A 46,514-nucleotide genomic window follows, 5' to 3' on the forward strand; every position below is an offset into this window, starting at 1 on the left:
TCCAGGGTCGTGATGACCAGTTCTTCCGGATCCTGATATGCGGTGTCATTCATCGCATTATAAAGTGCCAGAAGCGCCCGCTTTTCCTTAAAGATCATTCGAAAGATCCGGTCTTTGTAGGCGCGGACCGGAACGGGGTGTTTCAGATTCTTCTCGGTCTGATAAAATGCAGTGGTCAATGTGTTTTTTGCCATAGGCATCTCCTTCCTTATGCCGGAATCCCATTCTGCTTTTCTTTATCATTCTGGAATTCCTTTGTGTTGATAGTTGGGTGTTCAAGCAAAGAAAAATTCCAGTAGATAATTCAGAATGGCATCGCCATAGAAATGAGAGAACCGCAGGCTGTAACCAAATGCACCATGACCAATGCGGTTTAAAAGAATATTTCTGCTTTGCCTATAACATATCATGTTTATAAAGGAGCTGCAAGCATTTTTCGAACCTTTATTCGTTCCGTCCTATAATTGCAATTATAGAGAATCGAAAGAAAATCGTCAGATAATTGCCCGGCAAATTCGTTGACAAATGCCATTGGAAAAAGGTATCATAAACTATAGCAGTAAGAGTGTTCTGACGGAAAAAGGAGAATGATCGTTATGAAGAAAAATATGTTTAAGATTATGGCGCTGAGCCTGGCTATGGCTACGTTATCTACCACTGCGGCTTTTGCGGCAGGCTGGGGCAAGGTTGGCAGTGAGTGGTATTATTACCAGGAGGACGGAACCGTGGCAAGAAATACCTGGATCAACACGCTGGTCAGCAACGATGAATCCGGCGAGCTTACCTATCAGGTGGGCAATAAGGATTTTGCGACCGAAGAGGGTAAGACCATCGCTGCGTCCTACTGGGTACAGGGAAATGGCACTATGGCTGCCAGCTGCTGGGTAGCAGACGGAGATGCCTGGTATCGTGTAGATGCAAAGGGTCTGATCCTGAAAGACCAGGTCTATAATGAGAATAAGGATATGTACTATCTCGGCAAGGATGGCAGAATGGTGACCAATTCCTGGTATCAGAATGAGGAAGGCAAGTGGTATTACTTTGGCGAGAATGGCAAGGCAGTCAAAAACGGCTGGAAGACCATTGATGATGCAGAGTATTACTTCTTAAAGAGTGGCACTATGGCAACTGATGTAAATATTCCGGGCGGCGGACATGTTGGAGCAGACGGAAAGCGTGACCGCTAAAGAAAGGACAGATGCATGAAGATGACGGGAGTTATGAAAAGGGCGGCTGTGTTGTGCATGGCAGTGCTGCTTACTTTGTCTTCTGCATTCTTAAGCTATGCGGAGAACGGCTGGAAGCGCAGCGGAAGTGTATGGAATTATTACTATTCCAATGGCAAGATGGCTAAAAATACCTGGATCAAAAATGGAGATGTGCTGTTCTGGATCGAGGAGGACGGTACTATGGCCACATCCAAATGGCACGAACAGGACCATACCTGGTACTATCTGGATGCCAGCGGAGCAGCTGTGACCGGCTGGAAAGAAATAGACGGGAAGTGGTACTATTTCAAGGAAGATCATGCTATGGCTACGGAAGAAACGATCGGAAGCTATTATGTAGGCAAAGATGGGGCCTGGGACAGCCGCAAATAAGACAGAAAACGCAGCACCAGGGCACAGAAACGATAATATGAAATCAAAATATCGCCGTGAGGATATACCTTGCGGCGATATTTTTTTGTCATTTTATAACTGTAAATTATAGAGTTAATTCCAATCTTGTATAGATGTTTCTGAATAAATTCTGGCAGATCGGTTGAAAAATGGAAATAAATGCGTTAATATGGGAAGAAACACGTTATGATTCATACATAGCGCAAACAGACAGATACCCCAATCCCCTATGACCGGAGCGGGATGGATCAGAAAGAGGTAAGACACCATGAATTGTAATATCGTAACGATTCCCGGAGATGGAATCGGACCGGAGATTGTGCGCGAGGCGTGCAAGGTACTTGATAAGGTTGGGGAGGTGTACGGACATAGCTTCCAGTACACAAAAATTCTGATGGGCGGCTGCTCCATCGATGAATACGGAGTTCCGTTGACCGATGAGGCCCTGGAAACCGCAAAGAAAAGTGATGCGGTTTTACTTGGTGCTGTTGGCGGCAATGTAGGAAATTCAAAATGGTACGACGTGGCACCGAACTTAAGACCTGAGGCGGGGCTGCTGGCAATCCGCAAAGGCCTTAATTTATTTGCGAACCTTCGCCCGGCTTACCTGTACAAGGAGCTGGCAGATGCCTGTCCGTTAAAAAAAGAAAACATCGGCGACGGCTTTGACATGATCATCGTGCGTGAGCTGACCGGCGGTCTGTACTTTGGCGAGCGTCATACCGAGGAAGTAGATGGCGTGCTGCAGGCAACCGATACCCTGACCTACAACGAGAATGAGATCCGCCGCATTGCCATCAAGGCATTTGATATTGCCATGAAGAGAAGAAAACATGTCATCAGCGTGGACAAGGCCAACGTGCTGGATTCCTCAAGACTCTGGAGAAAGGTTGTTGAGGAAGTGGCTAAGGATTATCCGGAAGTAAAGCTGGAGCATATGCTGGTTGATAACTGTGCTATGCAGCTTGTCATGAATCCGGGGCAGTTCGATGTTGTGCTGACCGAGAACATGTTCGGTGATATTCTTTCGGATGAGGCGAGCATGATCACCGGTTCCATCGGTATGCTGTCTTCCGCAAGCTTAAACGAGACCAAATTTGGCATGTACGAGCCAAGCCATGGCTCCGCACCGGATATTGCAGGTAAAAACCTGGCAAACCCGATCGCCACGGTCCTTTCCGCAGCCATGATGCTTCGTTATTCCTTTGATATGGATAAGGAGGCAGATGCCATTGAGGCAGCAGTTCAGCAGGTGCTGACGGAAGGCTACCGCACCGGTGATATTTATTCTGAGAAATGCAGGAAGGTCGGAACTATCGAGATGGGTGACCTGATTGCGGCACGCATCCAGTAAAAATGTATCATATACAGGAGTTCACATGAGGAGGAGTCAGATATGAGAAGTGATAATGCAAAAGCAGGAATGCAGCAGGCACCGGCCCGCTCTCTGTTCCGTGCGCTGGGATTAACCGATGAAGAAATGGAACGTCCGTTAATCGGTATCGTAAGTTCCTACAATGAGATCGTACCGGGTCATATGCATCTGGACAAGATTGTAGATGCAGTAAAGCAGGGTGTAGCCATGGCAGGCGGAACTCCGATCGTATTCCCGGCCATTGCAGTGTGTGACGGTATTGCCATGGGACATGTGGGAATGAAATACTCCCTGGTAACCCGTGATCTGATTGCTGACTCCACCGAGTGTATGGCACTGGCACATCAGTTTGACGCGCTGGTCATGGTTCCGAACTGTGACAAGAATGTTCCGGGCCTTTTAATGGCGGCAGCCCGCTTAAACATCCCTACCGTGTTCGTCAGCGGCGGTCCGATGTTAGCCGGTCACGTAAAAGGCGAGAAGCGCAGCCTTTCCAGTATGTTTGAGGCAGTCGGCTCCTATGCAGCAGGCCTTATGACTGAGGAGGATGTCAAGGAGTTTGAGTGCAAGGTCTGCCCGACCTGCGGTTCCTGCTCCGGTATGTACACTGCAAACAGTATGAACTGTCTGACCGAAGTTCTCGGCATGGGCTTAAAGGGCAACGGAACCATTCCGGCCGTTTATTCCGAGCGTCTGGTCCTGGCAAAGCATGCCGGTATGGCAGTTATGGATATGTTAAAGAAAAACATCCGTCCGAGAGATATCATGACCGAGGCAGCATTCCGCAACGCCTTGACCATGGATATGGCTCTTGGCTGCAGCACCAACAGCATGCTGCATCTGCCGGCTATCGCCCATGAGGCTGGCGTTGAGCTGAATGTAGACATTGCGAATGAGATCAGTGCAAAGACTCCGAACCTGTGCCATCTTGCACCGGCAGGACATACCTATATGGAAGATTTAAACGAGGCAGGCGGCATCTACGCAGTTATGAATGAGATCAGCAAGCTTGGTCTCTTAAATCTGGACTGCATGACTGTAACCGGCAGGACTGTTGGCGAGAACATCAAGGACTGCGTCAACAAGAACCCGGAGGTCATCCGTACCATCGACAATCCGTACTCTAAAACCGGCGGCATCGCAGTTCTGCGCGGCAACCTGGCACCGGATTCCTGCGTTGTAAAACGTTCCGCAGTGGCACCGGAGATGCTGGTACATGAGGGTCCGGCGCGTGTCTTCGACAGCGAGGACGATGCCATCGCAGCCATCAAGGGCGGCAAGATCGTAGCCGGTGACGTGGTAGTTATCCGTTATGAGGGACCAAAGGGCGGTCCGGGCATGAGAGAGATGTTAAACCCGACCTCCGCCATCGTTGGCATGGGCCTTGGCTCTACGGTAGCCCTGATCACCGACGGACGTTTCAGCGGCGCATCCCGCGGTGCATCCATCGGCCATGTGAGCCCGGAGGCAGCAGCAGGCGGCCCAATCGGCCTGGTGGAAGAGGGCGATATCATTGCCATCGATATCAACGCCAATACCATCAACATGAAGGTATCGGATGAAGAACTGGCAAGACGCCGCGCAAACTGGACTCCGAAGACCAAAGAGGTCAGCGGATACTTAAAGCGCTATGCTGCACTGGTTACCAGCGCAGACAAGGGCGCAATCTTAAAAGGAAACTAAGCGTAGACCGTAGCAGAGACAGATAAGGAGTGTTTTGACATGGCGGAAACCAGAGTATTAAATGGATCAGAAATCCTGATCGAATGTTTAAAAGAACAGGGTGTAAAGACCGTGTTCGGTTATCCGGGAGGAGCCATCTTAAATATCTATGATGCGCTTTACAAGCATCAGGATGAGATTACCCACATCCTGACCTCCCATGAGCAGGGCGCATCCCATGCTGCGGACGGTTATGCAAGAGTTACGGGAAAGGTTGGCGTATGCCTGGCTACTTCCGGCCCGGGCGCTACCAACCTGGTAACCGGTATTGCGACCGCATTCATGGACTCCATCCCAATGGTAGCCATTACCTGTAATGTTGGTGTGAGCCTGCTTGGCCGCGACAGCTTTCAGGAGATCGACATCACCGGCGTGACCATGCCGATCACCAAATACAATTTCATCGTAAAAGATATCAAAAAGCTGGCCGATACCGTGCGCCGGGCATTTACCATCGCGCAGAGCGGCAGACCGGGTCCGGTCCTGATCGATATCACCAAGGATGTGACTGCGGCAGAGTATGAATACACTCCGCAGGAGCCGGCTCCGATCGTGCGTCAGACCGATACCATCCGCGAGGAGGATATCGAGGCTGCGCTGGAGATGATCCGTAATAGCCAGAAGCCGTTTATTTTCGTGGGCGGCGGAGCAGTGCTTTCCAGTGCATCTGAGGAGCTGAGGGCACTGGCTCACAAGATCCAGGCGCCGGTTGCCGATTCTCTGATGGGAAAGGGTGCGTTTGACGGAACTGATGAGCTCTACACCGGTATGCTCGGCATGCACGGAACCAAGACCTCCAACTTTGGGGTGAGTGAGTGTGATCTCCTGATCGTGGCAGGAGCCCGCTTCAGTGACCGTGTTACCGGCAATGCCTCCAGGTTTGCGAAGAATGCAAAGATCCTTCAGATCGATGTAGACCCGGCTGAGATCAACAAAAACATCCACACTCATGCAAGCGTCATCGGTGACTTAAAGATAGTTCTGCGCAAGCTCAACGCCCGTCTGGATCCGATGAATCATGAGGAATGGATCCAGCATGTAGAGCGCATGAAGGACATGTATCCGCTGCGCTATGATAAGACCCAGCTTACCGGCCCGTTCATCATGGAGACTATTGATGAGCTGACTAAGGGCGACGCCGTTATCTGTACTGAGGTTGGCCAGCACCAGATGTGGGCTGCACAGTACTACAAATACAGAAAGCCGAGAACCCTTCTTACTTCCGGCGGACTTGGCACCATGGGCTATGGCCTGGGCGCTTCCATCGGAGCAAAGATGGCCTGCGGCGATATGGGACATCCGGATACCCCGGTATTCAATATTGCTGGAGACGGCTGCTTCCGTATGAATATGAATGAGATCGCTACCGCCACCCGCTACAATATCCCGATCATCCAGGTTGTGGTAAACAACCACGTGCTGGGTATGGTGCGCCAGTGGCAGAACCTGTTCTACGGAAAACGCTATTCACATACTGTATTAAATGATGCAGTGGATTTTGTGAAGCTGGCTGAGGCCATGGGTGCAAAGGCTTACCGCGTGATCAGACAGGAAGATTTAAAGCCGGTTCTGGAGGAGGCTATTGCGCTTAAGGCTCCGGTACTCATTGAGTGCCAGATCAACTGTGACGACAAGGTATACCCGATGGTATCACCGGGAGCTCCGATCCAGGATGCATTTGATGACACCGATCTGAAAATTAAGTAGGATCGTTATCATATAATTATGAGAAATCTAATTCTATAAAGAAGGAGGAAGAAACAATGGGAAGAGTCTACAATTTCTCAGCAGGACCAGCCGTATTACCGGAGGAAGTCCTGAAGGAAGCCGCAGAAGAAATGCTTGATTACAGAGGCACCGGAATGTCAGTGATGGAGATGAGCCATCGATCTAAAGCCTTTGAGACCATTATCGAGGAAGCGGAGCAGGACCTTCGGGATCTGATGAACATTCCGGATAATTACAAAGTGCTGTTTTTGCAGGGAGGTGCCCATCTGCAGTTCTCCGCCATTCCGCAGAACCTGATGAAAAACGGTGTAGCTGATTACATCATCACGGGTCAGTGGGCGAAGAAGGCATTTAAGGAAGCGCAGAAATACGGAAAGGCAGTGGCTGTTGCATCAAGTGAAGACAAGACTTTCAGCTATATTCCGGACTGCTCTGACCTGCCGATCGACGATGACGCAGACTATGTATATATCTGCGAGAATAATACCATCTATGGCACCAAATACAAAACCCTGCCAAATACTAAGGGAAAAACGCTGGTGGCTGACATCTCTTCCTGCTTCCTCTCTGAGCCGGTGGATGTAACCAAATATGGTCTGCTTTACGGTGGTGCCCAGAAAAATGTCGGACCTGCAGGTGTTGTTATCGTGATCATCCGTGAGGACCTGATCCGTGAGGATGTGCTTCCGGGAACCCCGACCATCTGCCAGTACAAGGTGCAGGCCGATGCCAAGTCTCTGTATAATACCCCGCCATGCTATGGCATTTATATCTGCGGCAAGGTATTCAAATGGTTAAAGAAACGCGGCGGTCTTCAGGCTATGAAGGAGTACAATGAGAAAAAGGCAAAGATCCTCTACGATTTCCTGGATCAGAGCAAGCTGTTTAAGGGAACCGTTGCCAAAGAGGATCGTTCCTTAATGAATGTTCCGTTTGTTACGGGAGATAAAGATCTGGATGCAGAGTTTGTCAAAGAGGCAACTGCAGCGGGCTTTGTAAACTTAAAGGGACACCGTACCGTAGGCGGCATGCGTGCCAGCATCTACAATGCCATGCCGATGGAAGGCGTGGAGAAGCTGGTTGCGTTCATGAAGAAATTTGAGGAGGCGCATCAGGCATGAGAAAGATCCATTGCATCAACGCCATTTCTAAATATGGCGCAGACCAGTTCACAGAAGACTATCAGCTCACAGATGAGGTAAATGAGGCAGAGGGTATTCTGGTCCGCAGCGCATCCCTTCATGAAATGCAGTTTTCCAACTCCCTGCTGGCTATTGCCCGCGCAGGAGCCGGTGTCAATAACATTCCGCTCGATGCTTGTGCACAGGAAGGCATTGTTGTTTTTAACACTCCGGGTGCCAATGCGAATGGCGTTAAGGAGCTGGTGCTTGCCGGATTGTTCCTGGCATCCCGCGATATCGTGGGCGGTATCGAGTGGTGCAAAGAGAATAAAGAGGACGCAAACATTGCCAAATCTGCCGAGAAGGCAAAGAAGGCCTTCGCCGGCTGCGAGATCAAGGGCAAGAAGCTTGGTGTGGTAGGTCTGGGTGCCATTGGTGCTGAGGTTGCCAATACAGCCATTGCTCTGGGTATGGAGGTTTACGGCTATGATCCGTACATTTCTGTTAATGCGGCATGGAGACTGTCTCGTGATGTAAAGCATACCACCAGCCTGGACACGATCTGCCAGGAGTGTGATTACATTACCCTGCATGTTCCGGCTGTGGATTCCACAAAGGGCATGATCAACAAGGCTGCCATCGAGCAGATGAAGGACGGTGTGATGATCTTAAACTTTGCCCGTGACCTTCTGGTCAATGAAGATGACCTGGCTGAGGCATTAAAGTCCGGCAAGGTAAAAAAATATGTGACCGACTTTGCAAATCCGAAGTCCGTGAACATGGACAATACCATTGTGATCCCGCACCTGGGCGCTTCCACGGAAGAGTCTGAGGACAATTGTGCGAAGATGGCAGTTCAGGAGATCATGGATTATCTGGAAAACGGAAATATCCGTAACTCCGTCAACTATCCGGCCTGCGATATGGGCGTGAAGAAGGCGGCCTGCCGTGTGGCAGTTTTACATATGAATATTCCGAACATGATTGGTCAGATTACCGGAGTACTGGCTGCCGGAAAGATCAACATTTCCGACATGACCAACAAGAGCCGCGACAAGTTCGCTTATACCCTGATGGATCTGGAGCATACGCCGGATGACATCATGGTACAGAAATTAAATGCCATTGAGGGTGTCTTAAGAGTCAGACTTATCTGATCAGAAAACCGTACATTATTTTAAAAGGCTGGGGATATCGAGAAGTCCCCAGCCTTGCTGGTTTCTGGGGAGACCAAGATCTACGGCACGTTCCCGCAAAAGAAGCTTTACATCGCGGTTGGACATTTCCGGATTCTGCTCCAAAAGCAGGGCAATGGCACCGGAAACATAAGGAGTGGCCATACTGGTGCCGCTTTTTATGGTGTAACAGCCGCTCTGATTGCTGCAGCTTGTGATGGCCGCCCCCGGAGCTACAATATCCGGTTTACATACACAGGAACGGGTCGGTCCCCGCCCAGAGTAGTCGGACATGCGGCTGCCCATGACATTGACTACCTGGTCATCATCGGAACAGCCTACCGTGATGACTTTGCGGCTGATGCCCGGCGTGGTGATGGTTCCCCGCTTTGGTCCCATGTTCCCAGCTGCCACAACCACTACAAGGCCTGCATCCCAGATTTCTTCGACACCGCGCACCAGGGCAGATGTCTCACTCATGTTCCGGCCGGAGAACGAGCCGACGGACACATTGACGATACGGATGTTGAATCGGTCGCGCTGCTGCAGGATGAGGTGGAGACCGGCCAGGACATCGGAAACATAGCCGCCGCCCCGTTTGTCCAGCACCTTGACCGGAATGAGGTGGCAGCCGGGAGCGATGCCGCAGAACCGGCCTTTGCTGGCACTGCCGTCCCCGGCGATGATGCCGCAGACATGAGTGCCGTGTCCGTTATCATCATAAGGCAGCCGTCGTCGCCGTACCATATCAAAAAAGGCGGCGATCCGTTCCTGATAGTCTTCGTGGGGAAAGCAGCCGGTATCCAGTACGGCTACCCCAATGCCGCGTCCGGTGGGGTGGTCAGAACCGGATCCGGGAGGGAAAATGGGGGCCTGGCTCATGGGAACTCCCGGCTTTTTTTACTGTTATGGTATTCAGGAGAAGCACTTCCCGTACGTGTCCATACTTAAGAATATCTTCATAATCTATTTAAACATTATACAAACATTTCCGTAAGGCTTATGTTATACTAAAGTCAGAAAAAAGATATACATCTGAACTCCTTAAAACTTTTTTGAAACGAATATGTAAGAAAAAATCCTGTGCAACCATCACGGCACAGGATTTTTTTGTTTCATTTGACATGCTGTCTGCGGCATGCTATATTGAAGATGCAGTCCAGCGGGCCGTCCGGCCCATCTGATTATCCGGCCTTTCGCCAGAATCCACTTTTATCATTGAGAAAACCGATTCTGTTCAGAATATGCACCGTTCTTTGCAGTATCGGCAAAACCCTGTTGCCGGGCACACATGTGTGAATCAGTAAGGGAACAGCAAAAATCCTGCGGCTGAGCGGAAACAATTTGTTGACATTTGAAGCAGTTTATACTATGATTAAAACATTGAAAAGAACATTTGTTCGCAGACTGAAATACAGAAAACTGCGAGGTTCTGCATTTGGAGGAAGATATGAATAAAGACGATAAATTAAAAGCATTGGACGCTGCCATCACACAGATTGAGAAGTCTTACGGAAAGGGCTCTATCATGAAACTGGGCGATTCCGGCACCAATATGAATATTGAAACCGTTCCGACCGGTTCCATCAGCCTGGATATCGCGCTGGGCCTTGGCGGTGTGCCGAAGGGCCGTGTCATTGAGATCTACGGACCGGAGTCCAGTGGTAAAACTACGGTAGCACTCCACATGGTTGCAGAGGTACAGAAGCGCGGCGGCATTGCCGGCTTCATCGACGCAGAGCATGCGCTGGATCCGGTATACGCAAAGAATATCGGTGTGGATATTGACAATCTCTACATTTCGCAGCCGGACAACGGTGAGCAGGCTCTGGAAATTACCGAGACCATGGTTCGTTCCGGCGCAGTAGATATTGTGATCGTGGACTCTGTTGCAGCTCTGGTTCCAAAGGCCGAGATTGATGGTGAGATGGGAGATTCCCATGTGGGCCTGCAGGCCCGCCTGATGTCTCAGGCACTGCGTAAGCTGACCGGTATCATCAGCAAGTCAAACTGTTGTGTGATCTTTATCAACCAGCTGCGTGAAAAGGTTGGAGTTATGTTCGGCAATCCGGAGACGACCACCGGCGGCCGTGCACTGAAGTTCTATTCCTCCGTCCGCATGGATGTGCGCCGTGTGGAGTCCATCAAGCAGGGCGGCGAGGTGATCGGCAATCATGTACGTGTCAAAGTCGTAAAAAATAAGATTGCTCCGCCGTTCAAGGAGGCAGAGTTTGACATTATGTTCGGTCAGGGCATTTCCAAAGAGGGAGATATTCTGGACCTGGCAGCCAAGGATAACATCGTGGAGAAGAGCGGTGCCTGGTATGCCTACGGCGGCGCCAAGATCGGCCAGGGCCGTGAAAATGCCAAGACCTACCTGCGTGAGCATCCGGCAGTCTGCGCTGAGATTGAGACGAAGGTGCGTGAGAAACACGGCCTTCCGGCAGATGAGGCGGTAGCGGCCCTCGCAGCAGGCGCAGCAGAGGAAGAGGTGCAGGACGCAGCATTCACCGGTGCTGATGACGCTGAGTAGTTCTATGAAAATATGGACTATACAGGGCGGAGAAGTACAGGTGCAAAGTCTGCCCATGGAATCTTTGCAGTCCGGAAAACAGCAGAATCCGGCGGCAAACAGAAAGAAAGCAAACGGTCAGAACAGAACAGTCCGGGAGTGCGCCCTCGCACTCCTGGAGTTTCGTGACCGGACCGAGCGGGAACTTCGCCGGAAGCTGAAAGAGCGTGAATACAGCACAGAGGAAATAGATGAGACGGTACTCTTTTTAAAAGAGTACCGTTATTTAGACGATGCGGCTTACGCGGGGCGTTATATCCGCACCTGTGCCGCACGGAAAAGCCGCTGGCAGATCCGGGCAGATTTAGAGCGCAAGGGAGTATCCCGTGAGATCATTGATCTTCAGCTTCAGGAGGAATATGTGGACGAGGACAGCCAGATCCGAAAGCTTCTTGAGAAGAAAGGATATGAACCCGGAAAGAGCATGGAGCCTGCAGAATACCGTCGTCTTATGGGGGCACTTGGCCGCCGCGGATTCTCCGGTGAGGCAATCCGCAGAGTCATGGAAAGCATGCGTGAGGAGTATGACTCGTTCCTCTGATTGTAGCTGCAGAACGTATAAGGCTGCTTCCATTCAGAAAATTCGTGCCCATGAAAGGTATCTTATTGACATAGTGCACAAAACAGTTTAAAATTGAAGTGTTGTATTGGTGTACAATGAAAATTAAATAAGGAGGTGCTCCTGTGTCAACGATAATAGCAGTTGTAATTACACTGTGTGTTGTGGCGCCTATTACCTGGGCTGTTGCGACCGCGCATCGGAAGAATGCTTACGAAAGCAAGATCGGAACCGCGGAAGAAAAAGCCAGGGAAATAATAGATGAAGCGTTAAAGACGGCAGAGACAAAGAAGCGAGAAGCTCTCCTGGAGGCAAAGGAAGAGTCTTTAAAGACTAAGAATGAGCTGGATAAAGAGACAAAGGAAAGAAGAGCTGAACTTCAGCGCTATGAACGACGTGTGCTGAGCAAAGAAGAAAATCTGGACAAAAAAGCAGAGAACATGGAACGGCGGGAAGCCGGACTTGCATCCCGTGAGGAAGCCTTGAACAAGCGTAACAGCGAGGTTGAGGCCCTGTACGAAAAAGGAATACAGGAACTGGAGCGTATTTCCGGTTTAACCTCCGAACAGGCAAAAGAGTATCTGCTCAGATCTGTTGAGGCAGAGGTCAAGCATGATACTGCCAAGATGATCAAGGATCTGGAAAACAAGGCAAAAGAAGAGGCTGACAAAAAGGCAAAAGAGTACGTGGTCACTGCAATCCAGAGATGTGCTGCAGACCATGTGGCCGAGACGACGGTGTCAGTCGTACAGCTTCCGAACGATGAAATGAAGGGTCGCATCATTGGCCGTGAGGGTCGTAACATCCGTACCCTTGAGACCATGACCGGCGTAGAGCTGATCATCGATGATACTCCGGAGGCGGTGGTATTATCCGGCTTTGATCCGGTACGGCGTGAGGTGGCAAGAATTGCCCTGGAACGTCTGATCGTGGATGGACGTATCCATCCTGCAAGAATCGAAGAGATGGTAGAGAAAGCGCAGCGTGAAGTTGAAGCGAATATGCGTGAGGATGGTGAGGCTGCAGCCCTTGAGGTTGGCATCCATGGAATCCATCCGGAACTGATCAAACTGCTTGGTAAGATGAAGTTCAGAACCAGTTACGGTCAGAATGCGTTAAAGCATTCTATCGAGGTTGCACAGCTGGCAGGTCTGCTGGCCGCAGAGGTCGGAGCAGATGTGCGTCTGGCAAAGCGTGCCGGTTTACTGCATGACATTGGAAAAGCCATTGACCATGAGATGGAGGGCTCCCATGTACAGCTTGGTGCAGATCTTTGCAGAAAGTACAAAGAGTCTCCTACTGTTATCAACGCAGTAGAATCCCATCATGGTGATGTTGAGCCGCAGGGTCTGATCCCGTGCCTGGTACAGGCTGCAGATACGATTTCCGCAGCAAGACCTGGTGCAAGAAGAGAGACTGTGGAGACATATACCAACAGATTAAAACAGCTTGAAGAGATCACAAACTCCTTCAAGGGAGTTGACAAGTCCTTTGCCATCCAGGCAGGCCGTGAGGTTCGTATCATGGTTATCCCGGAGCAGGTAAGTGACGACGATATGGTCCTGATGGCACGTGAGATTTCCAAGCGCATCGAGGATGAGCTGGAATATCCGGGCCAGATCAAGGTCAACGTGATCCGCGAATCCCGTGTGACAGATTACGCAAAATAATCGTTTTCATGCGGACAGCAGCACAGTATATCAACAGAAATGAAAGACCGGTATTGAGAAAATGCCGGTCTTTTTTATTTCATAGGAAATTGCGTCCTATGAAACAAAAAGCGCTCCGCAGGGATGCGCACTCGGCGCAAAGGTAGATGGTTGCTGAAGCAACCGCGCCTCGGCGCGAGAATGTGCCAAGGCACATTCTTTTTTATAAGCATATTTATGTCTGAAAATTGACTTTTTTACTGTTACCCTTTATACTACATAGAAGAAAAGTCAAAAAAAGAAACGGCAATGTGAAGGGGCATTACACCATTCGAGAAGTCACTTAAGGGGCCAGAACATGATTCTGGCCCTTTTTGTATGGTAGGAAATTGTGTCCTATCATACCTCACATTGTCCTGCGGTCCGTGAAAAGATATTGAAATGGGGAAGGAGGGGAAGGAGGAAAATTCAACCGCCTGTTTTGACTTGTTCTGAAAAAAATGAAAGCCCACCGATATCTGGTGGCGGAATGGAGCATTTCAAATGATTCATGATGGATTTATCTATCTGGCCACTTTAATGCTGTTGGCAGCAATTTTGGTCAATCTTCCTGTGTACCTGCGGGGAAAGGGCGCACAGACTTTTTTTAAATTTGCACCGCCGATCGTTCTGATCTATTTAGGCATGATGCTTTTATGCACTATGAAAGTATGGGATTTGCAGGATACGTCAGCCGTTTATGTAGCAATTAAAAATCCATTACTCTACGCGATGCTGTTTTTAATGCTGCTTCGTTGTGATCTGAAAAAGATTATTAAATTAGGACCGAAAATGCTGATCGGTTTCTTCTCAGCAAGTATTTCAATCGGTGTTGGTTTTGTAGTAAGCTATGGTATTTTCCATAAATTACTGGGCCCGGACAGCTGGAAAGCACTTGCAGCACTGTGCGGAAGCTGGTTAGGCGGCGGCAGTAATATGCTGGCGGTTCAGGCAATTCTGGATGTGAGTGAAGAAAGTCTGGCATATGCCCTGGTAATGGACTCGGTTTGTGCAGTGATCTATGTTATGTTCCTTCTGTGGGTAATCAATTTCTCTAAGGAATTCAACTCCTGGACAAAGGCAGATGTACGTCTGATCGATGAAGTAGGAGCATCTCTGGAAAAAGAGGCAAGGGAGGACAAGAGGCCTCTTGCATGGAAAAACATGCTTCTTTTGATCGGTGTATCCTTTTTTGTATCCTCTCTGTCCAAGGATGCCGGTGTTATGGTTGCTTCCGTTCTGCCTGTTTTTGATAAGGCAACCTGGACGGTCCTTCTCGTAACAGCTGCCGGCCTGATCGCAGCGATGACTCCGTTTGGAAAGATTAAGGGAACGGAAGAGGTTTCCAATATCATTCTTTACATTGTCGTTGCGATGATCGCTTCCAGAGCAGATATCTCTGCTATGGGAAATGCACCGGTATGGCTGGCAGCCGGATTCCTGATCCTGCTGATCCATGTAGCGGTTATGGTAATCCTCGCAAAGCTGATCCGGCTGGATATCTTTACCTGTGGCGTTGCTTCGCTGGCGAATATCGGAGGAACTGCGACAGCACCGGTACTTGCAGGCGCATACAGTAACGCGCTGGTTCCGATCGGTATCCTGATGGCTCTCCTCGGCAATATTATTGGAACGCCGGGCGGCGCATTTGTAGGATACTTAATGAGCCTGATCGGTTAGAGAACAACAATTGAAAAACGGGTAACACAAGAGAAACGAAATAAAAGACCGGTATTGAGAAAATGCCGGTCTTTTTTCTTACGTTTTTATGAGAAAACTTACGAATCAGGATGGCATCTTGACATTGGAAAAGAGATGTAATAGAGTAAAACTGTAATAATCCAGATCCATAGAAAAAGCTGAGTATCCAGCAATAAATCATAAAAAGAGAGTGGGGAAGATGATGAGTAAAAAGAAATTGATTGGTATGATTACCATCGCAGCTCTCCTGGCAGGGCTGATGGCAATGCCGGTTATGGCGGCAAGCAGAAAAAAAATTAAAACTGTCAGTCTGAAGGTAGAGGCATCGATCACACCGGAAACCAGGATTGGCTCGGAAGATGTAGATGTAGAAGTAAAAGACAGCGCCAAGTATTCCTACGATACATACGAGGTAAACAACAGTGGCTTTGAGTGGGAGGCTACTGATGTTCCGGAGCTTACCATTTATCTGCGCGCAGAGGACAGCTATTATTTTGCAGTTACGAAACTGAGCGACGTCAAAGTAGATGGGGCAACTCTTGTGAAAGCATCCAAGCAGGATTCCTCAGAAACCTTAAAGGTGGTAGTAAAGCTGCCGTCTCTTTCTGAATATGTGGCAGATTTCTCTGAGGAAGAGACCGTGACACTGACTGACAATGGTTTTGCAGTCTGGAATCCAATTTCCGGAGCGGGCAGCTATGAAGTCATGGTGTATCGTGACGGAAACACAGTCGGCGTGACTGCGCGTACCGTAGCAGAGACAAATTACAATTTAAAGAACGAAGTGACCAGACCGGCAAATTACCAGGTAAAGGTCCGGCCGGTGAATGGAGAGAATGCTTCCAATAAAGGCAAGTGGGTAGAATCCAACAGTGTTTATTACAACGCAGATCAGGTGAAGGAAATTCGTGCCGGCGAAGCCGGCGGTCTTCCTGTTTCCGGTGAGTGGAAGAGTGACACAACCGGCTGGTGGTATCAGCATAGCGATGGAACCTATACGAAGAATGCCTGGGAAGAGATTGCCGGCAAGTGGTATATTTTCGATGAGAACGGCTATATGAGAACCGGCTGGGTCGACTGGAACGGTGAAAAATACTATTGTGACAATTCCGGTGCAATGCTGAAAAACACTACAACTCCAGATGGATATATTCTGGATTACGATGGACGGATCAAGAATAATTAAAAAAATACGATAATAAAAACAGCCCAGACGTTAAGTCTACGGGCTGTTTTTGTTTGAAAGAAAACATTTGTTGCAGAAATGTTAAAGCGCTATAATATCCCGGTCTTCCGGCACATAGAGATTTCCATGATAGTAAGTCTTGCCTTCGGTCATGTAAAGCTCTTTCCGCTTTCCGACGGATTTGTCTTCGGTATGCCAGAGCACCAGATTTGGAATATGCAGGCTTTCAGCCAGCTCGGCGGCATCCTTAACGGTGCTGTGGTGCTTCTCGTAAGGCTTGAAGCGGTCACGCTCTTCGTAGAGACAGAATGCCTCGTGAAGCAGCCAGTCGCTGCCTTTCACATAAGGCTCGCAGTCCGGATTGTAAGGCTCATCACCGGCACAGGTCAGCTTTTTGCCGTTTTTCAGAATGGTGGTGAAGCCAAACTGCCGTGCTTTTGTGGAGTGGATATCGAAGAAGGTGACATCGTAATCCAGGATATGCAGGGTTTCACCGTTATGGACCGGGATCAGATGAATGCGGTCACCGATGAGACGGTAGAATTTGTCCTGCAGGGTCAGCTTACAGAAGGTGTCAATGGTGGATACCAGGCCATCGTGGCAGTAGATCTGGAAATCCCCGTCGTATTTGCCGTTTTTCATGCGGGTAGCAATGAAACGGACCAGCCAGATCACACCGAGGATGTGGTCGGTATGCTCATGGGTCACGAACAGATGATGGATCTGCGGATAATCGATCTTCATATCCTCCAGAATCCGCAGGATGCCGTTGCCGCCGCCGGCATCGACCATGAAATACTGGTCGCCGTCACGCAGGGCAAAGCAGGTATTGTAATAATGAGTGGCATTGGCGTTGCCGGTGCCGAATACGTAAAGCTTTTCCATAGGATGTCATACTCCTTATCATTTCGTGAAAACTTGTAACTGTTCAATTTGCAGTATTTATGGTACTATACTTCTAGAAAAAAAGCAACCTGAGAGGAGGCATACCGAGTTGAACAGAGAAGAATTTCTGCGGGGACTGGAGAATGCGCTTTCCGGCAATGTTCCGCCGTCTGTGGTGCGGGACAATCTCCGTTATTACGATGATTATATTCGTTCCGAGCGTCAGAAGGGACGTTCGGAGTCTGACATTATGGATGAACTGGGAGATCCGCGTCTGATTGCCCGTACCATTCTGGATACAACGCCGGGAGCGGCAGAGGGTGAGTATGAGGAGTATCATCCGTTCGGCAGTTTTGCCGGAAACAGCGGCAGAACCAGTCAGCAGGAGGAGCCGCAGCAGGCCCAGTATGGCAATTACGGCGGAACCGGAAATATCCACTACTACAACCTGAACAAGTGGTACTGGAAGCTTCTGGCTGTTGTGGTCGTGATCTTGTTTTTTACACTGGTGCTGACCATTATAGGCGGAATTCTGACACTGGTGATTCCGCTGCTGCCAGTGATCGGCATTGTGATCCTGGTCATGTGGCTGGTTCGCGGTCCGCGAGGCTGAAATATCTGAATAAAAATGCAGTCTGCACTCTGCTAAGGAATTGCAGGGTCACGCATTTCAAGAACCCGGGAATATTCTTTTGTTTCCGGGTCTTTTTTTGTTTCGGAGCGGTTCAGCTGCAGAAACCGGACAAGCTGGTAACAGTCAATCCAGATCTCGTTATTTCCATCCTTCTGGGATTCATCAAAGATGAGCTGAAGCCCAAAATGCAGATGCGGCTCATCGATATTGTTCGTGTTTTCCGTGCGGCTATAGCCGGTGCGGCCCAGATAACCGATCACATCCCCGGCCTGGACGATGCTGCCCTCCTTTAAGGCTTTGTGATAGGGATAGTTTTTTCGCAGATGTGCATAGTAATAGTAGCGTTTTTTGTCAAAGCTGCGGATCCCAAGCCGCCAGCCTCCGTATTGGTTCCAGCCGATAGCCTCCACATAGCCGGATTCCACGGCAATGACGGGGGTTCCTACCTGGCCCATCATATCATGTCCGAGATGCTGGCGCTTGAAGCCATAGCTGCGGGAAACACCAAAATCGTCATAATCCTGATAGGGAAAATGCTTAGCAATGGGAGAGAAGGCTTTTAATCCGTATTTGGTAACCCAGGACAGGCTGCCGTTTTCTGCCGGCTCCTGAATTTCATAAGTACCGACCATGCCGCCAAGAACTGCGGTGTAGGCATCCAGATAATAGGCGTAGTATTTCATGTTTTCTGTCAGGGTCTGCATGGATTCGCCACCTTTTATACGTTCTGCCAGTGTATCCATGTCGGTAGTGCGGAACCGGGAAAAATCGCCTCCGTAACGAGCTGCAAGGTAAGCGAGAAGCTCGATCCAGTTTAGGTGGCAGTCAGATGTAAAGCTGTCTACATCCAGACGGAGAGCCTGACGCAGCGCTTCATCCGGAACAGAAAAATCGACCCACTTAATATACTTTTTTTCTTCTGTTTGAGCGGAGTCTGACGGAGTGGCGTTTTGGGTGCTGGAAAAGATGGCTCCGGAAGATAGCTTCCGGGAGAAAACAGAAAGGCAGAGGGCCGTCAGGATCAGGATTTCCGCGGTAACCACAAAACGGAGAAAGCGGGAAAGGGCATATTGAAACAGGAGAGAAGATTTCATGGGTCTGCTCCCTCGGCTTTTTACCATTTTATGGGTTAAATTATACAGATAGCACAGAAAACGAAAGGAAATTATTAAGAAAAAGTAAATTTTGACCAGATTGCTTGACTCATAAGCGTCACAAGTGTATAATCTCTTTGTAACATAGTTAACAATTATGTAATATTTAGAAATAAAGTATTCACGATTGGAGAGCGGTTCATGAAGAAAACAGTATTATACATAGCAGCAGTGCTGGCAGTATCAGGCGGTTTGATGTGGCAGAGACCTATGGTTGCACATGCAGAGCCGGAGGTCATCCAGGAGGCTCCGGTTTCTACTGTACTCGAAGTGGCGTCAGAAGAGGTGGCTGACGAGGACAATGGACCGGCTCCGGAAATCCAGGCAGCAAAGAAGCTGGAAGAAGAACTGGCAGCAGCCGAGGAAGAGGCAGCCAGGGCAGCAGAAGAGGCAGCCAGTGCCCGCCAGAATCTTGTGGACTATGCGCTCCAGTTTGTGGGCGGCCCGTACCGCGCAGGCGGCAATGACCCGCATACCGGTGTTGACTGTTCCGGCTTTGTGCGCTATGTCATGCAGCATGGCGCAGGCATCAGCATGAACCGTTCTTCCGGTTCTCAGGCAACCCAGGGTCACGCAGTGAACTCCAGTCAGATGCAGCCTGGCGACCTGCTGTTTTACTCCGGCGGTTCCGGCATCAATCATGTAGCCATGTATATCGGAGACGGAAAGATCGTGCATGCGTCTACTTATGCGACCGGCATCAAGATTTCCAAATGGAATTACCGCAATCCGGTGAAGATTGTAAGCATGTTTTAAATCGCATTGCTTTTTCCACACATTTCCAGTATAATGAAGCGGAAGAATGCTGATCCCCTTAGTCAGGTTCTTCAACCTTATTAATTATTTATACTCCCTAGTGAAGGCCGGACAGCTCCCCTGTCCGGCTTTTCCGTTTTGGAAAAAACAGACAGGATCAGGACAGTATATTTGTAATGCAGATTCGCATACTAATCCCGTAACAAATTTACAGCTCAAACAGGAGGTAGCGATCATGAGAGACCATTACAATGATATGGACAATAGCAGAAACTGCCATACTTCTGATTCTGTGGATTCTGAGAAGAACAGTACCCGGAATACCAGCCGCGATTCCGGCCAGAACAGCAGCCGGAACTCCGGGCAGAACAAGACGCAGAATAACAGCAGGAATAAAGCATACAACAGCAGCCGGAACAATATGGATAACAGCAGCAGAAACTAACAGGCTGCAACAGAAAAAAGGGTCGTCTTCCCTGTGAAGACGGCCTTTTTTGTTTCATAGGAAATTGCGTCCTATGAAACAAAAAAGCGCTCCGCAGGGATGCGTCAAGGCACATTCTTTTTTCGTGGATTGTCCAACCGCAGCCTGTCTGCATAAGATATAGTAAGAAAGACGGACAGGCGGATGCGTATGTGGGATCTGATAAGCGGAGCACAGCTGGATGAATACCTGGATCAGGGAAAGAGACTGTTTCTGGTGGATATGCGGGATGCACGTGCCTACCGCAGGGCACATATCCGGGGTGCTGTGAATATTCCGTACGGAGAACTGCGGGCCAGGATCGGGGAGCTGCCGCAGGAGAGTCTGATCGTGCTTTACTGTTACCATGGACCGAACAGCATGCGGGCGGCCAGATGGCTGGCCTCTCTGGGATATGAGACAGCGGATGTATATGGCGGAATCCAGGCCTACCGTGGGAAGTATCTTGAGTGGGGACCACAATGCTGATTTTTGGGAGCGGTATTTCCGGGTTATGATTTCAGTTATGATTTCGGCAGAGGTATTCGTTGACAAGTTCATGGGCGGGTAATAAAATAACAGTATTAATTCCAAGAAAAGACGAGGAGAATACGCTATGAAATACATGTTTGCATCTGATATTCACGGTTCTGCCCATTACTGCAGGAAAATGCTTGAGGTGTACCGTCAGTCCGGAGCAGAGCGCCTGATTTTGCTGGGTGATCTTCTGTATCACGGACCACGCAACGACCTTCCGCAGGAGTATGCGCCGAAGCAGGTGATCGCCATGTTAAATGAGTACAAAAATGAGATCATTGCCGTGCGCGGCAACTGCGAGGCTGAGGTAGACCAGATGGTTCTGGAGTTCCCGGTTATGGCAGATTATGCCATTCTGGTGTTAAATGGCCTGACCTTCTTTGCTACCCACGGTCATCTGTTCAATCAGGACCAGATGCCGCCGTTAAAGGCAGGAGATATTCTGGTACATGGTCATACACATCTTCTGAAGGCAGAAAAAGTAAACGGCCATTACATCTTAAACCCGGGTTCCACCTCCATCCCGAAGGGCGGCAATCCGGCTACATACGCGATCCTGGATGAGCAGGATTTCAAGATCCTTGACTTTGACGGAAATGTAGTCAAAGAGGCAAAATTAGGTTAGGAAAGGAATGGTATGGCGACAAAAGTATATGAACTGATTGCACCCTGTCATTTTGGCCTGGAGGCAGTCCTGAAAAAAGAAATCCTGGATCTCGGCTATGAGATTGCCCAGGTGGAGGACGGAAAGGTAACCTTCCTCGGAGATGCGGAGGCTATCTGCCGCGCGAATATTTTCCTGCGCACGACGGAGCGTATTCTGCTGAAGGTGGGAAGCTTTAAGGCTGTCACCTTTGAGGAGCTTTTCCAGGGAACCAAGGCACTGCCATGGGAGGAATATATCCCGCAGGATGGCCGTTTTTGGGTCAAGAAGGCCAATTCCATCAAGAGCAAGCTCTTTAGCCCGTCTGATATCCAGTCCATCATGAAAAAGGCTATGGTAGAGCGCATGAAGCAGGGCTATGGTGTGTCTGTGATCCCGGAGACCGGTGCGGATTATCCGGTGCGCGTATCTTTGTATAAGGATATTGTGACGGTAGCGCTGGATACCACCGGCGAGTCCCTTCATAAGCGTGGATACCGCAAGCTGACCAGCAAGGCTCCCATCGAGGAGACTCTGGCAGCGGCCCTCATTATGCTGACGCCGTGGAATAAGGACCGCATCCTGGTAGATCCGTTCTGCGGAAGCGGAACCTTTCCCATTGAGGCAGCCATGATGGCGGCTAATATGGCGCCGGGCATGAACCGCTCCTTCCTTTCAGAGGACTGGAAGCAGATCATTCCGCGCAAGTGCTGGTATGAGGCTATGGATGAGGCCCAGGAGATGGTGGACGATACGGTGAGTGTGGATATTCAGGGCTATGATCTGGATCCGGAGGTCATTAAGGCAGCCAGAGCCAATGCAGAGCTGGCTGGCGTGGCTCATATGATCCATTTCCAGCAGAGACCGGTGTCGGAGCTAAGCCATCCGAAAAAATACGGTTTCCTGATCACCAACCCGCCGTATGGCGAGCGTATTGAAGACAAAAAGAATCTTCCGGCTCTGTATACCCAGATCGGAGAGCGCTTTAAGGCGTTGGACAGCTGGTCTGCGTTTATCATTACTTCCTATGAAGATGTTGAAAAGTATATGGGCCGCAAGGCAGATAAAAACCGTAAGATCTACAATGGTATGATGAAGACCTATTTCTATCAGTTCCTGGGCCCGAAGCCGCCGAGAAGAAAACCGGAGGGCGCACCGAAAAAACAGGATTGTGAGCAGTAAGCCTCCATGGAACAGGCAGGGAGAAGCTGAATTGAAAAATAGATTTGCGCGGATGTGGCTGGTTCCTGTGCTGACTGCCGCGGCATTTTTTGCAGTCGGCTGTACAGCTGAGAAAATTGTAACATCAGAGACAGCCTCTGCGGTGACAGAGCTTGTGATACCGGAAAACTCAGAACTTCCGGCGCGATATGATGCCCGGGAGGATGGACGCACAGCTCCGGTAAAGAACCAGGGAGATCTTGGCACCTGCTGGGCCTTTGCATCGCTTCTGGCGCTGGAAAGCAGCCTTTTGCCGGAGGAATCCTATGATTTTTCGGAGGACCATATGTCCCATGATCCGAATTTTCTGCTGGATCAGAAAAGCGGAGGCGACTATATCATGTCCATGGCCTATCTGCTTTCCTGGAGAGGACCTGTCCTGGAGGAGGAGGATCCTTATGGGGACGGTATCTCGCCGGAGGGACTGACGGCGGCAAAGCATGTACAGGAGATCCGGATTCTGCCGGCATATGACCGTGAGGCTGTCAAAGCAGCTGTGTATCGGACCGGGGGTGTCCAGAGCGCACTGTATACGACACTGCAGAGGCAGGAGCAGGACAGCCGCTACTATAATGACAAAACCGGAGCCTACTATTATTCCGGAACGCTTCCGCCCAACCACGATGTGGTCATTGTGGGCTGGAATGATGATTATCCGGCAGAAAATTTTTCGGAGCTTCCGCCGGATAATGGCGCTTTTCTTTGCGAGAACAGCTGGGGAACGGGATTCGGCGAAGCGGGTTTTTTCTATGTTTCCTATTACGATACCAATCTCTGTAACACCAATCTGCTCTATTCCGATGTGGAACCGGCAGACAATTATGACCGGATCTATCAGACTGATCTGTGCGGATGGCTGGGGCAGATCGGCTATGGAGATGAGAATGTGTGGGGAGCGAATGTTTATACGGCTTCAGCCGGCATGCAGCAGATCTGTGCCGCCGGATTTTATGCGGTGGATGCAGATACGGAATATGAGATCGGCATCGTCACGGACGTGCCGGACCAGCCGGCAGCAGACTGGAGGCACTTAAAGCAAAAGAAGCTTGGAACGGTATCCGGAACGGTTCCGTATGCGGGCTATTACACCATACCGCTTGCGGAACCGGTAAAAGTTAAGCCGGGAGAGCGCTTTGCTGTGACCTTGAAGCTTCATACGCCGGGAGCAGTTCATCCCATGGCGATTGAATACGATTCCGGAGACGGACGCTGCCTGGTGGATATCACGGACGGAGAGGGCTATTTAAGTGCAGATGGTGATGTATGGGAACGGGTGGAGACAGAGCAGGAGTGCAACCTCTGTCTGAAAGCGTATACGGTGATGCAGTAGAAAGAATGGAGTAGATATGAAAAAACACAGAATCGTCTTTGCAACCGGCAATGCCGGAAAAATGAAAGAGATCCGCTTGATCATGGCTGATCTGGGCTGTGAGGTGGTTTCCATGAAGGAGGCCGGGGCAGATCCCGAAATCGTGGAAAACGGAAGATCATTTGCGGAAAACGCGGAAATCAAGGCCCGCGCGGTCTGGAACTGCACCGGTGATATAGTGCTGGCAGATGACTCCGGCCTTGTGGTGGATTACATTGGTGGAGAGCCGGGCATTTATTCTGCACGTTATATGGGCGAGGATACCTCTTACGAGATCAAGAACCGGAATATCATTGAACGTCTGGCAGACGCAAAAGGCCAGGAGCGCAGTGCCCGCTTTGTCTGCAATATTGCAGCAGTCCTTCCAGACGGACGTGTTCTGCACACAGAGGCAGCTATGGAGGGACAGATTGCCATGGAACCGGCCGGATGCGGCGGCTTTGGTTATGATCCGATCCTCTATCTTCCGGAATTCGGCATGACCTCCGCGGAAATCACGATGGAGCAGAAAAATGCGATCAGCCATCGCGGCAAGGCACTGGAGGCCATGAAAAAGGAATTAGAGCATTACTTTGAGGAGGAAGCCTGATGAAGATACTGATCGTGAGTGATACCCACAGAAAAGACGGAAACCTGTATGATGTGATCGAGAAGGAAAAACCGTTTGATATGCTGATCCATCTGGGAGACGCAGAGGGAAGCGAGCATGTGATCGCGGACTGGCTTGATGAGGACTGTGATCTGGTTATGGTACAGGGGAACAATGATTTCTTTTCCTCGCTGGACCGGGAAATAGAACTGGATCTTGGACCGCACCGAGCTTTTCTGACTCACGGTCATTATTATAATGTATCTCTGGATGTGGACCGCCTCTGGGAGGAAGCAAAGGATCGTGGCTGTGACATTGCCATGTTCGGCCATACTCACCGCCCATATCTGGAGGAGCTGGATGGAATCACGCTTTTAAATCCGGGCAGTCTTTCCTATCCGCGACAGGAGGGCAGAATGCCTTCTTACATGATCATGGACCTGGCAGATGACGGAACCACGAAATATCACATGATGTTTTTAGGGGAATAAAAAAATATAAAAAAATTTTTCAAAAACTGTTGACAAAAGAAGACCTGTATTATATAATTACTCTCGCGTTGTTCAGTAGCACTCTGAGAGGGCGGATGAACATACAGGTTTTCAGTGATCCGGGGTGTGGCTCAGCTTGGCTAGAGCACCTGGTTTGGGACCAGGGGGTCGCAGGTTCGAATCCTGTCACCCCGATTGAATTGAATATGCGGGTGTAGTTCAATGGTAGAACACCAGCCTTCCAAGCTGGATACGTGGGTTCGATTCCCATCACCCGCTCTTGAAAAGCGAGTCTTTTCAAAGTGAGTCTGTAGCTCAGCTGGATAGAGCAACGGCCTTCTAAGCCGTGGGTCGGGGGTTCGAATCCCTTCAGGCTCGTTTCTTTCACGAAAGTGAAAGATGAATTTCATAATGGTGGGTATAGCGCAGCTGGTTAGCGCGCCAGATTGTGGCTCTGGAGGCCGAGGGTTCGAATCCCTCTATCCACCCTGATTGTCAGATCCTTATGCACATATGCGTAGGGATCTTTTACAATCTGTATATTCACATACGGCGTCAGTAGACGCTGAATGAAGAATTCATATCCGCGGGCATGGCGGAATTGGCAGACGCGCCAGATTTAGGTTCTGGTATCTCCGATGTGCAGGTTCAAGTCCTGTTGCCCGCACTGAAAAACCCCGGTGATTGGTTTCACCGGGGTTTTTGTGCGATTGACGGCCATTGTATGAATGCCGCTTTTATTTGGTTAAGGTACCATTGTCGAAGTAGTCGATCTTCATGGAATGACGTACATCTGCCAGGGTCTTTGCTGCAGTTTCCTTTGCACGCTTGCTGCCTTCTGCCAGGATATCGTAAACATCCGGAAGACGCTGTTCCCATGCTTTTCTGCGCTCGCGGATCGGAGCCAGCTCGTCCTGGATAACATTGTTTAAGAACTTCTTGACTTTGACATCGCCAAGGCCGCCGCGGCGGTAGTGGTCTTTTAACTCATCCAGGCTGTTGTAATCCGGCAGGAATTCTGCGAAGTGCTCCGGACGGCAGAATGCATCGAGGTAGATGAATACCGGGTTGCCTTCCACCTGTCCCGGATCTTCCACGCGAAGGTGGTTCGGGTCAGTGAACATGGACATGATTTTCTTGCGGATATCCTCCGGCTCATCAGATAAGTAGATGCAGTTGCCCAGGGATTTGCTCATTTTTGCTTTGCCGTCAATACCCGGCAGTCTTAAGCATGCCTGGTTCTGCGGGAGGATGATCTGCGGCTCAACCAGGGTCTCGCCGTATACGGAATTGAACTTGTGCACGATCTCGCGGCACTGCTCGATCATTGGCATCTGGTCTTCGCCAACCGGAACGGTGGTAGCCTTGAATGCGGTGATATCGGCTGCCTGGCTGATCGGGTAGCAGAAGAAGCCGACCGGAATGCTTGCCTCAAAGTTACGCATCTGGATTTCAGCCTTTACGGTTGGGTTTCTCTGCACACGGGAAACGGTAACCAGGTTCATATAGTAGAAGGTAAGCTCAGTGAGCTCCGGAACCATAGACTGGATGAAAATGGTTGATTTCTCCGGGTCGAGGCCGCATGCAAGGTAATCCAGGGCAACCTGGATAATGTTGTCGCGTACCTTTTCCGGGTGTTCTGCGTTGTCGGTTAAAGCCTGTGCATCGGCAATCATAATATAGATCTCATCGTATTTGCCGGAATTCTGCAGTCTGACACGCTCTTTTAATGAGCCAACATAGTGGCCTACATGAAGACGGCCGGTAGGACGGTCGCCGGTCAGGATAATCTGTTTCATAAATGTTGTAAACTCCTTTATTCTTTGTGCGGCACTTCCGCTGATTGTTCTATTATAATATTTTCAATGGGGTACGTCAACTGAATCAAGGCATTCGCTGAATGTGAGATTTTGGTGATTTAAAAGGTAAAGCTATTGCTTTTTTTACAGTAATCGGATATAATGGACAGGCATTTGGATTGCGAAAACCATTGGGCCATCGCCAAGCGGTAAGGCACAGGACTTTGACTCCTGCACTCGAGGGTTCGAATCCCGCTGGCCCAGCTAAAAAAAGAGAACCGGATTTCTAACAGAAAGCAGAAATCCGGTTCTCTTTTTGCGGTGCGCATCCTCGCGGAGCGTTTTTATATGATGGAACGTAATTTTCTATCATATAAAAACAAAAAACACCAGAGCAGCTGCTCTGGTGTTTTCTTCGCTTTGATTCTTGATTCTATGACCTCATCGGGAATCGAACCCGAGTTTACGCCGTGAGAGGGCGTCGTCTTAACCGCTTGACCATGAGGCCATTTCTTCAGGCATAAGCTGAAGTGAGTCGAGGCGACAAGATTCGAACTTGCGACCTCTGCGTCCCGAACGCAGCGCTCTACCAAACTGAGCCACGCCTCGAAGCGACTCCAATAATATATCACCATTCTGGAAATAATGCAAGCACTTTTTTGAAAAAATTGAAAAAAGTTTTTGTATACAAGAAAAAACACGGTTTTACGCTATTTTATGTAATTTTCTTATTGATAAAAATGTGTCAATATGAGAAAATAAACCTATATTATGCGATTTTGGAGGATTGAGTTATGAGAGTTACGATCTGTATCGGAAGTGCATGTCATTTAAAAGGGTCAAGAGAGATTATCCAGCGTCTGCAGGAACTGGTAAAGGAACATGGAGTTTCTGATAAGGTAGATTTAAATGGAGCCTTTTGCAGCGGCAACTGTGTGAATGGAGTCTGCGTGACAGTAGACGGAGAACTTTTTTCCTTAAAGCCGGAAACCACCGATGACTTTTTTGCAAAGGAAATTTTAGGGAGGCTGTAGGTATGGCGATCATTGACTTTAAAGCAACAAAATGCCGTCACTGTTACAAGTGTGTGCGCAACTGCGAAGTCAAGGCCATCATGGTAAAAGACGGGCGTGCGGAGATCATGCCGGAAAATTGTATTCTCTGCGGGCGCTGCCTGCAGATCTGTCCACAGTCAGCCAAAACTCTGGTCAGTGACCTGAGTCTGGTAAAAGGCATGGTTGAGGCCGGGGAGAAAGTGGTCATTTCCATTGCGCCATCTTATATGGGACTCTTAAAATACCATACAATCGGGCAGGTGCGCTGTGCGCTGATGCGTCTGGGCTTTACCGATGTTCGTGAAACTGCTGAGGGTGCTGCGCTGGTAACTGCGGAGTATGCGAAGCTTCTTTCGGAAGGAACCAGGGAAAATATCATCAGCACCTGCTGCCCGAGCGTGAACGCTCTGATCGAAAAATATTATCCGAAGCTGATTCCGTATCTGGCTCCGGTGGTTTCGCCCATGATCGCCCACGGACGCATGATCAAACAGCAGATGGGAGCGGATACCAGGGTCGTTTTCTTGGGCCCCTGTATCGCAAAAAAACAGGAGGCGCTGGATCCGCGCCATGCGGACTGTATCGATGCAGTGCTGAATTTTAACGATATCAGCCGCTGGTTAAACGAAGAGGATATTCTCATCGAGGATTGCGAGGATACCCCGTTTGAACGGATGGATCCGCGTGTAAACCGCCTTTATCCGGTCACAAGCGGAGTCATCAGTTCCGTGGTGGCAACACAGTCAAAGCAGGACCGTTATCGCAAGTTCTATGTACATGGAGAGAGCAACTGCATCGACTTATGCCAGAGTATGGTCCGCGGTGAGATTACGGGCTGCTTTATTGAGATGAACATGTGCTCCGGCGGCTGCATCAAGGGACCGACCGTCCATGACCGTTCTATTTCTCGTTTTAAGGTGAAACTGGATATGGAAGAGCAGATCGGACGTGAGCCGGTTCCGGAGCAGGAAACAGCTCCGGTGCTTGAGGCTGTATCGCTGAATAAGGTGTTTTTTGACCGTACCCCCCATGAGCCGGTTCCTTCTGAGGCAGAGATCCGTCAGATCCTTGCCAAGACTGGAAAGATGCGCCCGGACGATGAATTGAACTGCGGCGCCTGCGGTTATCCGACCTGCCGGGAGAAGGCCATTGCGGTTTATCAGAAAAAGGCAGAGCTTGACATGTGTATTCCGTTCATGTATGAGAAGTCCAAATCCTTTGCCAACCTGGTTATGGAGACATCTCCGAATGTGGTCATGATCGTGGATCAGGATATGAAGCTTCTGGAGTATTCCGCGGTGGGTGAGAAGTATTTCGGTAAGACCCGTACGGAAGCGCTTCAGATGTATCTTTACGAGTTCATCGATCCGTCAGATTTCCAGTGGGTATTTGATACTCACCAGAACATTCACGGCAAGAAGGTCCATTATCCGGAATTCAAGCTGGATACCTTGCAGAATATTGTATATATACCGGAGCAGAACGTGGTGCTGGCCACTTTCATTGATATCACAAAAGAAGAAGAGCAGGCCAGACTGGAGTATGAGCGCAAGTTAGATACCATTGACCTGGCCCAGAAGGTCATCCACAAGCAGATGATGGTTGCCCAGGAGATTGCGGGTCTTCTCGGTGAGACAACGGCAGAGACCAAAACAACTCTGACGAAGCTTTGCAAGTCTCTTCTGGAGGACGGAAGCGACAACGGAGGTAATTAGATATGGCAATTACCGTAGATGTTGCTTATAAGAGCTTGAATAAATTTAATGAGGTTCTCTGCGGTGATAAGGTGGAGCTGTTAAAAACAGAGGATTCCAACATCATGATCCTGGCAGATGGCATGGGAAGCGGTGTCAAGGCCAACATCCTGGCGACGCTTACCTCTAAGATCCTGGGAACGATGTTTTTAAACGGTGCCACGCTGGAAGAGTGTGTGGAAACGATCGTAGAGACGCTGCCCATCTGCCGGGTGAGACAGGTAGCCTACTCTACATTCAGTATCCTGCAGGTGTTCCACAGCGGAGAAGCCTATCTTGTAGAATTTGATAATCCCAGCTGTATTTTCATCCGGAATGGTCAGCTTGTGCCGATTCCCCGGAATATCCGGGAAGTGCAGGGAAAGAAGATCAACGAATACCGTTTTCGGGTTCAGAGGGGTGATGCGCTGATCCTGATGAGTGATGGAACCGTCCATGCCGGTGTAGGGCAGCTCCTGAATTTTGGCTGGCTCTGGGAAGATATTGCGAAATACGCAGTGAAGCAGTATGCCCTGACCATATCAGCCATGCGTCTTGCGGCAGCCATCTGCCAGGCCTGTGACGAGCTTTATCAGTACCGTCCCGGGGATGACACCACGGTGGCCTGCATGCGCATTATCAGCGCAAAGCCGGTGCATTTGATGACAGGACCGGCGCAGGATCCGTCGATGGATGAGGAGATGGTGAAAGGCTTTATGTCCGGTGATGATTCCACCAAGCGGATCGTCTGCGGCGGAACCAGTGCTACTATCGTGTCCAGAGTGTTAAAAAAGAAGCTGGATGTGTCCATGGACTATGTGGATCCGGATATTCCGCCGATTGCCTATATGGATGGCATTGAGCTGGTAACGGAGGGCGTGCTGACCTTAAACCGTGTGGTGCAGCTTCTGCGGCGCTATGCGAAGAATGAAACGGTTTCAGAGGATTTCTTCCTGGAGCTGGATAAGCAAAATGGTGCTTCCATGGTAGCTAAAATGCTGATCGAGGACTGCACTGAGTTGCATTTATATGTGGGAAAAGCCATCAACAGTGCCTATCAGAATCCGGGCCTGCCATTTGATCTGGGCATTCGCCAGAACCTGGTGGAGCAGCTGAAGACTGTGGTGGAAGAGATGGGAAAACAGGTAACCGTAACCTATTATTAGGTTTTCTTACAAAATAGAAAGAAAATATAAGAGTTGAGCTGAAGCTGCAATGCTTCGGAAATGAGGAGGAAAATTATGGTAACAAATGACGCAACAATCTTACGCATCAAGCATGACGTACTTTACGAGGTAGCAAAGCTGGCATGGAACGGCGAGCTGGATGAGGAACACAAGGATCAGGTTCCGTACACCATCATCCCGGGACCGCAGGCACAGTTCCGCTGCTGCATTTATAAAGAGCGCGAGATTATCCGTCAGCGTGTCCGCCTGGCAGAGGGCAAATGCCCGACCAGCGGCAAAGATTCCAGAAACGTGGTCCAGGTCATTGGGGCAGCCTGTGAGGAGTGTCCGATCGCATCTTACACGGTAACCGATAACTGCAGAAAATGTATGGGAAAGGCCTGCCAGAATTCCTGTAATTTCGGAGCTATCAGCATGGGGGATACCCGTGCCCACATCGATCCGAACAAGTGTAAGGAGTGCGGCAAGTGCGCAAATGCCTGCCCGTACAACGCGATCGCACATCTGGAGCGCCCGTGCAAGAAGGCCTGCCCGGTAGACGCGATTACCTACGACGAGTATGGCGTATGCGAGATTGATGAAAATAAGTGCATCCAGTGCGGCGCCTGCATCCACAGCTGTCCGTTCGGTGCAGTCGGCTCCAAAACCTTTATGGTAGATGTCATCAACATGATCAATGCAGGCAAGAAGGTAGTAGCCATGGTGGCACCGGCAACCGAGGGCCAGTTTGGAGCTGACATTACCATGGCAAGTTGGAAGACCGCGTTAAAGAAGGTTGGCTTCGCAGATATGGTAGAGGTTGCCTTAGGCGGCGATATGACTGCTGCAGCAGAGGCTGCTGAGTGGGCAGAGGCTTACAAAGAGGGTAAGAAGATGACCACTTCCTGCTGCCCGGCCTTCGTAAACATGATCAAGCAGCACTTCCCGCAGCTGTTAGATAACATGTCCACCACCGTTTCTCCGATGTGTGCCGTTTCCAGAATGCTGAAAGAAAAAGACCCGGAGACGGTTACGGTTTTCATTGGACCATGCATCGCAAAGAAGAGCGAGACTCTGGACTTAAACATCAAGGACAACGCAGATTATGCCATGACCTTTGGTGAGATTCGTGCCATGATGCGTGCGAAGGACGTAGAGCTTGAGCCGGAGGAAAACACCTATCAGGAAGGTTCTGTATTCGGCAAGCGTTTCGGCAACGCAGGCGGCGTAACCGCGGCGGTGGTAGAGTGCTTCAAGGAAATGAACGAGGATATCACCCCGAATGTAATGAAGTGCAACGGTGCGGCAGAGTGTAAGAAAGCACTGCTTCTTATGAAAGTCGGCAAGCTTCCGGCGGACTTTGTAGAGGGTATGGCCTGTGTAGGCGGCTGTGTAGGCGGTCCGAGCAAGCATAAGACCGAGCTGGAGGCAAAGAAGGCAAGAGATCTTCTGATCGGCCAGGCAGATGACCGCGAGGTACATGCAAACTTAAAGAACCTGGGCGTAGAACAGGTGGCAATGCACAGACACTAAATAGCAATTATAGGACGGGACGAATAAAGGTCCGGAAGAGAATGAGACCGCCTTCCTCTATTTTCCCATATCGTTGTTTGCTTGCTCTCACAACACGCGTTCGCCTGCATCGGACTACATCCGCTGCATTCGTACACGTGTGTTCAAGATGCAAACACCTGATATGCTGAAAATCCCGGAAAGCGGTCTCATTCACTTCCTGTTGTAGTGGCTCCGCTACAAAAACATTGACTACAACCCATATTAACTCTGTCATAAAATAAAACGCAGCCAGAACGCTACTATAAAAAGTCGGATTTACAGGCTTTTTATCAGCAACGTTCTGACTGCGTTATTTATTATCCTGGCATAGCCAGTACAGCAGAAGTTCCGGGGCAGTCATGCAGAACAGGCAGACACATTGGAATTTTCTTCGTGCGCGAGCATAGCGGCTCCCCGGAGACCTTTGTTTGAGCACGCAAGGCGTGCGAGTTTAGGTCGCAGGGGAGACAACCGGCGGCGGAGCGCACGAAGTACAAAATTCCACTCAGTGTCTGCGGTTCTGTATGACCGCACCGAAACTTCGGACCTTATTAGCTATTCATTTAATTTTTATTAGATCTCGTTCACTTTTCTCTTTACATACGTGGTATGTAACAGATGATGCGCCTTCTCGCTTCCAGGCTCACCAAGATACGTTGTGTACAGCTCCTTGATCGCTGGATTCTCGTGAGATTTCCGGATCGGGTTGTTTTTGTCAGCGTCATAGAGAACCTGGGCGCGCAGACTGCGGATATCGACGCTGTTGCGTACGTAGCCAGGCTGCTGCGGCTGGCCGCCGCCGTTGATACATCCACCCGGACAGCCCATGATCTCGATGAAATGATAGGTAGCTTCACCGGATTTGACTTTTTCAAGCAGCTTTCTTGCGTTTCCAAGGCCGGAGGCGATGGCTACCTTAACTTCCAGACCTGCTACCGGATAAGTAGCTTCCTTGATGCCTTCCATGCCGCGGACGTCGGTGAAGTCCAGATTCTGTAATTCCTCACCGGTCAGGGTTTCCACTGCGGTGCGGAGTGCTGCCTCCATAACACCGCCGGTTGCGCCGAAGATAACAGCTGCACCGGTTCCAAGTCCCAGAGGAGCGTCAAATTCTTCGTCCGGGAGGGTAGTGAATTTCAGGCCGACCTTGCGGATCATGCGTGCAAGCTCCCTTGTGGTTAAGGAGTAATCTACATCCGGAACTCCGTTTGCAGCTTCACCCGGTCTCTGGATCTCGAATTTCTTTGCGGTACACGGCATGATGGAAACGGAAACGATATCCTTCGGATCCAGCCCCATCTTTTCAGCGTAGTAGGATTTTGCAATGGCACCGAACATCTGCTGCGGGGATTTGCAGCTGGATAAGTTCTCGGTCATATCCGGGAAATAGTGCTCACAGTATTTGATCCAGCCCGGGGAGCAGGATGTGATGAGCGGAAGCACACCGCCGTTCTGCACACGGTCCAGGAATTCATGAGCCTCTTCCATAATGGTTAAGTCGGCGCTGAAGTTGGTGTCGAATACTTTATCAAAGCCGATGCGGCGAAGGGCAGCTGCCATCTTGCCCTGTACATTGGTGCCGATCGGATAACCAAATTCCTCGCCCAAAGCGGCGCGTACTGCCGGAGCGGTCTGCACGATGACATGCTTCTGCGGATCTGCGATGGCTGCCAGAACCTCGTCCACCTGGGATTTCTCCTGGAGAGCACCGGTTGGGCAGACTGCGATACACTGGCCGCAGGAGACACAGGAGGTTTCGCCCAGTCCCATATCAAATGCGGATCCGATAAAGGTGGCAAAGCCGCGCATGTTGGCGCCGATAACGCCGATGCCCTGTACCTTCTCGCAGACTGCAGAGCAGCGGCGGCAGAGGATACATTTGCTGTTGTCACGGATCATGTGAACGGCGCTGTCATCGATGACGGACGGGGTGCGCTCACCATCGTAATAGTCTTCATCGGTAACGCCGAGCTCCTTACAGAGCTGCTGCAGCTCGCAGTTTCCGCTGCGGACGCAGGATAAGCATTTGCGGTCATGGTTGGAAAGCAGAAGCTGCAGGGTTTTTCTGCGGGACTTCAGTACCTTTGGGGTGTTGGTCCATACTTCCATGCCTTCGTTGATCGGGTATACGCAGGAAACCACCAGGCTTCTTGCGCCCTTTACTTCTACTACACAGATACGGCATGCACCGATCTCGTTAATCTCTTTTAAGAAGCACAGAGTCGGAATTTCAATGTGCGCCAGTCGGGCTGCCTCCAGAATGGTGGAGCCTTTCGGGGCACTGACTTCCATGCCGTTGATTTTGATTGTGATATTCTCCATAGCCATTCTCCTCCATTACTGTTTGTAGATTGCGCCGAATTTACATTTCTCCATGCAGGCGCCGCATTTCACACACTTATCGGTGTCGATGATATGCGGATTCTTGACGGAGCCGATGATGGCGCCAACCGGGCAGTTTCTTGCACACAGGGTACAGCCCTTACATTTGTCTGCGTCGATATGGTAGGAAAGGAGCGCTTTGCAGACGCCTGCCGGGCAGCGTTTCTCTTTGATGTGTGCTTCGTACTCGTCACGGAAGTAACGCAGGGTGGACAGAACCGGGTTAGGAGCTGTCTGGCCGAGACCGCAGGCAGAATTCTCTTTCACGTAGTAGCAGAGCTCTTCCAGCTTATCCAGATCTTCCATGGTAGCGGTGCCCTTGGTGATCTTGGTGAGGATCTCCAGCATACGTTTGGTGCCGATGCGGCATGGAGTACATTTACCGCAGGATTCTTCTACAGTGAATTCCAGGAAGAATTTTGCGATATCTACCATACAGTCGGTTTCATCCATAACGATCAGACCGCCGGAACCCATCATGGAGCCGATGGAGATGAGGTTGTCGTAATCGATCGGGATATCAAAGTGCTCTGCCGGGATACATCCGCCGGACGGACCACCGGTCTGTGCTGCTTTGAATTTCTTGCCATTCGGGATGCCGCCGCCGATCTCTTCGATGACCTCGCGCAGGGTAGTACCCATCGGGATCTCTACGAGGCCGGTGTTGTGGATCTTACCGCCCAGTGCAAATACCTTGGTTCCTTTGGACTTCTCGGTACCCATGGAAGAAAACCATTCCGGACCGTTTAAGATGATCTGCGGGATGTTGGCATAGGTCTCTACGTTATTTAAGATGGTCGGCTTGCCAAATAAGCCCTTCTGTGCCGGGAACGGAGGACGCGGACGCGGTTCGCCGCGGTTTCCTTCAATGGAGGTCATGAGTGCGGTTTCCTCGCCGCAGACGAAAGCTCCGGCACCGAGTCTTAAGTCGATATCAAAATCGAAGCCGCTTCCGAAAATATCTTTTCCTAACAGTTCCATCTCGCGTGCCTGGCTGATAGCGATTTTCAGACGTTCTACTGCGATCGGATACTCTGCGCGCACATAGATGTAGCCCTGGTTTGCACCAATGGCGTAACCGGCAATGGCCATAGCCTCCAGTACCGCGTGCGGGTCACCCTCTAAGACGGAGCGATCCATGAATGCGCCCGGGTCACCCTCATCTGCGTTACAGCAGACGTATTTCTGGTCAGCTTCATTCTGCTTGGCCAGTTTCCATTTGAGACCGGTTGGGAATCCGCCGCCGCCGCGTCCGCGCAGGCCGGAGTCGATCAGGCACTGGATGACATCGTCCGGAGTCATCTCGGTAAGGACCTTGCCCAGGGCCTGATAGCCGCCGGTTCCGATGTACTCTTCAATGACTTCCGGGTTGATGATGCCGCAGTTGCGCAGGGCAATACGGTGCTGCTTCTTGTAGAAATCTGTGTCGATCAGGGCCTTGACACCGGCTGGGGTAACTGTCTCCTGGTAGAGGAGACGGGTAACGACACGTCCCTTTAATAAGTGCTCCTGAACGATCTCAGGAATATCTTCTACCTTTACCATGGAGTAGAAGCTGGCGTCCGGGTAGACGATCATGATCGGGCCCAGGGCGCAGAGACCGTGACATCCGGTCTGGACTACGGAGACTTCCTTTTCCAGCCCGGCCTTTTTGATCTCTTCTTTTAATGTTTCCATAATCTGCTGGCTTCCGGAGGAGGTACAGCCTGTTCCACCGCAAACCAATACATGTGAACGATACATCTGTTGTCCTCCTTATTTCAGATCTGCAGAATTTAAGGTATATTCTTCGACAATGTGTCCGCCGATCAGATGGCGCTCTACCACCTCGGCAGCCTTGTCCACATTCATTTTGATATAAGTAACCTTCGGCTTGCCCGGCTCCATGACTTCTACGATAGGCTCATACTGGCAAAGACCGATACAGCCGGTCTGGGTAACGGAAATTTTATCGGTCAGGCCCTTTTCCTGAACCAGAGTGGAAAGGGCATTTAAGACAGGTCTGGCACCGCTGGCGATGCCGCAGGTAGCCATGCCGACCACAACGCGAGTGTGGGTGTGGTCTTCCGCACGCATGCTGACCTGACTCTGCATTCTCTCGCGGATTGCTCTTAATTCTTCAAGGCTTTTCATGTTAGGTTGGTCCTCCTTAATAAACCGATCCTCCGTCGGTTTCAAGTTTGTTTTCAGTCAGATAGTCTTTGAGGTAGCTGGAAATTTCAGGTGCGGTAAGGGGAACGTCTCCAAGGATGGCACGCATCTCGCGGGTATCCAGGGAAAATTCTTTGTTGCCGCAGCGGTAAACATAGAGAAAATCGGTTGCCGGGTGGCCCTGGATCAGAGTGTGGATGGTGGCAGTCATGTCACCGAGAGGCATCCGGTCAATGTGATTTAAGGTGAAGACCGCAGTGACCATGGTTCCTTTTCCGGGCTCTGATTCGATGGAGAAACTCCCGCCTGTACTTTCGGCGGCAAATTTGAAAAAAGGAACGCCCAGGCCTACCTTTCTGGTGGTACGGCTGGTGTAGAACGGATCGGTAACCTGTCTGATCTGCTCTGGTGTCATGCCGCAGCCATCATCCGTGATGATGACAGTGAGTTTGTCCGCTTCCGGCTGTACATCTACGGTAATCTGTACCAGGGATGCGCCGGCACGGGTGGAATTTTCTGCTACGTCAAGGATGTTTAAGGAAATTTCCGGCATCATAGGCTATTGATATTTGGCAAGGATGCCGGGAATGTCGTCCGGGGTGAGCCGTCCGTAAACTTCGTCGTTGATCATCATGACGGGAGCCAGTCCGCAGGCGCCGACACAGCGGCACGAATCCAGCGAAAAACGCCCGTCCGGAGTGCACTCTCCGTTGGTGATGCCAAGAAGCTCTTCCAGTTTTGAAAAAATGGCGCCGGAGCCTTTTACGTAGCAGGCAGTGCCAAGGCATACGGAAATCTGATATTTGCCCTTTGGCTGCAGTGCGAACTGGGAATAGAATGTGGAAACGCCGTAGATCTTTTCTAACGGGATTCCGGTTTCATCGGAAATCATAGTCTGGACTTCGATCGGCAGGTAGCCGTAAATATCCTGAGCCTGCTGCATAATCGGCATGAGTGCGCCCTGGGTGTCCTTAAGTTCAGCGATCACCTTTTTTAAAGCAGCCTCCTGCTCCGGTGTTCCGCTGAACGGAACCGTCTCTTTTTTACAAGCCATGTAAACCCTCCTCCTAAATGTGTTTGTAAAATGTATATAATATATTAACATGAAGATGAAAAAAAATCCACAAAAATCAAGCATTGGTTTAAAATTAAAAATATATTTTTGTTGATTATTTACATAATAAATGATATTCTTACACTATAAAATTGTCTGGACTGACAAAAATATGACAAGATGAGCTGCAATGAAATGGATCAACCAATATGCAGCCATGCTTCATTTATTCGTAACTGTTCAGTATCTTCACAGTCACGAGCAAAAATCCATGAAAATTGCCTGCGGCAATGGGATTTTTGCCTGCCATCCTATGTTTTCTTACGGTCAGCGCAGTAAATGCGCAGACCTACTGAATAGTTACATTTATTCTTTATGACAGGGGGAATCTGCTTATGACAGCAAGAGATGTTCAGAAAATCCTCGGCGCGCGGGTGCTGGTAGGAGAAGAATTTCTGGACCGCGAGATCACCAGTGCCTGCGCATCGGACATGATGAGCGATGTGCTGGCGTTTTCAAAAGATCATTCGGTCCTGATCACAGGACTTTGCAATCCGCAGGTCATCCGGACAGCAGAGATGCTGGATATTGTTTGTCTCATCTTTGTCCGGAGAAAGCATCCGGATGAAACGATCCTTGCCATGGCAAAGGAACGTGACCTGATCGTCATGGAAACGGGACACCGTATGTTTTCTACCTGCGGCATGCTCTACAGAGCAGGACTTGGCGGAGGTGCAATCTGATGGAAAATGCGATCGTATTGCAATACCATGTTTCAGCAGATGATTTTACCCGGGCGGGAGAAGCCAGCAGTGATGTAAAGGGAAAGCTAAAGCAGCTTGGCATCAGTCCGGAGGCCGTGCGTAAGGTGGCCATTGCCATGTACGAGGGCGAGATCAATATGGTGATCCACGCAAACGGCGGTGAAATTACGGTGGAGATCACGCCGGAAAAGGTACGGATGGTATTGGATGATGTGGGCCCGGGTATTCCGGATATTGAGCTTGCCATGCAGGCGGGTTATTCCACTGCGCCGGACGAGGTGAGAAACCTCGGATTCGGGGCCGGAATGGGCCTGCCAAATATGAAGAAATATACCGATGACATGGAGATAGTAACAAAATTAGGTGTAGGCACAAAGATCACGATGGAAGTGAATCTGACGTGAGTATGTGCCGGAATGTGCTGGCAAAAGCCAGAAGTTTCCGAAAACACCGGAAATTGACATTTGGAGGTGAAAAGCGGCATGGATAAGTTTTACCATTCCGTACGACTGGATGAGGAATTGTGCAAGGGCTGTATCAACTGTATCAAGCGCTGCCCCACCCAGGCAATCCGCGTGCAGGATGGCAAAGCCCGGATCAACAAAAAATTCTGTATTGACTGTGGCGAATGCATCCGGGTCTGTCCCCATCACGCAAAACACGCAGTCTATGATCAACTGCAGGAGATGGAACGCTTCCGTTACAAGGTAGCGCTTCCGGCTCCTTCTTTATATAGTCAGTTTAACAATCTGGATGACATCAACATTGTGCTGCATGCGCTTTTGCTTATGGGTTTTGATGATGTGTTCGAGGTGAGTGCGGCTGCAGAACTTGTGAGTGAGGCAACCCGTTCCTATCTGACGGAGCATGAGGATCAGCTGCCGCTGATCAGCACGGCGTGCCCCAGCGTGGTACGGCTGATCCGGGTGCGGTTCCCGAATCTGATCCCGCATCTGCTGCCCTTAAATCCACCGGTGGAGGTGGCTGCCGGGCTGGCTGTGAAGCGGGCTATGGAAAGGACGGGACTTGCACGAGAAGACATCGGCATCTGCTTTATCTCTCCGTGTCCGTCAAAGGTAACGTACGCAAAATCACCGATCGGGACAGAAAAGAGTGAAATTGACTGCGTGCTTGCCATCAAGGATGTGTACCCACAGCTTTTAAAATATATGAAGCAGGTAGATGAAGACCCGGAGAACATCAGCATTTCTGGCAAGATCGGCATCAGCTGGGGACACAATGGAGGGGAAGCAGGAGGCCTGTTTACGGAAAGCTACCTTGCAGCAGACGGAATTGAGAATGTGATCCGGGTGCTGGAGGATATGGAAGACCAGAAGTTTACCAATTTAAAATTTGTGGAACTGGATGCCTGCAGCGGCGGCTGCGTGGGAGGCGTGCTGACGGTGGAAAATCCGTATGTGGCAGAAGTGAAGCTGAAACATCTGCGTAAGTATATGCCGGTGGCAAGAAGCCACATGGATGCAGAGACGGAAGAAAAGGCAGAAGAGCTGATGTCATGGACGCAGAGCGTGGAGTATGAGCCGGTCTATAATCTGGGCGAGACCATGATGGAAAGCTTCGCCCGGTTAAGCCGGATCGAGGCATTGTGTAAACAGCTTCCAGGCCTGGACTGCGGTGCCTGCGGCGCGCCATCGTGCAAAGCATTGGCGGAGGATATTTCCAAAGGTGAGGCGAAGGAAGAGGACTGCGTCTATATTATGAAGGAGCAGCTCAGGAAGCTCATGGAGCAGGAAAAAGGAGGAGAAAGGTGAAGGTAAAAGATCTTCTGGACAGTGGAAAATTTCAGGTGATCCATGTGGGAGATGACCCGGAACGGGAAATCACGACCCCGTTTTGCTGTGATCTCTTAAGCGTGGCTATGGGAAAAGCTCCGGCGGGCTGCGCCTGGGTTACGGTCATGGGAAATATGAATACGCTGGCGGTAGCCACCCTGGCCGATGCCGCCTGTATCATTCTGGCGGAAGGTGCTGCGCTGGATGAGACAGCCAGGAAAAAGGCAGAGCAGCAGGATATCATGGTGCTGGCCACGGAGAAGCCGGTGTTTGAGGCGGCACTGTGGGTATGGCAGCAGATGCAGAGAGAAGCGCATGGAGCGTGAATTAAGCTACGACCTGCATATTCACTCCTGCCTTTCCCCCTGTGGGGATGACGACATGACTCCGGGCAATATTGTGGGCATGGCGGCCATCAAGGGTCTGGATGTGATCGCGGTGACGGACCATAACTCCTGCCGCAACTGTCCGGCGGTTCTGAAGCTGGCGGAGCAGTACGGTGTGCTTGCCATACCAGGCATGGAGCTGACTACCGCGGAAGAAGTACACGCAGTCTGCCTGTTTTCCGAGCTTTCCGCGGCAATGGAATTTGACCGGTTTGTCTACGAAAAACTGATGAAATTTCCAAACCGGGAAGAAATTTTCGGAAAGCAGCAGATCATGAACGAGGAAGATATCTGCATCGGCACCGAGTCCAATTTGCTCATCAACAGCACGGAACTTTCCTTCGATGAATTATGGGACATTGTAACCGGGCAGTACGGCGGTGTCATGATCCCGGCCCATATCGATAAAAATGCCAACAGTCTCATCTCAAACCTGGGTTTTGTGCCGCCGGAAAGCCAGTTCCGGACAGCGGAGCTGCACGATATGGCAGCGCTTGAGAAATTAAAAAAGAGCAATCCCTATCTGGAGCAGTGCCGCATCATCTGCGATTCCGACGCACATTACCTCGAACACATCCATGAGCCGGAGTGGAAGATGAAGGTGCGGGAGAAAAGCGCGGCGGCGGTGATCGCGTATCTGAGAGGAGAATAAAAAATTGCATGGGCATTCCGCAGATTTGCGGAGTGCCTCTTTTAAGTGCTTGCGGAATGCCCTCATTTCGATTAAGATAGAGTTTAGAAATCATGGGCAGGCATTTTCTGAACCGAAAATGCCGTATGACGCAGTTGTGGCAGCAGATTTTGCCGATTTCAGGAAAGGGAGAGGATATTATGAAGTACAGAAAATGGATGACAGTAGGTGCCGCACTGGCATTTTTATTTACAGCGCAGCCGGCTTATGCGGCTCCGGTGATCGTGGCAGGCTCCGGAAGCTTGGCAGTGGAGAGCACGCAGACGGTGGGGGAGCAGCAGGCATCGGAAGCTGTGACTCAGGCTCCGGGAGCAGGTCAGACCGAAACTACAGCTGCGGTATCGCAGTCTCCGACTATTGTTTCCGGTCAGGGACAGAGCGCACCGGGCAGCACCGGCAGTGAGAACAGTGCACCGGTATCTGCCGGCGAGGTGACCGGAATTCCGGAAGGACCGGGAGGCATTAAGAGTGAGCCGGTGACTCCGGTTACGCCGGAGGAACTTGCTGCACAGGAGGCAGCGCAGGCTGCTGCACAGCAGAGTACAGGGCAGAGTCAGACCACAGACGGCATTGACCCGTCAAAGCCTATGGTAGCCCTGACCTTCGATGATGGCCCGCAGCCCTCGGTCGGCAACCGGATCATGGACTGTCTGGCGCAGTATGGCGGCAAGGCAACGTTCTTTATGGTGGGTGAGCGTGTCGGCTCTTATAAAACAGAAGTGCAGCGCATGGTGGCAGAAGGTCATGAGGTGGCTAACCATACCATGAACCACAAATATCTGCAAAAGCTGGGGGCAGCTCAGATCCAGGCACAGGTAAATAACGGAAATGACGCAATCCAGGCAGCCTGCGGCGTGCGTCCGACTCTGCTTCGCCTTCCGGGTGGAAACCATAACGCTACGGTTCTTGCAAATGCCGGTATGCCGATGATCCAGTGGAATGTTGATACGCTGGACTGGAAGACCAGAAATGCGGACAAGACGGTGGCAGCAGTGTTAAACCATGTGAAGGACGGCGATATCATCCTGATGCACGAGCTTTACGGGGCAACCGGAGACGCGGTTGCACGCATTGTACCGGAGCTGCATAAGCGCGGCTTCCAGATGGTAACGGTAAGCCAGATGGCAGCTGCCAAGGGCAGAAGCCTGGAGGCAGGAAAGCTGTATTCCAGTTTTCATTAAAATCGTGGCTGTGTTGGAAACAGTTGGAAAAGCAGACAGCGCAAGCAGGCTGAGAAATGGAGATACCTATGAAGATACTGCATATCGGAAATGAAAAGAACGTAGAACATTATACGGCAAAGACACCATTCACGGAAAGCGCGGAGGTAGTGAATCTCCCGATCGGACTGACGGATGCTGCATATGCGCAGCTGGCGCCGGACACAGAGGTGATCATTGTGGATGCGGTCACAGAAATTTCCAAAGAGCTGATAAAGAGGCTGCCGTCTTTGAGAATGATCCATTCCGAGGGCGTTGCGTTCAATCAGATCGATCTGGAAGCGGCCGGAGCGCGGGGAATTTATGTCTGCAACTGTGCGGGCATGAACGCAAAAGCAGTGGCCGAGCAGACGATTCTTCTGATGCTTGGCGTGATCAAAAATGTGGTTTCCGGTGATCAGGCTGTACGGGATGGCCGCCAGATGGCCGTCAAGATGGGCTACATGGGAGGCGGAAGCCTGAAAGAGCTGTCTGACTGTACAGTTGGCCTGATCGGCTTCGGAGCTATCGCAAGAGCGGTGGCTGACATGCTGCAAGGCTTTGGCGTGACCGTGTATTACACAAAGCGCCACCGCCTGAGTCCGGAGGAGGAAGCACGGTATCAGGTACAGTATCTTTCGATGGATGAACTTCTTAAAACCTGTGATATGTTAAGCCTTCATGTTCCGGTCACCGGAGAAACTGCCGGAATGTGCAGCCGGGAGTTCTTCGCAAAGTGCCGGAAGGGAAGTTATTTCATTAATACGTCCAGGGGAGAGCTGGTGGATGATGAAGCGCTGCGGGAAGCCCTGGAGAATGGAACCATTGCCATGGCCGGCCTGGATACGCTGGATCATGAGCCGGTGCAGAAGGATCATCCGATGCTTTTCTGGCCGGAGGAGACACTGGCAAAGCTTCTGTTCAGCCCACATATCGGCGGTATCACTGGCAGCAGCTTCCACCGCGGTTATGCGATGATCTGGGAAGATATCGAGAAGCTTTCCAGAGGGGAAAAGCCGGGACATATCGTGAATCAGAGGGAACTGGATCAGAGATAGACAGACAGAAGAACCGACAGAAGAATAAAACCGGATTATAAAAAGATTCGGAGGATGCTATGAAAACACAGCTTCTTCCGAATCTTTTTACGTTTGCGGATGCTTAAACCTGCTCTGCGATCTCGTACAGCAGGCGCTCAGAATCTTCCCAGCCAAGGCATGGATCGGTAATGGACTTGCCGTAGCAGTGCTCACCAATCTTCTGGTTGCCCGGCTCGATGTAGCTCTCGATCATAACGCCCTTGACCAGCCTGCTTAAGTCTGCGGAATGCTTGCGGCTGTGCAGGATCTCCTTGACGATGCGGATCTGCTCCATATACTGCTTGTTTGAGTTGGAGTGGTTTGCATCCACGATGCAGGCCGGATTGACCAGATCGCGTTTTGCATATAACTCATGGAGCAGCATCAGATCCTCGTAGTGATAATTTGGCAGGCACTGGCCATGCTTGCTGACTGCGCCGCGCAGGATGGTGTGGGTATATGGGTTTCCGTCGGTTTTTACCTCCCAGTCACGCATGATGAATTCGTGACAGTGCTGGCCGGCCTGAACAGAGTTCATCATAACAGACAGGTCACCGCTGGTCGGATTCTTCATACCGACCGGAACGTGGCAGCCGCTGGATACCAGACGATGCTGCTGGTTTTCTACGGAGCGGGCACCGACTGCGATGTAGGACATGATATCATCCAGGTAGCTGACATTGTCCGGGTAAAGCATCTCATCTGCGGTGGAGAAGCCGGTTTCTTTCAAGACACGCATATGCATATGGCGGATGGCGTGCAGGCCCTCTGCCATACTTGGCCGCTTCTCCGGGTCCGGCTGATGGAGCATGCCCTTGTAGCCGTCACCGGTGGTACGCGGCTTGTTGGTGTAGATACGCGGTACGATAACAAGACGGTCTTTGGTCTTTTCCTGGACATCGATCAGGCGGCTGGTGTAGTCCAGGACCGCATCCTCGTTATCGGCGGAACACGGTCCGATGATGACCAGAAATTTGTCGCTTTCTCCGCTGATAACCTTCTTTACTTCCTCATCACGTTTTGCTTTGAGTGCTACGAATTCCGTCGGGAGCGGGAACTGTTCTTTGATCTCTGCCGGAGTCGGCAGCTTGTTTATGAATTCGAATGCCATAGTTTTTCTCCTCGTTTTGTAAGTAGTGTGCAGCAGTCTGCTTGTTCGTTGTGATAATACCAATAAATTCGCACGTTGACGCGTTAAAGCGTATTATAGTATGTCTGAGATAAAAATGCAAGCACGAAATCAGCTTTTGATTTCGGAAATAGTAAAAACAAGAAAATCATAACACTTTTGTGGAAAAAACACAATCTGTAAAAGAAAGCAAAACAGTCTGTTACCTGGGCGGTGGAATTTACTTTTGAAATTTTCGGATGTCAAACCGGAGCAGCAGCTGTATTGCGTAAACCGGGTTCATCGATTACAATGAAAGAAAAAATATCATGAGGTGATTACGATGAAACTTACATGGCTTGGACATTCGTGCTTTAAGATGGAATCAAACGGATATACGATCATTCTGGATCCATATGAGGATGGCTATGTGCCTGGACTTGCGCCGGTGCGGGAGACGGCAGATGCGGTATTCTGCAGCCATGAGCACAGTGATCATAACGGGAGAGAAACCGTGACCCTGAAACAGGATGGCGTTTTGTCTCCGTTTACCATCACCGAGATCCACACCTGGCATGATGACGCCCGGGGCACAAAGCGTGGCAGTAACTGCATCCGTATTTTTGATGACGGAACCTACCGTGCGGCACATCTGGGAGATCTTGGCTGTGAATTGGAGCCGGAACAGATCGAAGCATTAAAGGGACTGGATGCGGTCATGATCCCGGTGGGCGGCTTCTATACCATTGACGCAAAGCAGGCCAAAGCCCTTATCGACCAGATTGAACCGCGGGTTACCCTCCCGATGCACTATCGCGGGGAAGCTTTCGGCTATGATGTCATCGGAACCCTGGATGAGTTTACGGATCTTTGCGACTGCGTCGTGGAGTATGCGGGAAACTCCATCGAACTGAATGGAGAGATGCTGCAGCAGGTGGCAGTTTTAAAACTCAAATAACATATTGAGACGTAATCATATAAGGTTCGGAAGTGAAAGAGACCGCTTTCCTCTATTTTCACATATCGTTGTTTGCTTGCTCTCGCTAACACGCGTTCGCCTGTGTCGGATTAACATCCGCCACATTCGGACGTGTGTGCTCAAGATGCAAACACCTGATATGCTAAAAATCCCGGAAAGCGGTCTCATTCACCTCCTGCTGTATCGGCTCCGCTACAAAAATAAGAATGGTTGCGTTATTTATTATCTCAGAACAGCCAGTAAAACAGAAGTTGGTAAAACAGTTCCGGAAAATACTTGCAGCGCCCCTACAAACATGATATGTTATAGACAAAGCAGAAATATTCTTTTAAACCGCATTGGTCATGGTGCATTTGATTACAGCCTGCGGTTCTCTCATTTCTATGGCGATGCCATTCTGAATTATCTACTGGAATTTTTCTTTGCTTGA

Annotated in this window: 43 protein-coding genes, 8 tRNA genes and 1 pseudogene; 39 read left to right on the top strand and 13 right to left on the bottom strand. The window is 50.3% G+C overall.

Annotated features, from left to right (window positions below; all coding sequences use genetic code 11):
* Positions 1–194, bottom strand: a pseudogene (locus tag DW819_RS15805) (hypothetical protein); the annotation flags it as partial.
* 402 nt (positions 195–596) lie between these two features.
* Between DW819_RS15805 and DW819_RS12205 the strand changes: the two are divergent.
* From DW819_RS12205 to DW819_RS12235, 7 genes are all read left to right on the top strand, one after another.
* A complete protein-coding gene (locus DW819_RS12205) occupies positions 597–1,187 on the top strand; it encodes a hypothetical protein (protein WP_182432646.1) in 591 nt (196 codons plus the stop codon).
* Positions 1,188–1,202: 15 nt separating this feature from the next.
* Positions 1,203–1,601: a hypothetical protein gene (locus DW819_RS12210; protein WP_118733531.1), complete on the top strand. Its 399-nt coding sequence runs from the start codon at positions 1,203–1,205 to the stop codon at positions 1,599–1,601.
* Between the two features lie 289 nt (positions 1,602–1,890).
* Positions 1,891–2,976, top strand: coding sequence for a 3-isopropylmalate dehydrogenase (gene leuB / locus DW819_RS12215; RefSeq protein WP_118733532.1), 1,086 nt, complete (start codon positions 1,891–1,893; stop codon positions 2,974–2,976).
* A 42-nt stretch (positions 2,977–3,018) separates the two neighbouring features.
* Positions 3,019–4,680, top strand: coding sequence for a dihydroxy-acid dehydratase (gene ilvD / locus DW819_RS12220; protein ID WP_118733533.1), 1,662 nt, complete (start codon positions 3,019–3,021; stop codon positions 4,678–4,680).
* Between the two features lie 39 nt (positions 4,681–4,719).
* The gene (ilvB, locus tag DW819_RS12225; protein ID WP_118733534.1) at positions 4,720–6,426 is read left to right on the top strand and encodes a biosynthetic-type acetolactate synthase large subunit; all 1,707 of its coding nucleotides are present in this window, start codon (positions 4,720–4,722) and stop codon (positions 6,424–6,426) included.
* 56 nt (positions 6,427–6,482) lie between these two features.
* The gene (gene serC / locus DW819_RS12230; protein WP_118733535.1) at positions 6,483–7,568 is read left to right on the top strand and encodes a 3-phosphoserine/phosphohydroxythreonine transaminase; all 1,086 of its coding nucleotides are present in this window, start codon (positions 6,483–6,485) and stop codon (positions 7,566–7,568) included.
* Positions 7,565–8,725: a phosphoglycerate dehydrogenase gene (locus DW819_RS12235; RefSeq protein WP_118733536.1), complete on the top strand. Its 1,161-nt coding sequence runs from the start codon at positions 7,565–7,567 to the stop codon at positions 8,723–8,725. The genes serC and DW819_RS12235 overlap by 4 nt, the downstream gene beginning before the upstream one ends.
* Before the next feature lie 15 nt (positions 8,726–8,740).
* Here DW819_RS12235 and DW819_RS12240 read toward each other — a convergent pair whose 3' ends face one another.
* Positions 8,741–9,625 carry a S8 family peptidase gene (locus DW819_RS12240; RefSeq protein WP_118733537.1) on the bottom strand — a complete coding sequence of 295 codons (885 nt, stop codon included), beginning with the start codon at positions 9,623–9,625 and terminating at the stop codon, positions 8,741–8,743.
* A 568-nt stretch (positions 9,626–10,193) separates the two neighbouring features.
* Here DW819_RS12240 and recA point away from each other — a divergent pair.
* The 5 genes from recA (at position 10,194) to DW819_RS12265 (ending at position 16,449) form a co-directional block, all read left to right on the top strand.
* Entirely contained in the window at positions 10,194–11,276 is a 1,083-nt protein-coding gene (recA, locus tag DW819_RS12245) for a recombinase RecA (protein ID WP_118733538.1), read from the top strand.
* 55 nt (positions 11,277–11,331) lie between these two features.
* A complete protein-coding gene (locus tag DW819_RS12250; RefSeq protein ID WP_207665310.1) occupies positions 11,332–11,856 on the top strand; it encodes a regulatory protein RecX in 525 nt (174 codons plus the stop codon).
* Between the two features lie 143 nt (positions 11,857–11,999).
* Positions 12,000–13,544 (top strand): ribonuclease Y, encoded by a 1,545-nt coding sequence (gene rny, locus DW819_RS12255; protein WP_118733540.1) that lies wholly within the window; start codon positions 12,000–12,002, stop codon positions 13,542–13,544.
* 522 nt (positions 13,545–14,066) lie between these two features.
* The gene (locus DW819_RS12260) at positions 14,067–15,242 is read left to right on the top strand and encodes a DUF819 family protein (RefSeq protein WP_118733541.1); all 1,176 of its coding nucleotides are present in this window, start codon (positions 14,067–14,069) and stop codon (positions 15,240–15,242) included.
* Positions 15,243–15,462: 220 nt separating this feature from the next.
* Positions 15,463–16,449 (top strand): hypothetical protein, encoded by a 987-nt coding sequence (locus DW819_RS12265; protein WP_118733542.1) that lies wholly within the window; start codon positions 15,463–15,465, stop codon positions 16,447–16,449.
* Positions 16,450–16,530: 81 nt separating this feature from the next.
* Here the strand turns inward: DW819_RS12265 and DW819_RS12270 are convergent, their stop codons facing one another.
* Positions 16,531–17,334, bottom strand: coding sequence for an MBL fold metallo-hydrolase (locus DW819_RS12270; RefSeq protein ID WP_118733543.1), 804 nt, complete (start codon positions 17,332–17,334; stop codon positions 16,531–16,533).
* A gap of 109 nt (positions 17,335–17,443) precedes the next feature.
* On the opposite strand from DW819_RS12270, the gene DW819_RS12275 reads away from it, so the two are divergent.
* Positions 17,444–17,947, top strand: coding sequence for a DUF1700 domain-containing protein (locus DW819_RS12275; RefSeq protein ID WP_118733544.1), 504 nt, complete (start codon positions 17,444–17,446; stop codon positions 17,945–17,947).
* A gap of 32 nt (positions 17,948–17,979) precedes the next feature.
* Here the strand turns inward: DW819_RS12275 and DW819_RS12280 are convergent, their stop codons facing one another.
* Entirely contained in the window at positions 17,980–19,062 is a 1,083-nt protein-coding gene (locus tag DW819_RS12280) for a M23 family metallopeptidase (RefSeq protein WP_118733545.1), read from the bottom strand.
* A gap of 201 nt (positions 19,063–19,263) precedes the next feature.
* Here DW819_RS12280 and DW819_RS12285 point away from each other — a divergent pair, with 201 nt between their 5' ends.
* From DW819_RS12285 to DW819_RS12345, 13 genes are all read left to right on the top strand, one after another.
* Positions 19,264–19,878: a C40 family peptidase gene (locus DW819_RS12285; RefSeq protein ID WP_118733546.1), complete on the top strand. Its 615-nt coding sequence runs from the start codon at positions 19,264–19,266 to the stop codon at positions 19,876–19,878.
* 235 nt (positions 19,879–20,113) lie between these two features.
* Positions 20,114–20,323: a hypothetical protein gene (locus DW819_RS12290; protein ID WP_118733547.1), complete on the top strand. Its 210-nt coding sequence runs from the start codon at positions 20,114–20,116 to the stop codon at positions 20,321–20,323.
* A gap of 189 nt (positions 20,324–20,512) precedes the next feature.
* Positions 20,513–20,830, top strand: a complete 318-nt coding sequence (locus DW819_RS12295) for a rhodanese-like domain-containing protein (RefSeq protein WP_182432648.1) — start codon at positions 20,513–20,515, stop codon at positions 20,828–20,830.
* Between the two features lie 127 nt (positions 20,831–20,957).
* Positions 20,958–21,503, top strand: a complete 546-nt coding sequence (yfcE, locus tag DW819_RS12300) for a phosphodiesterase (RefSeq protein ID WP_118733549.1) — start codon at positions 20,958–20,960, stop codon at positions 21,501–21,503.
* A 12-nt stretch (positions 21,504–21,515) separates the two neighbouring features.
* Positions 21,516–22,703, top strand: a complete 1,188-nt coding sequence (locus DW819_RS12305; RefSeq protein ID WP_118733550.1) for a class I SAM-dependent RNA methyltransferase — start codon at positions 21,516–21,518, stop codon at positions 22,701–22,703.
* Positions 22,704–22,734: 31 nt separating this feature from the next.
* Positions 22,735–24,072: a lectin like domain-containing protein gene (locus DW819_RS12310; protein ID WP_243025843.1), complete on the top strand. Its 1,338-nt coding sequence runs from the start codon at positions 22,735–22,737 to the stop codon at positions 24,070–24,072.
* 16 nt (positions 24,073–24,088) lie between these two features.
* On the top strand, positions 24,089–24,700 hold the full coding sequence (gene rdgB, locus DW819_RS12315) for an RdgB/HAM1 family non-canonical purine NTP pyrophosphatase (protein WP_118733552.1): 612 nt from the start codon (positions 24,089–24,091) through the stop codon (positions 24,698–24,700).
* Complete coding sequence (locus tag DW819_RS12320; protein WP_118733553.1) at positions 24,700–25,191, top strand: metallophosphoesterase; 492 nt, start codon at positions 24,700–24,702, stop codon at positions 25,189–25,191. The genes rdgB and DW819_RS12320 overlap by 1 nt, the downstream gene beginning before the upstream one ends.
* Before the next feature lie 120 nt (positions 25,192–25,311).
* Positions 25,312–25,386: transfer RNA gene (locus DW819_RS12325), tRNA-Pro, on the top strand.
* A gap of 13 nt (positions 25,387–25,399) precedes the next feature.
* Positions 25,400–25,470: transfer RNA gene (locus DW819_RS12330), tRNA-Gly, on the top strand.
* A gap of 25 nt (positions 25,471–25,495) precedes the next feature.
* Positions 25,496–25,569: transfer RNA gene (locus DW819_RS12335), tRNA-Arg, on the top strand.
* 36 nt (positions 25,570–25,605) lie between these two features.
* Positions 25,606–25,679 (top strand) — tRNA-His (locus DW819_RS12340).
* Between the two features lie 98 nt (positions 25,680–25,777).
* A tRNA-Leu gene (locus DW819_RS12345) sits at positions 25,778–25,858 on the top strand.
* A 70-nt stretch (positions 25,859–25,928) separates the two neighbouring features.
* On the opposite strand, the gene trpS is transcribed toward DW819_RS12345, so the two are convergent.
* On the bottom strand, positions 25,929–26,990 hold the full coding sequence (gene trpS / locus DW819_RS12350; RefSeq protein ID WP_118733554.1) for a tryptophan--tRNA ligase: 1,062 nt from the start codon (positions 26,988–26,990) through the stop codon (positions 25,929–25,931).
* A gap of 192 nt (positions 26,991–27,182) precedes the next feature.
* Here trpS and DW819_RS12355 point away from each other — a divergent pair.
* Positions 27,183–27,254 (top strand) — tRNA-Gln (locus DW819_RS12355).
* 172 nt (positions 27,255–27,426) lie between these two features.
* Here DW819_RS12355 and DW819_RS12360 read toward each other — a convergent pair.
* Positions 27,427–27,498 (bottom strand) — tRNA-Glu (locus DW819_RS12360).
* 27 nt (positions 27,499–27,525) lie between these two features.
* Positions 27,526–27,599, bottom strand: a tRNA-Pro gene (locus tag DW819_RS12365).
* A gap of 185 nt (positions 27,600–27,784) precedes the next feature.
* Here DW819_RS12365 and DW819_RS12370 point away from each other — a divergent pair.
* The 4 genes from DW819_RS12370 (at position 27,785) to DW819_RS12385 (ending at position 32,477) form a co-directional block, all read left to right on the top strand.
* A complete protein-coding gene (locus DW819_RS12370; protein WP_118541471.1) occupies positions 27,785–28,024 on the top strand; it encodes an NAD(P)H-dependent oxidoreductase subunit E in 240 nt (79 codons plus the stop codon).
* Between the two features lie 2 nt (positions 28,025–28,026).
* Positions 28,027–29,760 (top strand): [Fe-Fe] hydrogenase large subunit C-terminal domain-containing protein, encoded by a 1,734-nt coding sequence (locus DW819_RS12375; RefSeq protein ID WP_118733555.1) that lies wholly within the window; start codon positions 28,027–28,029, stop codon positions 29,758–29,760.
* 2 nt (positions 29,761–29,762) lie between these two features.
* On the top strand, positions 29,763–30,944 hold the full coding sequence (locus tag DW819_RS12380; protein WP_118733556.1) for a SpoIIE family protein phosphatase: 1,182 nt from the start codon (positions 29,763–29,765) through the stop codon (positions 30,942–30,944).
* Positions 30,945–31,019: 75 nt separating this feature from the next.
* A complete protein-coding gene (locus DW819_RS12385) occupies positions 31,020–32,477 on the top strand; it encodes a 4Fe-4S dicluster domain-containing protein (RefSeq protein WP_118733557.1) in 1,458 nt (485 codons plus the stop codon).
* A gap of 594 nt (positions 32,478–33,071) precedes the next feature.
* On the opposite strand, the gene DW819_RS12390 is transcribed toward DW819_RS12385, so the two are convergent.
* From DW819_RS12390 to DW819_RS12410, 5 genes are read right to left on the bottom strand one after another with little or no spacing between them, the layout of a single operon-like run.
* A complete protein-coding gene (locus tag DW819_RS12390; RefSeq protein ID WP_118733558.1) occupies positions 33,072–34,820 on the bottom strand; it encodes an NADH-dependent [FeFe] hydrogenase, group A6 in 1,749 nt (582 codons plus the stop codon).
* Positions 34,821–34,835: 15 nt separating this feature from the next.
* Positions 34,836–36,623: an NADH-quinone oxidoreductase subunit NuoF gene (gene nuoF / locus DW819_RS12395; RefSeq protein ID WP_118733559.1), complete on the bottom strand. Its 1,788-nt coding sequence runs from the start codon at positions 36,621–36,623 to the stop codon at positions 34,836–34,838.
* Between the two features lie 12 nt (positions 36,624–36,635).
* Positions 36,636–37,013 carry a (2Fe-2S) ferredoxin domain-containing protein gene (locus DW819_RS12400; protein ID WP_118733560.1) on the bottom strand — a complete coding sequence of 126 codons (378 nt, stop codon included), beginning with the start codon at positions 37,011–37,013 and terminating at the stop codon, positions 36,636–36,638.
* Positions 37,014–37,029: 16 nt separating this feature from the next.
* Positions 37,030–37,587, bottom strand: coding sequence for a sensor histidine kinase (locus tag DW819_RS12405; RefSeq protein ID WP_118733561.1), 558 nt, complete (start codon positions 37,585–37,587; stop codon positions 37,030–37,032).
* Positions 37,588–37,590: 3 nt separating this feature from the next.
* Positions 37,591–38,085 (bottom strand): NAD(P)H-dependent oxidoreductase subunit E, encoded by a 495-nt coding sequence (locus DW819_RS12410; RefSeq protein ID WP_118733562.1) that lies wholly within the window; start codon positions 38,083–38,085, stop codon positions 37,591–37,593.
* A 395-nt stretch (positions 38,086–38,480) separates the two neighbouring features.
* Here DW819_RS12410 and DW819_RS12415 point away from each other — a divergent pair, with 395 nt between their 5' ends.
* The 7 genes from DW819_RS12415 to DW819_RS12445 all read left to right on the top strand — a co-directional run bounded on the left by DW819_RS12415 (position 38,481) and on the right by DW819_RS12445 (position 43,976).
* Positions 38,481–38,828, top strand: coding sequence for a DRTGG domain-containing protein (locus DW819_RS12415; protein ID WP_118733563.1), 348 nt, complete (start codon positions 38,481–38,483; stop codon positions 38,826–38,828).
* Complete coding sequence (locus DW819_RS12420) at positions 38,828–39,253, top strand: ATP-binding protein (RefSeq protein WP_118733564.1); 426 nt, start codon at positions 38,828–38,830, stop codon at positions 39,251–39,253. Before DW819_RS12415 ends, DW819_RS12420 begins: the two co-directional genes overlap by 1 nt.
* Before the next feature lie 78 nt (positions 39,254–39,331).
* Positions 39,332–40,621 carry a [Fe-Fe] hydrogenase large subunit C-terminal domain-containing protein gene (locus DW819_RS12425; protein ID WP_118733571.1) on the top strand — a complete coding sequence of 430 codons (1,290 nt, stop codon included), beginning with the start codon at positions 39,332–39,334 and terminating at the stop codon, positions 40,619–40,621.
* Complete coding sequence (locus tag DW819_RS12430) at positions 40,618–40,968, top strand: hypothetical protein (protein WP_118733565.1); 351 nt, start codon at positions 40,618–40,620, stop codon at positions 40,966–40,968. Before DW819_RS12425 ends, DW819_RS12430 begins: the two co-directional genes overlap by 4 nt.
* Complete coding sequence (locus DW819_RS12435) at positions 40,958–41,680, top strand: PHP domain-containing protein (protein ID WP_118733566.1); 723 nt, start codon at positions 40,958–40,960, stop codon at positions 41,678–41,680. Before DW819_RS12430 ends, DW819_RS12435 begins: the two co-directional genes overlap by 11 nt.
* A gap of 179 nt (positions 41,681–41,859) precedes the next feature.
* Positions 41,860–42,900 carry a polysaccharide deacetylase family protein gene (locus DW819_RS12440; protein WP_243025845.1) on the top strand — a complete coding sequence of 347 codons (1,041 nt, stop codon included), beginning with the start codon at positions 41,860–41,862 and terminating at the stop codon, positions 42,898–42,900.
* Between the two features lie 68 nt (positions 42,901–42,968).
* Positions 42,969–43,976, top strand: coding sequence for an NAD(P)-dependent oxidoreductase (locus tag DW819_RS12445; RefSeq protein ID WP_182432649.1), 1,008 nt, complete (start codon positions 42,969–42,971; stop codon positions 43,974–43,976).
* A 103-nt stretch (positions 43,977–44,079) separates the two neighbouring features.
* Here DW819_RS12445 and DW819_RS12450 read toward each other — a convergent pair whose 3' ends face one another.
* Positions 44,080–45,141: a 3-deoxy-7-phosphoheptulonate synthase gene (locus DW819_RS12450; RefSeq protein ID WP_279220959.1), complete on the bottom strand. Its 1,062-nt coding sequence runs from the start codon at positions 45,139–45,141 to the stop codon at positions 44,080–44,082.
* 307 nt (positions 45,142–45,448) lie between these two features.
* Here DW819_RS12450 and DW819_RS12455 point away from each other — a divergent pair, with 307 nt between their 5' ends.
* A complete protein-coding gene (locus tag DW819_RS12455; protein WP_118733569.1) occupies positions 45,449–46,063 on the top strand; it encodes an MBL fold metallo-hydrolase in 615 nt (204 codons plus the stop codon).
* Positions 46,064–46,514: the final 451 nt, after the last annotated feature.

It is taken from the genome of Clostridium sp. AM33-3 (assembly GCF_003480315.1).
Lineage (GTDB): Bacteria > Bacillota > Clostridia > Lachnospirales > Lachnospiraceae > Brotaphodocola.

Excerpts from the sequence above, each read along its gene's own strand:
- DW819_RS12210 (WP_118733531.1), top strand. The coding sequence starts at position 1,203 with ATGAAGATGACGGGAGTTATGAAAAGGGCGGCTGTGTTGTGCATGGCA.
- DW819_RS12400 (WP_118733560.1), bottom strand. The coding sequence starts at position 37,013 with ATGAAAAGCCTTGAAGAATTAAGAGCAATCCGCGAGAGAATGCAGAGT.
- DW819_RS12305 (WP_118733550.1), top strand. The coding sequence starts at position 21,516 with ATGGCGACAAAAGTATATGAACTGATTGCACCCTGTCATTTTGGCCTG.
- serC (WP_118733535.1), top strand. The coding sequence starts at position 6,483 with ATGGGAAGAGTCTACAATTTCTCAGCAGGACCAGCCGTATTACCGGAG.
- leuB (WP_118733532.1), top strand. The coding sequence starts at position 1,891 with ATGAATTGTAATATCGTAACGATTCCCGGAGATGGAATCGGACCGGAG.
- DW819_RS12280 (WP_118733545.1), bottom strand. The coding sequence starts at position 19,062 with ATGAAATCTTCTCTCCTGTTTCAATATGCCCTTTCCCGCTTTCTCCGT.
- DW819_RS12390 (WP_118733558.1), bottom strand. The coding sequence starts at position 34,820 with ATGGAGAATATCACAATCAAAATCAACGGCATGGAAGTCAGTGCCCCG.
- DW819_RS12270 (WP_118733543.1), bottom strand. The coding sequence starts at position 17,334 with ATGGAAAAGCTTTACGTATTCGGCACCGGCAACGCCAATGCCACTCAT.
- yfcE (WP_118733549.1), top strand. The coding sequence starts at position 20,958 with ATGAAATACATGTTTGCATCTGATATTCACGGTTCTGCCCATTACTGC.
- DW819_RS12435 (WP_118733566.1), top strand. The coding sequence starts at position 40,958 with ATGGAGCGTGAATTAAGCTACGACCTGCATATTCACTCCTGCCTTTCC.
- nuoF (WP_118733559.1), bottom strand. The coding sequence starts at position 36,623 with ATGTATCGTTCACATGTATTGGTTTGCGGTGGAACAGGCTGTACCTCC.
- DW819_RS12415 (WP_118733563.1), top strand. The coding sequence starts at position 38,481 with ATGACAGCAAGAGATGTTCAGAAAATCCTCGGCGCGCGGGTGCTGGTA.
- recA (WP_118733538.1), top strand. The coding sequence starts at position 10,194 with ATGAATAAAGACGATAAATTAAAAGCATTGGACGCTGCCATCACACAG.
- DW819_RS12205 (WP_182432646.1), top strand. The coding sequence starts at position 597 with ATGAAGAAAAATATGTTTAAGATTATGGCGCTGAGCCTGGCTATGGCT.
- rdgB (WP_118733552.1), top strand. The coding sequence starts at position 24,089 with ATGAAAAAACACAGAATCGTCTTTGCAACCGGCAATGCCGGAAAAATG.
- DW819_RS12235 (WP_118733536.1), top strand. The coding sequence starts at position 7,565 with ATGAGAAAGATCCATTGCATCAACGCCATTTCTAAATATGGCGCAGAC.
- DW819_RS12405 (WP_118733561.1), bottom strand. The coding sequence starts at position 37,587 with ATGATGCCGGAAATTTCCTTAAACATCCTTGACGTAGCAGAAAATTCC.
- DW819_RS12285 (WP_118733546.1), top strand. The coding sequence starts at position 19,264 with ATGAAGAAAACAGTATTATACATAGCAGCAGTGCTGGCAGTATCAGGC.
- DW819_RS12375 (WP_118733555.1), top strand. The coding sequence starts at position 28,027 with ATGGCGATCATTGACTTTAAAGCAACAAAATGCCGTCACTGTTACAAG.
- DW819_RS12420 (WP_118733564.1), top strand. The coding sequence starts at position 38,828 with ATGGAAAATGCGATCGTATTGCAATACCATGTTTCAGCAGATGATTTT.
- DW819_RS12265 (WP_118733542.1), top strand. The coding sequence starts at position 15,463 with ATGATGAGTAAAAAGAAATTGATTGGTATGATTACCATCGCAGCTCTC.
- DW819_RS12455 (WP_118733569.1), top strand. The coding sequence starts at position 45,449 with ATGAAACTTACATGGCTTGGACATTCGTGCTTTAAGATGGAATCAAAC.
- DW819_RS12440 (WP_243025845.1), top strand. The coding sequence starts at position 41,860 with ATGAAGTACAGAAAATGGATGACAGTAGGTGCCGCACTGGCATTTTTA.
- trpS (WP_118733554.1), bottom strand. The coding sequence starts at position 26,990 with ATGAAACAGATTATCCTGACCGGCGACCGTCCTACCGGCCGTCTTCAT.
- DW819_RS12260 (WP_118733541.1), top strand. The coding sequence starts at position 14,067 with ATGATTCATGATGGATTTATCTATCTGGCCACTTTAATGCTGTTGGCA.
- DW819_RS12425 (WP_118733571.1), top strand. The coding sequence starts at position 39,332 with ATGGATAAGTTTTACCATTCCGTACGACTGGATGAGGAATTGTGCAAG.
- DW819_RS12385 (WP_118733557.1), top strand. The coding sequence starts at position 31,020 with ATGGTAACAAATGACGCAACAATCTTACGCATCAAGCATGACGTACTT.
- DW819_RS12370 (WP_118541471.1), top strand. The coding sequence starts at position 27,785 with ATGAGAGTTACGATCTGTATCGGAAGTGCATGTCATTTAAAAGGGTCA.
- ilvB (WP_118733534.1), top strand. The coding sequence starts at position 4,720 with ATGGCGGAAACCAGAGTATTAAATGGATCAGAAATCCTGATCGAATGT.
- DW819_RS12240 (WP_118733537.1), bottom strand. The coding sequence starts at position 9,625 with ATGAGCCAGGCCCCCATTTTCCCTCCCGGATCCGGTTCTGACCACCCC.
- DW819_RS12295 (WP_182432648.1), top strand. The coding sequence starts at position 20,513 with ATGTGGGATCTGATAAGCGGAGCACAGCTGGATGAATACCTGGATCAG.
- ilvD (WP_118733533.1), top strand. The coding sequence starts at position 3,019 with ATGAGAAGTGATAATGCAAAAGCAGGAATGCAGCAGGCACCGGCCCGC.
- DW819_RS12320 (WP_118733553.1), top strand. The coding sequence starts at position 24,700 with ATGAAGATACTGATCGTGAGTGATACCCACAGAAAAGACGGAAACCTG.
- DW819_RS12380 (WP_118733556.1), top strand. The coding sequence starts at position 29,763 with ATGGCAATTACCGTAGATGTTGCTTATAAGAGCTTGAATAAATTTAAT.
- DW819_RS12250 (WP_207665310.1), top strand. The coding sequence starts at position 11,332 with ATGGAATCTTTGCAGTCCGGAAAACAGCAGAATCCGGCGGCAAACAGA.
- DW819_RS12410 (WP_118733562.1), bottom strand. The coding sequence starts at position 38,085 with ATGGCTTGTAAAAAAGAGACGGTTCCGTTCAGCGGAACACCGGAGCAG.
- DW819_RS12290 (WP_118733547.1), top strand. The coding sequence starts at position 20,114 with ATGAGAGACCATTACAATGATATGGACAATAGCAGAAACTGCCATACT.
- DW819_RS12445 (WP_182432649.1), top strand. The coding sequence starts at position 42,969 with ATGAAGATACTGCATATCGGAAATGAAAAGAACGTAGAACATTATACG.